64 protein-coding genes and 1 pseudogene (1 of these 65 only partly in view) are annotated in these 57,378 nt (G+C 43.0%); 4 read left to right on the plus strand and 61 right to left on the minus strand.

Annotation, left to right across the window (positions count from 1 at the left end; translation table 11 throughout):
- Positions 1–445: 445 nt before the first annotated feature.
- The 24 genes and pseudogenes from C3V36_00005 to C3V36_00120 all read right to left on the minus strand — a co-directional run bounded on the left by C3V36_00005 (position 446) and on the right by C3V36_00120 (position 17,610).
- Complete coding sequence (locus C3V36_00005) at positions 446–760, minus strand: hypothetical protein (GenBank protein AVM67785.1); 315 nt, start codon at positions 758–760, stop codon at positions 446–448.
- A 231-nt stretch (positions 761–991) separates the two neighbouring features.
- The gene (locus tag C3V36_00010; GenBank protein AVM67786.1) at positions 992–1,189 is read right to left on the minus strand and encodes a hypothetical protein; all 198 of its coding nucleotides are present in this window, start codon (positions 1,187–1,189) and stop codon (positions 992–994) included.
- 657 nt (positions 1,190–1,846) lie between these two features.
- Positions 1,847–2,893 (minus strand): annotated as a pseudogene (locus C3V36_00015) (capsid protein).
- 15 nt (positions 2,894–2,908) lie between these two features.
- Complete coding sequence (locus tag C3V36_00020; protein ID AVM67787.1) at positions 2,909–3,220, minus strand: hypothetical protein; 312 nt, start codon at positions 3,218–3,220, stop codon at positions 2,909–2,911.
- A 15-nt stretch (positions 3,221–3,235) separates the two neighbouring features.
- On the minus strand, positions 3,236–3,808 hold the full coding sequence (locus C3V36_00025) for a hypothetical protein (protein AVM67788.1): 573 nt from the start codon (positions 3,806–3,808) through the stop codon (positions 3,236–3,238).
- 45 nt (positions 3,809–3,853) lie between these two features.
- Positions 3,854–4,069 (minus strand): hypothetical protein, encoded by a 216-nt coding sequence (locus C3V36_00030; GenBank protein ID AVM67789.1) that lies wholly within the window; start codon positions 4,067–4,069, stop codon positions 3,854–3,856.
- Entirely contained in the window at positions 4,066–5,598 is a 1,533-nt protein-coding gene (locus tag C3V36_00035) for a hypothetical protein (protein ID AVM67790.1), read from the minus strand. The genes C3V36_00030 and C3V36_00035 overlap by 4 nt, the downstream gene beginning before the upstream one ends.
- Complete coding sequence (locus C3V36_00040; protein AVM67791.1) at positions 5,513–6,832, minus strand: phage portal protein; 1,320 nt, start codon at positions 6,830–6,832, stop codon at positions 5,513–5,515. Before C3V36_00040 ends, C3V36_00035 begins: the two co-directional genes overlap by 86 nt.
- Before the next feature lie 14 nt (positions 6,833–6,846).
- Positions 6,847–8,604, minus strand: coding sequence for a hypothetical protein (locus tag C3V36_00045; protein ID AVM67792.1), 1,758 nt, complete (start codon positions 8,602–8,604; stop codon positions 6,847–6,849).
- 256 nt (positions 8,605–8,860) lie between these two features.
- On the minus strand, positions 8,861–9,334 hold the full coding sequence (locus C3V36_00050) for a hypothetical protein (protein ID AVM67793.1): 474 nt from the start codon (positions 9,332–9,334) through the stop codon (positions 8,861–8,863).
- On the minus strand, positions 9,331–9,879 hold the full coding sequence (locus tag C3V36_00055; GenBank protein ID AVM67794.1) for a hypothetical protein: 549 nt from the start codon (positions 9,877–9,879) through the stop codon (positions 9,331–9,333). The genes C3V36_00050 and C3V36_00055 overlap by 4 nt, the downstream gene beginning before the upstream one ends.
- 2 nt (positions 9,880–9,881) lie before the next feature.
- Entirely contained in the window at positions 9,882–10,214 is a 333-nt protein-coding gene (locus C3V36_00060) for a hypothetical protein (protein ID AVM67795.1), read from the minus strand.
- On the minus strand, positions 10,214–10,546 hold the full coding sequence (locus C3V36_00065) for a hypothetical protein (GenBank protein ID AVM67796.1): 333 nt from the start codon (positions 10,544–10,546) through the stop codon (positions 10,214–10,216). Before C3V36_00065 ends, C3V36_00060 begins: the two co-directional genes overlap by 1 nt.
- 103 nt (positions 10,547–10,649) lie before the next feature.
- Positions 10,650–10,925, minus strand: a complete 276-nt coding sequence (locus C3V36_00070) for a DNA-binding protein (protein AVM70377.1) — start codon at positions 10,923–10,925, stop codon at positions 10,650–10,652.
- Between the two features lie 34 nt (positions 10,926–10,959).
- Complete coding sequence (locus C3V36_00075) at positions 10,960–11,418, minus strand: hypothetical protein (GenBank protein AVM67797.1); 459 nt, start codon at positions 11,416–11,418, stop codon at positions 10,960–10,962.
- Positions 11,419–11,427: 9 nt separating this feature from the next.
- Positions 11,428–12,051: a hypothetical protein gene (locus tag C3V36_00080; GenBank protein AVM67798.1), complete on the minus strand. Its 624-nt coding sequence runs from the start codon at positions 12,049–12,051 to the stop codon at positions 11,428–11,430.
- Entirely contained in the window at positions 12,052–12,399 is a 348-nt protein-coding gene (locus tag C3V36_00085) for a hypothetical protein (GenBank protein ID AVM67799.1), read from the minus strand.
- Positions 12,383–12,646 carry an AbrB family transcriptional regulator gene (locus C3V36_00090; GenBank protein AVM67800.1) on the minus strand — a complete coding sequence of 88 codons (264 nt, stop codon included), beginning with the start codon at positions 12,644–12,646 and terminating at the stop codon, positions 12,383–12,385. The genes C3V36_00085 and C3V36_00090 overlap by 17 nt, the downstream gene beginning before the upstream one ends.
- Positions 12,639–12,851 (minus strand): hypothetical protein, encoded by a 213-nt coding sequence (locus C3V36_00095; GenBank protein AVM67801.1) that lies wholly within the window; start codon positions 12,849–12,851, stop codon positions 12,639–12,641. The genes C3V36_00090 and C3V36_00095 overlap by 8 nt, the downstream gene beginning before the upstream one ends.
- Before the next feature lie 220 nt (positions 12,852–13,071).
- On the minus strand, positions 13,072–13,986 hold the full coding sequence (locus tag C3V36_00100; protein ID AVM67802.1) for an AAA family ATPase: 915 nt from the start codon (positions 13,984–13,986) through the stop codon (positions 13,072–13,074).
- A 14-nt stretch (positions 13,987–14,000) separates the two neighbouring features.
- On the minus strand, positions 14,001–14,933 hold the full coding sequence (locus tag C3V36_00105) for a hypothetical protein (GenBank protein ID AVM67803.1): 933 nt from the start codon (positions 14,931–14,933) through the stop codon (positions 14,001–14,003).
- On the minus strand, positions 14,930–16,879 hold the full coding sequence (locus C3V36_00110) for an integrase (GenBank protein AVM70378.1): 1,950 nt from the start codon (positions 16,877–16,879) through the stop codon (positions 14,930–14,932). Before C3V36_00110 ends, C3V36_00105 begins: the two co-directional genes overlap by 4 nt.
- Before the next feature lie 23 nt (positions 16,880–16,902).
- Positions 16,903–17,397 carry a hypothetical protein gene (locus C3V36_00115; GenBank protein ID AVM67804.1) on the minus strand — a complete coding sequence of 165 codons (495 nt, stop codon included), beginning with the start codon at positions 17,395–17,397 and terminating at the stop codon, positions 16,903–16,905.
- A gap of 9 nt (positions 17,398–17,406) precedes the next feature.
- A complete protein-coding gene (locus C3V36_00120) occupies positions 17,407–17,610 on the minus strand; it encodes a transcriptional regulator (protein ID AVM67805.1) in 204 nt (67 codons plus the stop codon).
- A gap of 144 nt (positions 17,611–17,754) precedes the next feature.
- Here C3V36_00120 and C3V36_00125 point away from each other — a divergent pair, with 144 nt between their 5' ends.
- Positions 17,755–18,126: an XRE family transcriptional regulator gene (locus C3V36_00125; protein AVM67806.1), complete on the plus strand. Its 372-nt coding sequence runs from the start codon at positions 17,755–17,757 to the stop codon at positions 18,124–18,126.
- A gap of 611 nt (positions 18,127–18,737) precedes the next feature.
- Here the strand turns inward: C3V36_00125 and C3V36_00130 are convergent.
- From C3V36_00130 to C3V36_00295, 34 genes are all read right to left on the minus strand, one after another.
- Positions 18,738–19,673: an acyl-CoA thioester hydrolase gene (locus C3V36_00130; protein ID AVM67807.1), complete on the minus strand. Its 936-nt coding sequence runs from the start codon at positions 19,671–19,673 to the stop codon at positions 18,738–18,740.
- Between the two features lie 103 nt (positions 19,674–19,776).
- The gene (locus C3V36_00135; protein ID AVM67808.1) at positions 19,777–19,968 is read right to left on the minus strand and encodes a hypothetical protein; all 192 of its coding nucleotides are present in this window, start codon (positions 19,966–19,968) and stop codon (positions 19,777–19,779) included.
- A gap of 80 nt (positions 19,969–20,048) precedes the next feature.
- Positions 20,049–21,890, minus strand: coding sequence for a recombinase (locus C3V36_00140; protein ID AVM67809.1), 1,842 nt, complete (start codon positions 21,888–21,890; stop codon positions 20,049–20,051).
- Positions 21,891–21,941: 51 nt separating this feature from the next.
- Complete coding sequence (locus C3V36_00145) at positions 21,942–22,280, minus strand: conjugal transfer protein (protein AVM67810.1); 339 nt, start codon at positions 22,278–22,280, stop codon at positions 21,942–21,944.
- Positions 22,270–23,001: a phage antirepressor Ant gene (locus C3V36_00150; GenBank protein AVM67811.1), complete on the minus strand. Its 732-nt coding sequence runs from the start codon at positions 22,999–23,001 to the stop codon at positions 22,270–22,272. Before C3V36_00150 ends, C3V36_00145 begins: the two co-directional genes overlap by 11 nt.
- The gene (locus C3V36_00155) at positions 22,998–23,483 is read right to left on the minus strand and encodes a PcfB family protein (GenBank protein ID AVM67812.1); all 486 of its coding nucleotides are present in this window, start codon (positions 23,481–23,483) and stop codon (positions 22,998–23,000) included. The genes C3V36_00150 and C3V36_00155 overlap by 4 nt, the downstream gene beginning before the upstream one ends.
- Positions 23,480–24,331: a nucleoside triphosphate hydrolase gene (locus C3V36_00160; protein AVM67813.1), complete on the minus strand. Its 852-nt coding sequence runs from the start codon at positions 24,329–24,331 to the stop codon at positions 23,480–23,482. Before C3V36_00160 ends, C3V36_00155 begins: the two co-directional genes overlap by 4 nt.
- Positions 24,328–25,092: a replication initiation protein gene (locus C3V36_00165; protein AVM67814.1), complete on the minus strand. Its 765-nt coding sequence runs from the start codon at positions 25,090–25,092 to the stop codon at positions 24,328–24,330. The genes C3V36_00160 and C3V36_00165 overlap by 4 nt, the downstream gene beginning before the upstream one ends.
- An 87-nt stretch (positions 25,093–25,179) precedes the next feature.
- Positions 25,180–25,464, minus strand: a complete 285-nt coding sequence (locus C3V36_00170; protein ID AVM67815.1) for a hypothetical protein — start codon at positions 25,462–25,464, stop codon at positions 25,180–25,182.
- A gap of 428 nt (positions 25,465–25,892) precedes the next feature.
- A complete protein-coding gene (locus C3V36_00175; protein AVM67816.1) occupies positions 25,893–26,495 on the minus strand; it encodes a hypothetical protein in 603 nt (200 codons plus the stop codon).
- Positions 26,496–26,642: 147 nt separating this feature from the next.
- Complete coding sequence (locus C3V36_00180) at positions 26,643–28,052, minus strand: ABC transporter ATP-binding protein (GenBank protein ID AVM67817.1); 1,410 nt, start codon at positions 28,050–28,052, stop codon at positions 26,643–26,645.
- On the minus strand, positions 28,040–28,735 hold the full coding sequence (locus C3V36_00185) for a hypothetical protein (protein ID AVM67818.1): 696 nt from the start codon (positions 28,733–28,735) through the stop codon (positions 28,040–28,042). The genes C3V36_00180 and C3V36_00185 overlap by 13 nt, the downstream gene beginning before the upstream one ends.
- Positions 28,736–28,931: 196 nt before the next feature.
- Positions 28,932–29,597 carry a hypothetical protein gene (locus C3V36_00190; protein ID AVM67819.1) on the minus strand — a complete coding sequence of 222 codons (666 nt, stop codon included), beginning with the start codon at positions 29,595–29,597 and terminating at the stop codon, positions 28,932–28,934.
- Between the two features lie 146 nt (positions 29,598–29,743).
- Positions 29,744–30,877 (minus strand): RNase III inhibitor, encoded by a 1,134-nt coding sequence (locus C3V36_00195; GenBank protein AVM67820.1) that lies wholly within the window; start codon positions 30,875–30,877, stop codon positions 29,744–29,746.
- 160 nt (positions 30,878–31,037) lie between these two features.
- Positions 31,038–32,219, minus strand: a complete 1,182-nt coding sequence (locus C3V36_00200; protein AVM67821.1) for a glycerate kinase — start codon at positions 32,217–32,219, stop codon at positions 31,038–31,040.
- 13 nt (positions 32,220–32,232) lie between these two features.
- Positions 32,233–32,571, minus strand: a complete 339-nt coding sequence (locus tag C3V36_00205; GenBank protein ID AVM70379.1) for a DNA methyltransferase — start codon at positions 32,569–32,571, stop codon at positions 32,233–32,235.
- On the minus strand, positions 32,558–33,742 hold the full coding sequence (locus C3V36_00210) for a hypothetical protein (protein AVM67822.1): 1,185 nt from the start codon (positions 33,740–33,742) through the stop codon (positions 32,558–32,560). Before C3V36_00210 ends, C3V36_00205 begins: the two co-directional genes overlap by 14 nt.
- Positions 33,739–34,989: a glycosyl hydrolase gene (locus C3V36_00215; protein ID AVM67823.1), complete on the minus strand. Its 1,251-nt coding sequence runs from the start codon at positions 34,987–34,989 to the stop codon at positions 33,739–33,741. Before C3V36_00215 ends, C3V36_00210 begins: the two co-directional genes overlap by 4 nt.
- Before the next feature lie 15 nt (positions 34,990–35,004).
- The gene (locus tag C3V36_00220) at positions 35,005–36,222 is read right to left on the minus strand and encodes a glycosyl hydrolase (protein ID AVM67824.1); all 1,218 of its coding nucleotides are present in this window, start codon (positions 36,220–36,222) and stop codon (positions 35,005–35,007) included.
- Entirely contained in the window at positions 36,219–37,982 is a 1,764-nt protein-coding gene (locus C3V36_00225) for a hypothetical protein (GenBank protein AVM67825.1), read from the minus strand. Before C3V36_00225 ends, C3V36_00220 begins: the two co-directional genes overlap by 4 nt.
- Positions 37,979–38,794, minus strand: a complete 816-nt coding sequence (locus tag C3V36_00230; GenBank protein AVM67826.1) for a DNA-binding response regulator — start codon at positions 38,792–38,794, stop codon at positions 37,979–37,981. The genes C3V36_00225 and C3V36_00230 overlap by 4 nt, the downstream gene beginning before the upstream one ends.
- A 67-nt stretch (positions 38,795–38,861) precedes the next feature.
- On the minus strand, positions 38,862–40,259 hold the full coding sequence (locus C3V36_00235; protein AVM67827.1) for a hypothetical protein: 1,398 nt from the start codon (positions 40,257–40,259) through the stop codon (positions 38,862–38,864).
- 160 nt (positions 40,260–40,419) lie between these two features.
- Positions 40,420–41,262 (minus strand): sugar ABC transporter permease, encoded by an 843-nt coding sequence (locus C3V36_00240; protein AVM67828.1) that lies wholly within the window; start codon positions 41,260–41,262, stop codon positions 40,420–40,422.
- Between the two features lie 12 nt (positions 41,263–41,274).
- Positions 41,275–42,120, minus strand: a complete 846-nt coding sequence (locus tag C3V36_00245) for an ABC transporter permease (protein ID AVM67829.1) — start codon at positions 42,118–42,120, stop codon at positions 41,275–41,277.
- A 337-nt stretch (positions 42,121–42,457) separates the two neighbouring features.
- Positions 42,458–43,807 carry an AAA family ATPase gene (locus C3V36_00250; GenBank protein AVM67830.1) on the minus strand — a complete coding sequence of 450 codons (1,350 nt, stop codon included), beginning with the start codon at positions 43,805–43,807 and terminating at the stop codon, positions 42,458–42,460.
- Positions 43,788–43,976: a hypothetical protein gene (locus C3V36_00255; protein AVM67831.1), complete on the minus strand. Its 189-nt coding sequence runs from the start codon at positions 43,974–43,976 to the stop codon at positions 43,788–43,790. Before C3V36_00255 ends, C3V36_00250 begins: the two co-directional genes overlap by 20 nt.
- Complete coding sequence (locus C3V36_00260) at positions 43,957–44,169, minus strand: hypothetical protein (GenBank protein ID AVM67832.1); 213 nt, start codon at positions 44,167–44,169, stop codon at positions 43,957–43,959. Before C3V36_00260 ends, C3V36_00255 begins: the two co-directional genes overlap by 20 nt.
- A gap of 9 nt (positions 44,170–44,178) precedes the next feature.
- Positions 44,179–45,210 (minus strand): hypothetical protein, encoded by a 1,032-nt coding sequence (locus tag C3V36_00265; GenBank protein ID AVM67833.1) that lies wholly within the window; start codon positions 45,208–45,210, stop codon positions 44,179–44,181.
- A 159-nt stretch (positions 45,211–45,369) separates the two neighbouring features.
- The gene (locus C3V36_00270) at positions 45,370–46,134 is read right to left on the minus strand and encodes a hypothetical protein (protein ID AVM67834.1); all 765 of its coding nucleotides are present in this window, start codon (positions 46,132–46,134) and stop codon (positions 45,370–45,372) included.
- A gap of 162 nt (positions 46,135–46,296) precedes the next feature.
- Positions 46,297–48,378, minus strand: coding sequence for a hypothetical protein (locus C3V36_00275; GenBank protein ID AVM67835.1), 2,082 nt, complete (start codon positions 48,376–48,378; stop codon positions 46,297–46,299).
- The gene (locus C3V36_00280) at positions 48,353–49,258 is read right to left on the minus strand and encodes an ABC transporter (protein ID AVM67836.1); all 906 of its coding nucleotides are present in this window, start codon (positions 49,256–49,258) and stop codon (positions 48,353–48,355) included. Before C3V36_00280 ends, C3V36_00275 begins: the two co-directional genes overlap by 26 nt.
- A complete protein-coding gene (locus C3V36_00285) occupies positions 49,251–49,628 on the minus strand; it encodes a GntR family transcriptional regulator (protein AVM67837.1) in 378 nt (125 codons plus the stop codon). Before C3V36_00285 ends, C3V36_00280 begins: the two co-directional genes overlap by 8 nt.
- A gap of 153 nt (positions 49,629–49,781) precedes the next feature.
- Entirely contained in the window at positions 49,782–51,242 is a 1,461-nt protein-coding gene (locus tag C3V36_00290) for a hypothetical protein (protein AVM67838.1), read from the minus strand.
- Positions 51,243–51,293: 51 nt separating this feature from the next.
- Positions 51,294–51,668, minus strand: coding sequence for a CopY/TcrY family copper transport repressor (locus C3V36_00295; protein AVM67839.1), 375 nt, complete (start codon positions 51,666–51,668; stop codon positions 51,294–51,296).
- 580 nt (positions 51,669–52,248) lie between these two features.
- Here C3V36_00295 and C3V36_00300 point away from each other — a divergent pair.
- The 3 genes from C3V36_00300 to C3V36_00310 all read left to right on the plus strand — a co-directional run bounded on the left by C3V36_00300 (position 52,249) and on the right by C3V36_00310 (position 55,494).
- Positions 52,249–53,778 (plus strand): ABC transporter ATP-binding protein, encoded by a 1,530-nt coding sequence (locus C3V36_00300; GenBank protein AVM67840.1) that lies wholly within the window; start codon positions 52,249–52,251, stop codon positions 53,776–53,778.
- Positions 53,779–53,898: 120 nt separating this feature from the next.
- Positions 53,899–55,029 (plus strand): N-acetyltransferase, encoded by a 1,131-nt coding sequence (locus tag C3V36_00305; protein ID AVM67841.1) that lies wholly within the window; start codon positions 53,899–53,901, stop codon positions 55,027–55,029.
- Between the two features lie 24 nt (positions 55,030–55,053).
- A complete protein-coding gene (locus tag C3V36_00310; GenBank protein ID AVM67842.1) occupies positions 55,054–55,494 on the plus strand; it encodes a hypothetical protein in 441 nt (146 codons plus the stop codon).
- A gap of 90 nt (positions 55,495–55,584) precedes the next feature.
- Here C3V36_00310 and C3V36_00315 read toward each other — a convergent pair whose 3' ends face one another.
- The 3 genes from C3V36_00315 to C3V36_00325 form a co-directional block, all read right to left on the minus strand.
- Positions 55,585–56,211, minus strand: a complete 627-nt coding sequence (locus tag C3V36_00315) for an orotate phosphoribosyltransferase (GenBank protein ID AVM67843.1) — start codon at positions 56,209–56,211, stop codon at positions 55,585–55,587.
- 1 nt (position 56,212) lies between these two features.
- A complete protein-coding gene (locus C3V36_00320; protein ID AVM67844.1) occupies positions 56,213–56,926 on the minus strand; it encodes an orotidine-5'-phosphate decarboxylase in 714 nt (237 codons plus the stop codon).
- Between the two features lie 83 nt (positions 56,927–57,009).
- Positions 57,010–57,378 carry the final stretch of a glucose-6-phosphate isomerase gene (locus tag C3V36_00325; protein AVM67845.1) on the minus strand. 972 nt of this gene lie beyond the right edge of the window, so 369 of the gene's 1,341 nt are visible here — the last part of the coding sequence; its start codon lies beyond the right edge, outside the window; its stop codon occupies positions 57,010–57,012.

Genomic DNA, 57,378 nt, shown 5'->3' on the forward strand with positions numbered 1-57,378 from the left:
CTGCCGCAAAAAACTTTCGCATTTTATCTGTTACGACTATCTCGCAGCCAAACTCATTGACATTGGCAATCATCAGCATTTTTTCGCCGCTTTCAGCTAAAATGCCAATCTCCAGCTTTCTGGCTTTTAAGGCTTTTAATTCTTTTAGCAGTTTCCGGTACTCTTGATTTGTCCGTTATCTTGATTTTCGTTTTCATCTTGGCACCCGAAGCCTGCGGACAGCATTAAGCAGTTCCCTTTCTTCGCCCGACAGTTCATTCTCCGCATAGGTCTTACTTAAATCCGCTAGGCTTTCCGCTTTGACATTCGGATTTTCCGATAGGATTTTACTTTCCTATCAAGGAAAAGCCGGATGACATAAGGCATGCTTTCTTCCGTAAATGCCCGATTGCAGTACCGGCTGGCAAAGTCTAACCAATACCTCTTCAGCTCATCCTCGGTTAGTTTACTCATGAGCAGCTGCCTCTTCTAATAAAGCAATCACTTCATCTCTTTTTGCTCCTGCCGAAACATTTAAGCCTTTTTCTTTGGCTAACTCAAGCAGTTCTTCTTTTTTCATTTCTTTATAATTTGTTACTTCCTCCAGGTTTGCTCCCTCTGTCGCAGGTTCTTTTTCCGTTCCTGATTCTGCTTCCCTTCTAAAGCCTCCACAACTTCTGCCAGTCCAGAAAAATCTTCCGGTCGAATCGTAAGTTCCATGCCTTTCGCTGTAGATCGTTCCATCATACTGTACGCTTCCTCTGATTACTTTTGCTTTCATTGCCGCTCCTTTCTTAAATCATTTTTTTCCCAATCAAAAAAGGGCTTACTGATTTTATTCAGTAAATCCCTTTTTTGATTAACTCGCTTTTTTTGTGATGATTTTGTCTTTTAGATGATTTTCATCTCCAAGGCTGTTTTTGCCAGATTAGCAGAGAAGAAAGCAGATTTGACAATTTCATTCCCTGCTGAAAACCTACTAAAAAGATTAGCTCAATGCTCCATAAATTTTTTATCCAATAGTTCCATCTTGAAATATTTTCCCAAGCAGACCATTTTCTTTCATTACCTCATAGTTCGGATCGCTTTTATCCACCTCTGACGCTTCTTCTGCTTTCAGCTCAATATCTCCAACATTATCTATCAAAAAGTAAAATCCTTTTAGCTCTGACCTTTTAAGTAAATAATGTTCTGATAGCTGAGAAATCATCGCTTTTGCCTTTTCTACCTTAATATCTCCGTCCGGCTCTGCAAGATTTACTTGGATTTTCCTGTTTTCTTTATCAACCGTTACTTCCTTAATTCTTTCATCTGAATAGGCTTTTTCCAGTTTTTTTGTAATCCTCCGCCTCTCTTACTTCAATCACAAAATTATTTTGACAAAGTCCTTATTTAGTTTTTTTCTATTCAGCGAAACGTTTCCTACGCCCTCCGAAAAAATAACTCGACTTTATCTAAATCTTCTCGCTTGGCTAAGAATTCATTTGCCAGCTTATTTGCGATTTCTTTGGCTCGCACTTCATCTGCAAGCTCTGCTTTTTCGTTCGGCTCATCACCTGTTGTCGCCAAATGCAGAGTAAGCGTTTTGTTATCTACATCCGTCTTGACATCTTTGATTTCATTTTTGGAAATAAAGTTTGCTGTCAGAATGGCTTCGTACTCTTGGCGGAGTTTTCATATCCAGTTTTCCTGTTAATTTCTGATATAATGTATTAATTACAATCACAGCAAAAATGCCCCCACACACAAATCGCAACCATTTTCTCTTTTCTTTTTTTCCTTTCCGTATTTACTTGCTTCATAAAAACCTCCCTGTAAAAAAACTATTATATATACTTTACTACTATAACAGTTTTTTTACAGAATTTTAAAGCCTTATTTCACCTTTGCCAATCAAGATGTTTTCCGCTTCCGGGAAACTCGGCAGCACCGTTGCCACTGCCTTTGTCCATCTCGCCACCGGGTCAGCCGTCCGATAGATCATTGCCAGCACATTTCCGACTTGCTCGGTATCAACGCCCCGTTTCCGGCAAGCTCAAATTTCTTCCGCCGTTAAGCCGTACACCGTTTCGCCAAGGAAGCCGTCCGGCATCAGCACTACTTTATTGGCGTTCAAAAAATCGTAATGTCTGATAAGTTCCATTCGCCTGCTCTTTGCGGTACTTTCGCATCATAGGAAGCAAACTTTGGAAGCCCTTGCTGCTCTAAAAATGCATTTAATTCTGCCTTGGTTACCAGCTTATTGGTATTCCCGAAAATATTCTTCCGCCACCTTATCATGCCGAAGCAGCAAGGAAAGTACCGAACTACTCGTTAAGGCACGGGTCGGAATCACACCGGTTCTGGCGATTACACTGTCTGTCCAGTCGTAAATATCTTTTAGCGGATCAGAGTCGGCATGTGTCCAGGCGGAGTTTCCGGCATTGGTTTTCAGCGCATCGCTTGGTACACCATAGTCAAGTGTTACATTCACGCCATTTTCATTCACTGCCAATTTTCCGGTAGTCAACACTTCCATCCGCATTGCTTCTGCTCTGGTTAAGACTGCCAGCACCATGGTATCGACATCATTAAAAACCTGTTCCTTGGCTTTTTCAAACTCCTTATTGGTTCGAGGCGTTTGCAGCTTAATTAAAAGCTCCTCATCCATTCGGATTTTTCTTTTGACCAGCGCAAGCCGTTCTTTGACCGCCTCGAGGGCATCTCTGGAAGCAATTTCACTTTCTGAATTAAAGGCATGCACCGAAGCTGAAACCGGCAAGTGGCTACCGCCTTTGATATATTCAAGGTCAATTTCTTCAATTTTTTTCTCCGGAAAGAGAGTTAATCCCAAAAACTCCGGGAACTTCCTTTCTTTTAAATAATCCAATAGTACTGCGGCTGAAAACACTTCTTCAAACTTAAATAATCCCATATTCTTCTCCTCTCCTTACATGAACTTAATTTCTTTTAATGCGGTTTTCGCAGTTTCTTGCGGCACTTCCGGCAAGCGGCCTGCTAAGACAATGCCGGAAATTAAAAATGCTCCAAATCCATCTCCAGCAGTTACATCTACATCTTCCAGTAAAATTCCCTTTGCCTGTGCATCATTGCTTGGCAAGATGGTACCTGCCTTAACAATCTTTCGCCCCTCAAAGGCTACTCCTTTGCTTTGCGGTACAGCCCCCGATGCGGAAATAAACTTTTCACTTTTTAAAAAATTAACAGTTTCCCGTAAAATTGTTGTTTGTTCTACTTTCATAATCATTCCCCTTTCTTATGCCCACGGATTGTTTGCGGGTCTAGCTACTTCATTTCTCTTTTCCGCATATCCCTTGCCGGCACTTGCTTTTTCAGAACCGGTATCCCCGGTTTTCATGGTTATGCCTTGAATTCTCTTATTGACTTCCTCTTGCACAGCTTCACGGAATGCTTTCCCAAACTCCTTAATATTAGCGGTCATTTCTTCTTTGGTTTCGGAAAGATTTGTAAAATATCCGGCAAAGGCCGATGGAATATGATTCTTAAGCAGCTCATCCTTAACATCTGCTGCTCTTTCTTTTTGCAGCAATACTTTTTCTCTTTCTTCCAGCTCAGCTGCTTTCTTCTTTTGCTCCTCGGCGGCTCTTTCTTCTTTGGAAAGTTTGGAAAGCCGCTCATTTTCTACCTTTTCATTTTCCCAAGCTGCTTTCATTTCCTCAACTTCTTTTTCCGTAAAAGTTTTGGCGGTGTTTTTTTCTTCCTGAGCCAGCTGCTTGTTTTCTGCACCGGTTGCTTTTGTTTCATTGGTGTCTTTGGTTTCCTTCGTTTCCTCGGTCGTTACCTCTGTGTTTTGATTTTCCTGATCCATTACTTTCTTCCTTTCCTGGTCATTTTTATGCAATATAAAAGAAGCCTACTCTTGTAAGCTCCTTATTGTTATTTTATTCGATTCCGTATTTTTCTGCAATTCCTTTAACTTCTTTAACCAAACCTGATGCAGTGCTTTAACCTCCACCTCAAGTGGATGATCTAAACCCGGTACAGGATGCTCTCTCATTTTTTCACTAATTTTCCTGTTTTCCTCCGCATACCATTTTATTAGCTCATCCGACTCTTCTTTATATGTCATTCCTTCACCTCCTCAAAAGTAATACCTATACTTTCCTTTAATTCGTTCATAATATGATATTGCCTATAATCGGATAATTTTTCTGGTATTTCTTTATTTCTCGCTTTATCTCCATAGGCAAACGTAGCTTCCTGATAAGCTTCAAGAACTTCTGAACCTGATAATTGATCTTTATAGCTCATTTTAAACCGTCCAAGGTCGCAAGTCAATTGCATTTCTTTTAATTGATACTGATATAGTCCTTGAATGTCCTGTTCACTAAAGCAATCTCCAACCCCACTCCCCGGTGGATGGTTGTGAATTACAATTGCATTTTTTAAGTTATCCACTCCGATTGTAGTGATATTGACATTTGCCGAAATACCGTCGATATAATAGGCTTTGTTATTCTCCGCTATAACAATAGCCTTTTCAATATCCCAGTCCTTACTTTCTTTGGCAAAATCCGAAAACAGCTTATCAATCTGCTCTCTATCGTTATAGTCAATATCCTCTATCTTGGTGATAATGCCGTCTTGACCGGAATTGTCGGCTTCGTACTTTCCCGAACTAAGTCCTTTTCTTTCCTCCTCCAAATCTATCGCCTGAAAGCACCGACAATTGATATCATGTTCGGCATATCCGGTCAGGTGCGGAGCTTTTGCTTTTCTCCCCTCCGGCAAAGTAAAGTCTTCTTTATACCCGACCGTCTGTCCTTCCATCTTGATATGGCTCACTTTGTCGATTGCTTTCATCCCTCGAACTCTCTCATCCTTGACTGTTCGCCAAGTCTTTACCATAGCAAGTCCCGCTTTATCAAACTTATCTAGGGTTTTTTGCTGTGTGTTTGCATATACCCTTGCTCCCTCGGTTCGGATAATTGTCATCGGCTTTCCCACATCAGTGCCCAGCTCATTTTTTAAGCTATCGCTTAATTCCTTATACGTCTTGCCTTTTGCCAGTCCATCCGACAAAGTCTTATTCACCGAGTGAATGATATCATTCCGATGCTTTCCCAACCTCTCTGCCCAGTGAAAGCCTTTCATTTTTTCGTTCACAATTTCATTAATATTTAATGGCTTTTGAATGGCATTTAAAGTCTTACCGTCATCGCCTAAAAGCTTAATCTGAAATGGAACGGCTTTTTTATTGCTGTTTGCCGCCTGAAAAACAATATGAAAGGTATTCTTCTCCGCTTTCATTCCCACTTGCATAAGAAAATCCTCGGTTTGCTGCTTATTATTCTCATACAGCTTAGAAAGCAGCTTATCCATAGCTGACAGCATTTTCCGCTTGGCACTGTGCGGAAAGGACTTGTCGCTTAGCTTTCCGTCCTTTTCGTAGCGGTCAAATTGTTTTCGCAACAGATTTCTTGCTTCTTCTAATGCTTTTCTATATCTGACAATCAGCTCCTTTTGCTGCCCTTGTACTGCTTTTTCAAACTCCATCGCTAAGCGTTTAAACTCATTCGGTAGATTCATAAGAAACTCCATCCAGATCAACATACGCTGCTTTTTCTTCTTCGATTTTTTCCAGCTCCGTCTGCACATTGTCAATGATTTTTAAGTGTGAAAGGGCTGTCTGCTTGGAAACAATGTTTTGTAGCATTGTAACAATTTCTACATTTTCTTTGTCATTGACCGGGAGATTTCGTTGAAACTTAATATCAATATCCCGCCAGTCATAGTTGTTTCCCAGAAAGTTTAGATACCGGCAAATGATTTCCAGCCGCCTTTGCAAGCTTTTTTTAAATTTTCTTTCTTTCTTAACCGCAAGCTGTTCCAGTCCTAAGAGTTTATACAGCATAGCAATTCCCGATGAATTCCCTGCAAAATTTTCATCGGATAAATTCGGAACCATGGAAAACTTATGAATATCATTGTCCAATCGCTCCGAAATATACTTCGTTTCCTCAAAATTACTTTGTTTTTGCAAAAATCCGGCTTCTCCTTTTTCTTTTAGAAGTAAAACCCTTAACTTTCGCATTTTCTCAATGTCTGATTCGTCGGTTTCGTCCATCCCGATGAGATACATATAACAATTGGCAAAGTACTCTAAATTATTCATACTATCTGATCCGGCTTTGTCATACGCATCAATCAAAGTGATGACTTTCTCAAAATCTCCTTGTTTTTCTTCGTTATTCCAAAATTCAATTACCGGAACCATTCCAAAGAAATGTTGTACGGTATCTTCCAGTAATAGAGAACTGCCATTTTTAGTATAATATCGTATTTCTGATGCTGTGTAGACTTCTATCTTTCGGATTTTCTTTTCGCCTGTTTCATAATCATACCAACGAATCGCAAAACGGATTTCCGGTGATAAGGCATAGTCATACACACATAGCATCTGTTCTGCTTGTACTTTTGCAACTCTAAGCCTTGGGCGCTTGTTTTTATCAAAGTCTTTGGCATCTAAATACACGATTTCAAAGCAGCGCCCTTTAATCGATGTCTGTTTGGCAACTTCCAGATTATGCTCTTGCTCATCCGTATAATCCAGCAAATCCTGTATTTCTTTCATAAAGTCATTGTTTGTTGCGGAATAAGTTACCGGCTTTCCAATAAAATAACCCGTTGCCATATCCGTAATATAGCCAGAATAGGCATTTGCCAATTTATTATTAATTTTTCCATCTGAGATGGAGGCTCTGCTTAAAATCGCAGTGTCATTTTCATAATACTGTTGCAGCTTTAAAAAGCGCTTGCCGTAGTCTCTTTCATAGCGGTTAATCATCTTTATAATCAATTTTTCACTGATTTCTTCTTCGGTGCGATACATATAGCCTCCTTTCTTTAAAATAAGCCAAATTTACGAATGTCAAGCAGTCGGTTCTTTCTTTTGCGTTTGGTTGCCAGTGTCCTTACGCCTTCTAATGCATCTGGCCCATCATCGTGTGCCGCCATCGGGAAATATTTTAACTGCTCCAGTAGTAGCTTTTGCTTTGCTTGGAACTTAATATATTTGTTTTTAATATCTGGCTGCAAAGTTTGCACACGCATGGTTTTATCCGATGATTGCTGCACCTCTGTAATTGGCAAATAGATTCCACATCTTGCGCTTTCCTTTGCCAGCGCTTCTTTTAAGAACCACTGGAATTGGTTGGTTTCTGCACCAAAATCTTTATACTTCTTGCCGAACTCTTTCCAAATCCAGACCGCTTTATTAAGCGTGTCCATAATAATTTTATCTGGATGTCTTCTTTCGATATCTGCATCTAAGACATACATATAGCCAGTTTCCGTGTCCAGCACCAAAGTAACAATTGCACTGTAGTCGCTTTTTTTTGTTTTCCCCAGTGACGGATCAACAAAAGCATAAAACCAATACTTTGCCTCTCGAAAGTCGAAATCAAGCGGATTAAAGTACTCAAACCATTCTTCATTGAATAAACAATCTTCTGGATTGATCGGTTCATTTTGCAGCTCTGAAAAAAATGCCGCCTCACCTTCGGAAACTTTGATTTTCATTAGTTCCACGTAGGGAAGCTTTTCTTCCCAAAGAACCTTTGTGCCTGCCAGCATTTCTGATTTATTCTTTTCAAAGAATTCGTTTGCTTTCCGTTCTCTGTCCTTATCCGACAGATTTGTGTATATCGTTTCCCATGTATCCCAAAGCGGAGAAGCCGAAAAACTTTCCACTGCTTGATATTTCATGCTCTGATAGGCTGCATTTTTTAGCACATCCGCCAGTAAGCTATCATAATGGAGCATCGTGCCAATGAAAATAAAGTCTGTATAACTATCTCCAGCTTTACTAACTGCCTTATAGTACCAGTCTTTCAGTTTCTTTCTTTGCTCTGCCGTTCTTACCAGTTCATCGTTTTCGGTATCATCTAATACAATCAAGTCCGGCCGCCACTGTTTATGCTTTAAACCACGCATTTTTTGTGCTGCGCCCTTGGCTTGCACCTTAATTTTTGATTTTGTTACAATCACATCTTCCCGCCAGATTTTTCCAGAAAGACTTCCAAAGTCCGTAAGAATCGCTTCATTTTCTTCGATTTCTTCCTTAATCGCTTCCAGAAAGCCTTTGCTTTGGTCGTAAGTATCTGAAATAATGACTATAAAATGCTTATAGGCATATAAAACCGCATGAAGCACATCTTTAAAGGTCAGATTGGTCGATTTGGCATGACCACGAGGTGCCGCCACCACTCTTTTAACGCCTTGCTTTTTATTAACTTCTTTTGCGTTTCTGATTGGATTTATATTTTTTAAAACTCCATTTTCCCAGATATCATCTAATTCCTCATGAAACTTCGGTGATTTTCTGCTGAAAAAGTGCGGAAAGTATGCTCTTCCAAAGTAAGAGAGATCAATAGCAGCTAACTTTTTTCGAATCCCGTCTGAGCCGAAAATAGGCTTTCCAGCAATGTACTCGGCATAAAGTTTTATTCTTTCTGGACTATTATCTTTTGCAAGATATTCTTCGAGTAGCTTTCTCTGAAGTATGTCATATTCTTTTTCATCTTGGCAGACTTCATCTACTTCATGCTCCAAAAAGTCTTTTAAAAGCCTTTTAACAGACTTTTCTCTTACTTTGTTTTTCATCTTTTCCTCCTTCCCAAAAATTCACCCCGCCTAATTTGCGTTTCTTTCAAAAAAATGCTCTATGCGGTCTGTTCTACCTGCAAGGCATTTGAAAAAAATTTGAACGCATTTTGAACGCTTTTGAACGCATTTTTTGATATCCTATCTTGAACCATTTTTTTGCATGGTTTTGACCGGAAAGGAGAGACCCATTTCCGGCTTTTCTTTTTTGATCCCTAAGGCATTTTCTTCGGAGCGAATCAACGAAGATGGTTTCTTAGATGCTTTTTATGATCTGGCAGGGCAGAAGGGCAGTAACCGTCTCCCCTTGAAACGGCAGCCTCAGCCGTACTGTCCCTGACCGGTGTAGCACCTTATCGACATAAGGCGCCAGTTCCTCAATATTTATCTGCCAAGTGCCGTCCGCCTCTTTCCTTGCCGTAACATCCTGCGGCCGACTAAGCAGCCGAATATAGGCAGCTTCTTCTTTCGATATCGGTTCTGGCTTTTCTCTCGGCAAAAAATGCAGCACATAGGGGACTTTTCGCATTGCGTAGTAGTCGGTATCCGTTAGTTCCTTTAAGGACAAGAACACATACCCCGGAAAATAAATGACTTTTTTAAAGGTAACCGCACCGCCCCGGCGCTGCGGGATTTCCTGCCTGGGCACATATCCTTTATAACTGCGCTTTTTTAGTTCCCGCCAAACCTCTTCTTCTTTTCCGGTTAAAACCTGAAGGACATAAATCATTTCTTCTCCTCCTGTTTTTTCTCATTTAAGAAGTCGCTGACCTGTGCGTATAAATCCGGTCGTTCTTTTGCAAGAGCATCAAAGAACGTTTTATTGACCTTTTCATACCCAGCTTCTAAAATGTCTTGATTCTTCAGGTCAAGATTTTTCTTATAGGCAGCCGTCCGAACAAGATTATTAATCTGAGTCAGCAGCTTATCCGGCGAAACAATCATCAGCTCCTCGGCGGTTAATGTCTGAACCCTTTCCATCATCAAATGAGAAAGCAGTCTCACCATTCCCTCGGTGGTATCAAGATCAGGGTATCTGTCCATTTCCTCTGCAATTGCCCGAAAGTTTTCTTGTGCCAAACGAAGGGATTGCAGGCTTGCCTTTAATCCTTTTGCATGCCGCCAGACGGAGGCGATTGAAATATCAAATCCACTTTGCCTTATGAAGTCAACGATTTCTTTATAGGTAAAATCATTGCGAATCATCATCTCCACCGCTTCTTTTAAGTCCACAGGAAGCCCATCTATAATGGAGTGCTTTCGATTTCCTGCCATAACTACACCTCTACGGCTTCATCGGTAATGCGATACGCCGCCAGCTTCATTCCCTGACCGCTAAGCGCAACTTCTAAGTCTTGTCTGCGCCGATCTTCCCAGCTCGCCTTTTCTCTGCTTCGCTTCTTTCTTAATTCTAAATATCCGCTTTTGATTAAAAAAATCATGCTTTTGTCAAAGTCATATCCTGCCATGTCATTCTCCAGTGCTGTCCGAACCACTTCCAGTTCCACCCATTCTCCCGCCAGGATATTGACTACTCGGATAATTCGGCCATTATTGCGGGCAAAGCTTTCCGCTTCCAGCTTACGCCTGATTTCCTGCTCAAAGTCCATCATCTTCTCCTTTCCATTTCCGTGATGATATCCAAGATTTTTTCTACTTTATTATCAATCTTAGCCATCTCCCGGATAAAATCTTGTTTATGAATATAGTTGACGCGCACCTCATTGAGTTCTTCCTGCAGTTTTTCAGTTTTTAAGAGAAGATTTTTAATATCTTCCTCATTGCAGTTCTTTTCCAGCTGGCTGACCCGTTTTTCCATTTCGTCAAAGCGGTTCATCGTCCGGTTAAAAACCCAGGAGACGACCGCGCCAACAATGGCGGCAACAGCCGGGATCATAACGGCAATTGCTTTAATGATCTGCATGGTGGCTTCGTCAAACATTTCTTTTTTCCTTTCTCCTAGAATTTTAAAAGCGTTATACTCATTGCAATCAGTATAACGCTTTCCTCTAAACTGCGCTAATAAAGCGCTTTAGAAATTGAGTTTAAAAATCAAAGGCAATCTGTCCTTGAAGGGGACTGTTCTTTTCATCTACGATTTTTCGGATTGCTACTTCCGTTAAATTGTATTTTTGCGCCAACACTTTATAATCGCCTCGAAATTCCTCTCTGATTTTTTTATCCCTTAACGTTCGTAAAAAACTATCTCGCTTGTAGACGTATATGCTGCTGCCGCCGTAGACTTCTACAAGCTTTTTGTAGTTTTCAATGCCAATCAGCTCTGCCAAGGCTTTTTGCTGCTCATCGGCAATATCTTCCATCTTCAGCTCATCCAGCACGCCAAGCTCCTCCCTCTTATTTTGTTTCCAGTATTTGTTTCTTCTTTGCCGCCTGCAAATATCGCTTTAACATTTCAATTAACTTGTTCCCTTGCTCTGCGGATACCCACGAAAACGGATTTTTTACATCAGCATCCATGCTTAAAATCTTTTTCATTGCCCCGCACATCCTCTCGCCAGCTGTTTTCCCTTCCTCGCTTGGGGAATGCTCCATAATCTGATACATCAAACTCCACGCCTTTTTTATCTGCCCGCTGCTCATCCGACCAGATGCATTCTTATTTTCCACCTCCTGCAAAAGCCGCCCCCGGACTTTTTTATATTCGGCCTCTGTCAGTTTTTTTACAGAATCTTTCCCGGTAAGCCCGGAAACGATTTGATGAAAATTATCTTCCTTATTTCCCGACTCAAGAAGCCCTGCTCTGGCTGCAAGGGCATAGAGCTTGCTGATTTGTTCTTTTGTGATTGCTCCCATGATTATTCCCTACTTTTCATAAGTCAGTCCCAGTGATAAGCTGTCCTCAACAAAAATACATTTCTTCAACGCTTCCATATCTACTGATTTCAAATCAAAAAATCTTGTGACTAATTCAAAATTTTTCTGCTCTCTAATTGCATCCAATTCTTCCTCTGCTACTTCAACCACTCCGCCACTCGCCAGCAGCTTTTTATCCGCTGCATATTCGCCTTTCAGCTTTTTTAGCAGTCTTTTTCTTTGCTTTTCCTCTGTGATGTCTAAATTGATAAGCAAGATTCGCTCCAGGTCGTGTTCCTTGTAATCGCCAAGATATAACAGCATAAGGGCCTCTTTAAACTTTTTGTCAAAGTCATATTTGATCTCTTCTTTTTTGCTTGCCTTCTCTTTTACGATGTCGCCAAGCACTTCAACAAGCCTGCCAAAGTTATCAACTTCCATCTTTTGTTTATATCCTACTTCACAAGTGCCAGAACTGCCAAAAAATTGCAGGAAGCGGATGTTTTTATTTTCCAGTTCCCGAAGGCCTTCCGCTTGAAGCGTTGCCTTGACCTCATTCAGTTCCGCTGTTTTCGCTTTAATTTGTGCATCTAATTTCACCGCTTGATCGACTAACTCTCTGATGTTTTCCATTTATTTTTTCTCCTCTTTTCCTTTCATTAACTCCATATAGAAATGTAAAACCAGCATTATCCTGATTATGCTTTTTTGTGAACTTTGTTTCGCCTCTTTACCTATTTCCCAAAGATTATATGCTACCCCAAGCTCTCTCATATTCTCTTCTTTAGAAAATATTTCTGCAATATCGGTGCATTCTTTTATAATTCCCTTTTCATTTCCGAAAATTTTCAGCAGTTCTGAAATGATTTTTTCAAACCTTTCCTTGTGTTCTTCTTTTAACTCTCCAGCCCTTGCAAAGTCAAGCACAAATTGCGATGCATCCGCCATCAAGCTGACACTAATATTAATTTTTAGCCCCATTTTCGTCCTCTTTTTTTGCCAAAACCGCCTCTATGCAGTCTTTGCAGATGAATTTACCTTTTACTTTTTTTAATTCTTCATTTGCCCCGCAAAAAATACAACTTCCTTCAATTCGCTGAATGAAAAAATTTCCTGCTTCGTCCTTCTCAATTTTTACCTTTTCGCCTGCGATAAGCCCCAACTCCCGCCGCAGGTGGCTGGGAATGGTGATGCTTCCGGTTTTACTGATTTTCTTTTCATTAATCATTTTCTTCTCCTTTTAAAATCTGCTCTGCTTTTTGAATGACTCCCTCACGCCGGGCTCTTCCGATTCCCGGTACACCCTCTAACGCTTCCTGATAAGCGGCTCTTGCCTTTCTTTCCCCCTCAGCCCGCACGCTCTCCCAATATCGATCCATCTGAGCATGATCCATTTTTTTGATTTCCTGATACTTCTTCCGGTTTAATTTCATCGCTTTCCTCCTTGATTTCCTGTAAAAGTTCTCCCATGCTCCGAGCAAACGCCGGGACGGCATAAACCGATAGGTACACAGCCGGCAGAAGAAATATCTCGCCGCCAAGAGCAAAGTAGCCTCGCCGGGAAAGCTCCGCCTGCATACAAACTACGGTCAATGCTATCCCAAGCGCTGTCGCAAGTAAAAATCGTTTCATTTTTTCTCCTTTCCGGTAAGTTTAAATCATCATATGCATGTGCTTTGCCATACTAACCAGCCCCTCATAAGTAATATTTTCATTATCATAGGCATTTGAAAACAGGTTATTCGCTCCCCGGATTGCTTCCCTTGACTGCGCAATTTTCAACATAAAATCAATTGATTTTTCATCCGTCAGCTCCGGGTAAAGCATTTGAATGTCTTTCTTGCGAATATCTGAAGTTTGGAAAACCGGCTTTTGAATGGTTCGGTTGGCAATTTGTTCAAACACCGCATCTTGCCTGCCGCCGAACCTTGTTATCGTTGTACTATTGCCCACGAACACGATTCCTAAGGTCATGTTTCTATCAAGGAAATAGTCCGAAAACCCTCGAAGCGTTTCAATCACCTTTAAAGACAAATGCTGTGCTTCGTCAAATACGAGTACCATGCCGTCCCGAAGCTTTTCCAAAATTGCCATGTACATATCGTCATTGGTTCGTACATTGGCAATGTTGAGCTCCTTACAAAGCTTTTTTAATATTGGTTTAACGGTATTTAAACAAGGATTAGCGGTAATCCAAAGGCAAGTGCCTTGGCTTTCCGCTGCATATTTACGGATAGCTCTGGTCTTTCCGATTCCGGCTGCCCCCGAAATAGCTAAGAGCCCGCCTTTAATCTGAGCATTCCGAATATAGGCATAAACGCTTTCGGAAATGGATGTCGGCACATAGGTTTCCACCTGCCGTCCGGCTTTGGCTTCTTCCTTGATTTGAAAGTAATTTTCCAGAATCTCATACTGCTTATCTTCCGCTCCGCTGTATTCTCCTTTCCTTAGTGGTGTCATAATGCTGGGCGAGATTCCGACCAGTTTACATGCTTTGGCTTGGCTTCCTACTTTTTGAACCAGATTATCAAACTTTTTTAATAGATGTTCTTTTTGTTCTTTTTCCATGATAGCTCCCTTCTTTAAACTGCATCAACATCAATTCCTGTAATTTGCTTAAAAATTCGGCGATCAAAGTTTGGCATTGACATAATCATTTCTTTGTTCTCTTCCTTTAATTTTTTCCACCACTCATTAACCGTTTCCGTATTATCCATTTCTCTTAAATATCCGCCCGTCGTTTCTGCTTCTGGGTGCTTCTTTCTTTCTTCGTCGGTCATATCGCTTAGTTGTACATACTCAAGAACTTTCGGCATATCGCTTAGAATCTTGCGTGCTTCGCTGCATACCCAGTCCCTATACGTCCAGTCCGACGGCTGATTAAAGAAATATATTTTCTGTTCCTCGGTATTAAAACAGCCGCTGGAGAAGTCACACTCATTCCAGTCACCGCTGTTGTAATCACCACTGTTAAAGTGCCCGCTGTTATAACTTCCGCTGTTAAAATCTCCACTGTTAAAATCTCCATCGTTAAAGTGTCCACTGTTACAGTAGCCACTGTTGTAGTCGCCGCTGTTACCACTTCTGCTGTTGTAGTTGCCAGCGTTTTCGTCTCCACTGTTGCAGTGGCCGCTATTATTATCTCCACTGTTATAGTCGCCGCTATTTCCCTTACCGGTATTTCCTTTTCCGGTATTTACGATTGCAAGAAGTTCCGCCCACGGAATCTCCCTAACGATTTCCAATTTATTCGTACAGCATTTATCACCAACTTCTATCACATCGCCATAGCTGATAACTTCCGCTACGTGATTAGCTGGGTCAAAATCATAATAGTTAAAGCAGTGCCCTGCTTTTTTGCAAAAATGCATGCCTGCCCCACACATCGAAAGGACTATGTTTTCTTCAAACTTGCCTGGACAAGTATACTGTTTTCCCATACAAGTCCAATCGGGATTAAAAACCTTATACCCCTTTATGGGTTCTGCTTGCTGCTTTCTTTCTAATTCGGTCATCCTCTTTTTCTCCTTTCTCCATTCCGGTTCATTCGGTCAATGTCAATGACAACCGCATTGTCGGTGCCGGTTGCTTGATGTAGCTTCTTTTCTTCGTATCTTCTGACTTCTACCAGACTGCTCTGCTCAATCAGCGTTCCTTCTGTGAGCCTATGCGCTTTTCGGATTTGCAGATCCAAAATATCAATCTTGGTATCCGGCCGCATATTCGCAAACATATCTTTGGCATACTGTTTCACTGATTTTCTAACACTTGCTAACTTTTCGTTTGCTTCGGCCAGTCTATCCGTGTCGCTTTCAAGGAAGTTTAAGAGCAACGTTCGTTCCACTTCCCATGTCGCCATATATCTGTCTTCCATGTCGTAAATGCGAACGCTGGATAAATCCGTCGGATCATACCGGACAAGAACTTCTCTGCCAAAGTGCAGCCATGTATCTGCTGCCATAAAATAGATTTTTTCTTTTGCAATTTCCAGATATACCCCTTTTCTTCCAACTTTCTGCTTTTTCCCGCGCAGCAGAAAAAGGTCAAGGTCATCCTCTGTCATTAAGACTTGTTTTATGTGTTTTAACCCCTCATTAAATACCTCTATTTTGGTCATGCCTTGATATTTCCGCTTTTCTGCGCCGCCATAAGGCTCGCAGTTTTCTTTTTCGATTAAAAGCGCCAAGTCGTCCCGAAGTTTGGAATCCGTTGGAATATTCCCCTTTTTGATTTGGCTTTTCAGGCTCTCCGATCGCTCGGTAATGTTGCCGCCGGTGTAAGTGCTAAACAGCTTACTGATATGTTCCTTAAAGCTTAAGAAAAAGCGCTCGACCGGCTTTGCTCTAGCATTTTTGACCTTTGCCGTCCGAATCTCTATCCCCATCCGGCCAAGAATGGTAAGAGCGTATTCGATTTCATTCTCCGGTTTTTGGCTTCGCTTTCCCCGACCGCCAAAGTCATAACTCATAAACTCGCTACCGTTGTCGGCGTAGATTACTTTCGGCACACCACAGCGCTTAATCCCATGCCGCAGGGCAAAAAGCGTGGAGTTAATGCTGGGATCATTGGTAATATTCCAACCGGTTAAAATCCCGGACTTCGCATCCCAAAAGGCCGTTAAATACATGCGATGCTTGTCTTTTTTTCCATTATCATAAGCACTGATAATATCCAGCGTGTGGTTATCGGTTACCCAGACATCATTGACCTGCAATTCGTCATAGGCTCTTTCAATATATGGCAGGCACTCGTCATCCAGCGCTTTCGCACCTTGGCGCAAATAAGTCTGGACTGCTAACGGCACTTCTTTTTCTAACTTCCGGCGAAAGGTACGCTCGCTGGGCATAACTTCCAAAAAATGCGGATAAAACTCTTTTGTCCATTGAAGTGTGTCCTTGTAGACCTTCGCCAGTGCCGGTTGTCTTTCATCGAGATAGTAAAACAAAAACGCATCCCAAACTTCAGCCGGCATCGAAGAATTTCCTTTGTTCCAACCGCCACGCTTATCCAGTAGCCCTTCATAATCACCGTTGCGGTAAAAGAAAAACTTCCGGTATAATACGCTGCTGCTGACCGTAAGGTTACTCCCTCTACGAAAGAGTTCCGCATTAATGGTCGCAATAATATTTTTATCTGCTTCGGTCTTGTTGTGATATAGTGCCCGTTCGGTCTGCCATTGCTTTAAGATTTCAATCCATTCCCGGATTTCTTCTCGCTCCCTTTCATTAAAATCCGAAAAACTCTTTTTTTCTTCCTTTAACCCCTTGCCGTAATGAGCAGAATCCTTTGCTTCCGGTAAAAATAATTCTTCTTGTTTTAAATATTTTCTTTGCACGCTCTCCGGCAGATCTTCCAGTCTTATGAGATATTCGGTTTGCCCATTTTTTTTATTTTTCTGCTCCAAGGCTATAAGACTATGTTCTGCAATTTTTCTTCTTACTGTCCTTACGGAGCAATCCATTAATTCTGCTACTTCCTTTACGGTCAGCACCTTTCTTCCTCCTTCCCCTCAACTCTTCTTTGCAAGGCTCTTCTTTCGATAGCATCGTAATCCTCTGTCCGCTGAGAATAGCTGTTAAAGCTGGTCTGCTTTATTCCTCCGGCTTTTCCCGGTGTTTTATCAGATAAAGGATACACACTTTTCCAGCCGTTCATAATACTTTGATTGATAATCCGTATCTTTTCTTCCTTACTCTTAGCCAGTTCTTCTAATCTTCCGAGAAAAAGCCGAGCCGCCCGAACGGTTAAGGCCGCTTTGATTTTCTTGCGAAACTCCATAAACTCCAGCAGGCACTTTTGCAGTGCGGCATCGTCCGTGTACCCACAAAAAACTTCGCTAACGGTTTCCGGCTTTTCCTGATTGGTTTGCTTAGCTCTAACCGTTTCTTTTGCTGGTGCTTCTTTGGCGGATAAGAGCAGCGCCTGAATACCGGCTAAAATCTCTTTGATTTCTTTCAATTCCTGAATGATTTCTTTCATATCGGCCTCTTAGATTACGGATTCCAGTTCTTTGGCTGGCCATAAAATTTCATTGATTCTTTGGCGGTATTTCCAACCGCCCCGCTCTCCCGTAATAATATAGGTTAAATATGCCGGAGCAATTCCTAACCGCCCCGAAAGCTCCACTTGTGTCATTCCTAATTCCGTTAATCGCTTTTTTATTTTGATACCGTATATAGTTTTTTTCTTCATTGTTCTTGCCCCTTTCCTACTGCTTGTGATATACTTTTTTTAAATCATTTGTTAGTTAAATCTTTAATCTGATATTATTATATATCTGTTTATGAATAATGTCAATACTATTTTATTTGTTTGTGAATATTTTGGGAGGTACTTATGCAACTACAAGAAAAAATCAAGTCTATTCGTTTAAATGCCAATCTGACACAATCGGAATTTGCCAAAGAATTAGGAATCTCTCAAGGTAGAATAAGTGAAATCGAGAAGGGAAACCATAAACCATCTTTTGAAACTTTACAAGCACTTAAGGATAAATTCAATGTTTCGTTAGATTGGTTATTTAGTTCTGATAATTCATCTTCAGATAATCTCATTGAATTGTCCGAGTTTGAAGCCAATATTTTAAAACTAATCTCTCAGTTGCCTGACAGGGAAAAATATAAATTAGAAGGAATGTTAGAGTATAAAGTTGCTGAAATGAATGAAGCGAAAACAGAAGAAAAAAAGTATTCCGCCTATACTTTTTAAAAGGCCATTTATGACTATTTTTTGTTAATTTTTTAATCGTTCATATACTGAACATAATACCGGAAAACCCGCTAAAATAACCTGACGGCCACGATGTCCGCAGTTACTTAAAAAATGTCCGCAGTGTCCGCAGTAAATTTTGGCTTTTAATAAACTTGTTAAAGTTGTAAAATCCTTATTTGAATGGGTTTTGAACAGTTTTTTATTTTCTTATCCTACTTTCGGGGAATTTCCGTGAGAATTCTTGGGAATTTGGATAGATTTAAACGGTTTTTTAAGATTTGAATGGTTTTATTTTTTCTTAAAAACGTTTATTTTAATGGTGTTTGAACGTTTTTAGGATGATTTTTGAATGAAATTTTAATGCTACGATTTTTTGAGAATTTTAAAAGGAGCTTGTCCGATTTTTTTCTGACAGCTCCTTTTGGGTTTTTCGGTTGTTTTTCGTTTTTTCACATTTGAATTTCGTTGATTTTTAGCCTTTTTTCGGGGTTTTTCTTTTTTTTACGGTTTTTTTCGGATGAAAGACTTTTTTTCTATTATGTGTGTCAGATTACATTTACTGTTCCTGTGGTAATTTTTATTAAGTTGTTAGTTCTACAAACTGGGATTTATCGAGCCGAATTTATCCACTGCTTTAGTTCCTCCGATAAGCGCTCATCAACTTCAATCCTCGTCTGCTTACACTCTTTAGGATACTGCTTTGCCTCCTTAAAAGCCATGCTGATAAACAGCCCGGAACCCACAGGAAGAATGCCTGTTAACATGGTCTGCGGAAAAATAAAATGCGTTCCATGTTCATAGGTCATGAGAACTACACTGTTATCCGCGTCCCTTTCTTTCAGCCTGTTTTCCATTCTACGAATGTATTTACAGGTATCCCAAAGTACATCATCCTCCGCACCAATCAGCAGAATGCGACCCTTTATATTCTCCACCTTTATTTTCTCGGCTTCCTGCACGGGATGCCTTTTCTCCGATTCATCGAACAAATCGCGACTGGCAACCATCGCGCCACGCCGTTTGGTTTCCTCAGATATTTTCTGCCAGTATTCCGGATGGCGATACGCATAGGGCAGATAAGGAAGCGGCTTACCGTGATATGAAACAGATGACTCTCCGTCTCCCGGACGTTCGTGAGCCCCGTCTTTCCCATCCTGATAAAAACCTTCCATCACAAAATCAGAAGGAGAAATGGCTATCGTAAGCGTTATTTCCGAAAAGTATGACGCTGCGACAAGCGCAAGCATACCAGTTGTCGAGGCACCCATAATACCGATTTCTTCATTGCCCATCGTCTTCAGAAATGCAAGTGCCTTCTCAAAACGTTCGAGTGGATAGTTATGGTGACCGTAATCTTTTGGGGCCGGTGACATTGTGAGGACGTTCAGACCTTTCTTTTGAAGCCATTTGACGCCACCCTTTGCCATCATGTCTTTTGTATCATCACCAAGCATGGCAATCATGCAATATTTACTGCCGTTCGGATTCGGCCAGTATACGCCGTTATATCCATCTTTCTCTATTGTTTTGATTTCTTTCTTCATGGGAAAGTTTCTCCTCTTCAACTTCAAATTTGTTTATCTATATTGACTAATATTATAGCATTTTTTTCGATATTTTTCTACTGTCATATTTCTCTACTCACTACTATTTACCCTTTGAATGTATAACTTTGAACATTTTATCTTGAAATGTTTCCTTACTCTTTTTGTCAAAATATATCTCTGTTACAAAGGTCTTTCCGTTTATCTTTTTTGTTAGAATACCGTCAGGCTTTGGGTGGAGTGCTTGTTGTTCTGCCTGTATTTCTTTAATATCTGTTTTCTCATTTTCTGCCATTTAGTTCTTCCTTTCGACTTGCACAAAAAAAGATTTCCTGTAATTAGGAAACCTCTTTTCATATTGATTGGTATTTAGTTTTAGGTTATTGCTTGTAGTAACTTCTTTTTTGCTCTGTATTCTCTTGCTTTTAATTTTTCATACTCTCGACACTTTTCAAGATTTTTGGCTCTGTATGCTTTTGAATATTCTCTATGATAGGCTCTTGATTTTTCTTTCTTTGCTTCTTCTATTTCTTCCCTCATTTGTAGCATTTCTTGTTCTGTCGGCTCTATCTGTTTTGTCAGTTCATTTTCAAATTTTCCGATATAGTTAAAATAAACCTCTATTCGTTGAACAACATATTTTGCTCTTTTTACATCTCTTTCGTGGACTACGATTTTACTGATAAACTCATTGATAATGTTAGGGGTAAGTTCTTCAAAGTTTGAGTAGCTTTCTGCAAGTCTGATAAAATTTTTTGTCCTTTGGCTTGCATTTTCACATTCGGATAAGCGTTCTTTGATTTCTTCTTTTTCTTCTTTTAAGGTGTAGTATTCTTCTGCATACTTTCTTGATAACTGTTCATAGCGTTCCGTATCCATATTTCCAAGTGCATTATCTTCATAGAGCTTATTCATCACTCTTTCTATCTGTTCCATTCGGTCTGTGATTTGTGGCATACGCTTTTGGTTCTTCTTGACTTCTTCGGTTTGCTCTTTATACAGACTATCTTTCACAATTTTTTCAAACTCTACTTTATTTTCTAAAGAATACTGTGCTATGTTTCGTAAAACTTCGGCAATATTTTCCATAACTTCATCTACATCAATGCGATGTGGGGAGTTGCATTTAGGGTGCTTTGCTTTTCCTTTGGCATATTCACTGCAATAGGTTACATGCTGTACTTTTCCGTTTTTGTGTATGGTGCGAATGTGCATTTTTGTTCCGCAATCTTTACAATACATCAGTCCTGAAAGTGCGTGAATTTCTCCATCTCCGTTTGGTCTTTTTACAGGTGCGTTTTTTAACATACGCTCTACATTTTCAAAGGTAATTCTATCTATAATCGGCTCATGCACATTTTCTGTTATTTGCCATTTGCTTTTATCTACATAATGGTTTCTCTTATCTCTGTAATGCTTTTCGGTCTTGAAGTTGACTACATCGCCACAATACTCTTGTCTTTTCAGTATGCGTGTTATGGTTGCTTTGTTCCAGTTGTATCTGTTTTCTTCATTGAGAGGTTTGCTTTTGGCTGTTCCTCTGTCTTGTCGTTTCATATAAAAGGTTGGGGTTAGTATTTCTTTTTCTTTCAGATAAACGGCTATCTGATTTCTGTTTTTCCCCTCCATAAATAGCCTGAAAATGAGTTTTACAACTTCGGCAGCTTCTTTATCAACGATCCAATAATCTTTGTTCTCAGGGTCTTTTATATAGCCGTATGGAGCTTCTGTTGCGACAGGCTTTCCGTTTGCTCCTTTGGTCTTAATTCCTGTCTTTACTTTCTTGCTGATGTCTCTTGCATACCACTCTGACATGATGTTGATAAAGGGAGCAAATTCCAATGTGTTTTGGTCAATGCTGTCTATTCCGTTATTGATAGCGATAAAGCGTACATTGTTTCTTCTAAATATCTCCATCGCATTTCCTACTTGGAGATAATCTCTTCCCCATCTTGTCATATCTTTCATGATGACAATTCCGATTTTGCCTTGCTCTACATCGCTTATCATCTGTGTATAAGCTGAACGGTCAAAGAACCTACCGCTTTCATCATCGTCGATATAATGGCGAATGTTTATCAGCTTTTTATCTCTTGCATACCTTTCTAAAAATGCTTTTTGATTGACAATACTATTACTCTCGCCACCATCTCTATCTTCATCACCAACTGAAAGGCGGGAGTATAGTGCTGTGATTTTGTTTGTGTATTCTATCATGGCATTATCCTCCTTTTCTCGTGTCTATATATCACTCCTGTTCAGTTAATATTATGCAACCCATCTTGCTGAACCATACTCTTTTCCTTGCCTGAACTTCTTGGCATTTTTACCTTTGGTATAGATAATGAATTTAATTATAGCAGCAACAACGATTCCTGTCAGTATATCCATAAGGTGTACGCTTGGAATAAAGCTCATGGTATTAAGTTCTAATATTCCTTGAAAGATTTTGTCTATCACATCACCACCGGTATAGCTTCTTACATGATGAGAGAAGATGTTGCCTAAATAGAAAAATGCAAGATAGGGAATGTTTTGTTTTACAAACCTTGCCTTATCCTGCACTTTGAATAAGCCTTTCATGTCTTTTAATATCTTATCTATCACGAGTCTTTTCACCTCCAATCAAAAGTAATAGGTAGTGCCTGCCTTTCGGTGTTACAAAGGTCTGTATCCCGACCGCTTCGCTCCCTTCTTTGCACCATTCCTTTACCTCAAAATATCCTTTGTTGTTCTTGGCATAGGGTAGAAGTCTATTTTTCTTATCCCGATAAATAAGTTCCTTGTCTATGAGGAATTGAATGAATACTTTTTGCGGGATATGAAGCTCTTTTGCTGTATTTCTGAAATTGGTAAGCAGATGGTTATTCACCAATTCATCAAAATACTTAGCTTTCGGCTCTAAATCTTCAATCACTTTTTCTTTTTCAGTAATGAGATTATTGGCAAGAAGCACCGCATTGGCGAGTATCTCTTCTTTCGATAAATTCTCTTGATTTCTTATATATCCGCCATTTTTGCGAATGCTCGGAAGCACATCTTTTGTAACCCAACGCTTAAACTCTTTTGCCTGTAGCAGCTTGGAAGATAGGATAAGAGAGTAAAGACCGGACTCGTTGATTAAGGTTACTTCCCTCATTTGACCTGCGTACCCAATTTGGGAACGCAGCTTATCTTCTTCATCTACATGAACCATAACTGCTTTTCTATAATTGCTGTACCCAAGCAATTCTGCGATTTCATTTCCGATAAAGAAAAACTCACCGTCTTTTTCAATTACAGTGAGTTTCCCGAATTTCATATTTTCAAATGTTATCAAGCTGCTCATAGGCTCTGCTCCTTTTGTTTATTCTTAACTTTATCCTTAGAAACAGTATTTTTTGCCATCTCTTTAAACTTCTCGATATTTTTACGAATGGATTCTTTCCGTTCCGTTTTTCTTTCTGATCTTGCAAGAGCATTTTTAAAGGCTTTCTCCATCATTTTCATATCTTTGGCTTGGAAAAATACGGCGTATTTTCCTGTTTCTTTATCTTTCATGACGGAAAACTTAACCCCGTATTTATTCAGCTCTTTTTTCAGTTCTTTCAGTTCCGCTTCTTCTACCGGTATTTCTTCCAGTTGCCCTTTTTTAGCCATATCTTTGAGCTTGACTTCATTTCCGTTTACTTTAACGAGTTTTTCAAGTCCTCCCAGTTTTTTTGCTTCTTTCATCAGTTTTTTCAATAGGGCTAAAAGAAGTTTTCCGGTTACTTTGGCAGCTTTAATCTCAAGGTTTAGTGTCTTTCTTGCAATTTCTTCGTTAATCAACTTCTATCACCTCCGTTTAGTAATCGTTCTTTATTTCGGTTTAACTTCTCTTTTTGAATCATCTTCCTGTAATCTTCTCCGACAACCATCACCGGAATACACATCTCAATAATCCTTGAGTAAATACGCTGATATTCCACACTTTCTGTGCAGTTTGAAATGGTGTCGTAGGAAAGATTGGTTGTAAATATGGTCGGTTTTTGTTTCAGGTATCTGTTATTGACAATGTTATAGACCTGTTCTTTGGCATAGCTGGTATCTCTTTCTATTCCCAAATCATCTAAGATGAGAACGGAAGTATTTACAAGCGATTCGATATACTCATTTTTATCAAAATCAAATCCGCTTTTTTGAAGATTGTTGATTATCTGAGCAAAGTTTCTTATCTTTACACTTATCTGATACTGCTCTATGAGTGCATTGGCAATGGAGCAGGCAAGATATGTTTTTCCGCTTCCGACTGAACCATAGAATAACAGTCCGATATTTTCCTTTTTCATCTCCTCATACTCTTTTACAAAGTTTTTTGCAATGGTAAGACTCTGATTTTCCTCTCCTTGATAATTATCAAAGGTATATGACCACTGAATAAGGGAGGCAAAACAACTTCTTTTTAATCGCTCAATCTCCATCTGCTTTTCTCTTGCCTTTTGTTTGGCTTCTCTGTCTCTGTCGCACTTGCAGGAAACTTTGTAGATTCTCTTTTTACCAAGCATCTCTAAGGCTTTTCCATCTTTTCTTTCATGACAGTTCTTGCAATAGGCGTGTCCGTCTTTGATATATTCTCTTTCCGGATCGTAGGAATACTCGGTATCCTCAATCATTATTCTTTTCATCTCACTCATCATAAATGCTCTCCTTTGTCATATTCTGCCCATGTCGGGATATTGGATGGCTTATCCGCTTTCTTAGTTCCCTGATCCTTATAAAACCATGAAAGGATTGTTGCCTTATGGTCTTTATATGTCTTTCCGGTACTTTTGATATACGCTGACAACCGTTGAATGTAGTTGTCAAATTGATAGCCTAATATCTCCTTTAGTTCTTTTGTTTCTTTTTCTGTGAGAAATACATTTTGAAATGTGCCAAGTCCGGTTTGCCCCTTACTAAAATCAGTATTACTATAATCAGGTTTATTTATATTAGTATTACTACTGTGTAGATTCTTCACTTCTTGAAGTGTAATTTCTACATTTCTGGAGTGTAAATTCTTCACTTCTGAAGTGTAATTTTTACACTCGAAACGAAACACACTCATAAAGTCTTTCACATAAATGATGTTCGGCTTTCCAAGTCCCTGTCTTTTTCTCTCAATCAGTCCGATTCCCTTTGTGTTGGCATCAAGCTCATTTAGAATCTTTACCGCTGTTTTATTCGACTTGTTTAGCATCTTCATGATTTCTTCGACGGTAAACACGATGTAAACTCTACCTTGCTCGTCAATCCAATCATTTTTGAATGACAGACTTGAACGCTCTAATAAACAGGCATAGAGTATTTTGGCATCGGAAGATAAATTTTTATATAAATCTTCGGTTACCAAAACCTTGGGTAACATATAAAAGCTAAATCTCTCCGTATCCCGATTATAGAAATAATCAAAGTCCATCTTTCACCCCCTCCCTTCTTTAAAATTTCCACTAAAAAAGACGATAGTTTTATCTATCGCCTTTGGTAACCATTTTTATGAAATTTTTTAGATTGATTTTATCGCTTCATTGATTCCTTGTATAAAAGCTATGATTGCTGCTCCAATCATCGGTATTCCGTAAGGACTTAGCAGAAATCCAAGGATAAGTGCTTCTATTGCTGCTTTTGTATCGTGTAGCATAAAGAACGAGCCTATGGCAACAAATACACACATCAGCATAAGCAAATATAGGATTGCAGTTCCTACGCTAAGCAAGAATGTCAGAAAGGCAGTCAAAATGCTTAACAGCAAACTGATTGGGAACAAGATTATTTTTATTATCCATCTCATAAAACTCTCACCTTCCTTGTATCAGAAAGGCTGATGTAATGGCTTGAAATATTTTTACATACCATAAATGCCTCCTTTTAGACCTGATTGTTTGATTTTTACAATTTTAAAAATAAGGATACAGTGCTGAAAGCCCCGAATTATCAAGCTTTTTTCTCTGTATCCCTATTATATCTCAAGCCCACCTCGTATGTGTTAAACTATTTTGTCCATTGGACACCTCCTTTTGATATTCTTATGCGGTTTGCAGACCTGCATTCATTATATCATTGGAGGTTTTTTGCTTGAAGCTAAAGCTTCCTTCTCCCCCAGCACAGCTGGGGGGGTTTTTGTTGCTAAAGCATACCAAAAATGCGCCCGCCCGAAAAAACGGACAAGCGCATAAACAATTTATTTTTCTGTTATACTCCGCCGGGAAAGTTGCGTGATTAGTTCTCCTCTCCCTCTTTCAAATGCTTTTTCAATATAATATACCCCAGATAAATCCCTGCTAACGCCAGCACAAAAGTAATAAATGTCGCCAGCACACCCATAATTCCTTGCGTGAATTTAATCTGAGCGTCCATCATTTCCGCCGTCATTCCGGCTCGGCCAACCCAGTGCGCCTTGTACTGCTCCAGGAAAAACCAAGATGGAACAATCGCGCCCCAAGCCTGTCCTACATGCATCAAACCGGATGCCAGCGCCAGTTTCCATACCTTGACAGTTTTGCCATCCCTGGAAGCAATAAAATCAGCCACTGCCGCCATAACCAGCGAACTGATTACCCATGGGAGATATCCGCCGCCCAGCAGCCAAAATATTACCATCAAAATACCTGTCATCAGCGTAAACTGCCACATCTTGCCTACTTTTCTGGAAAGAAAAACAATCACCGCACCGGCAAGCAGTCCGCAGGCTCCCGGACTGATGGCATGGCCGAACGGGCCAAGCGGTGTAATTACAGCCATTGCTATCATATAAAACACCATATACAATGCCGTCAGCAATGCAACAGTTACCACATCTTTCATTTTAAAATTATTTTTCATCTTGTCCTCCAAAATTAGTTTAAGTTTTATATTGCAGCATAAATGCCTTGCAGTTTTTGCCATACCTGCCTGCATTCCTATTGGGCGCCGCTTCAGCGCCGATAAATTATAAAGTCTTGCCTTATAGGCGTGATATGCGTTCCTGCTTTATAATGCTGCCGCCATATTTTCAAATATCCCGTTCAGTTCCGGCAAAGTATCGTCTTTCAGCGCAAAGTCTTTCTCAATTTTTCCGGCCTTAAGGTAAATAATCCGATTGGCCACATTTCTGATAAATTCATAGTCATGGGATATCACCAAAATCGCAGCGCTTTCTTTTAATCTTATGATTTCCGCCGCTACCTTTTTCATCGAAGCAATATCCAATCCGCTGGTCGGCTCGTCAAAAAGAATCACCGGCTTTTGACAAAGCACAGCCATACCAATCTGGAGCCGCTGTTTCTGTCCGCCGCTTAAATCAAAAGGATGTTTATGCCGGTAATCATACAGCCCCAAGTACTTAAGAGTATCTTCAATCGCGGTTTTATCATTGGTGACCAACGCCAGCTCATTAAAAACCGAAGTGCCGAACAGCTGAAAATCCGGATCCTGCATGATATAAAACGGCAGTTCATCTGCTTTAATCTCGCCCTTATCCGGTTTTAGACTCCGGCATAAGAGTTTGGCTATCGTCGTTTTCCCGGCTCCGTTATTCCCGACCAGGACGCTGACTTCCCCTTTTTGAAGTTCTATATTGATATCTTTTAAAACATTCTTATAGCTGACATTCTCAAGGCAGGCCACCTTCTCACCAGCCGGGCCGCTCTCCGGCGCAGGTACATCCAGTTCAAACAGTGCAAAGCTTCTGGTGTCATATTCACTTTGTTTAAATTCCATTTCGCTTGGAAAGCATCTTAATTTGCCGTTTTCCATTAGAAAAACCCGATCAATCAGCCCTTTCAAATAATAAAACCGATGATCGGCCACTATCACAGTAAAGCCGGCCTCCCTCATTTCCGCAATAATCTTTCCCAATTTGATCGCATTTCCATAGTCCAGATTGGCTGACGGCTCATCAAAAATGACCACCTTTTGGTTGAGTGCCATGGCGGAAGCCAGCGCTAAGAGTTGTCTTTCCCCGCTGGATATTTCAAAAATATTTCGATCCAAAAGCGAATGAAGCCCGAACTTTTCCGTCAAAGCGGTCAGTCTTTCGTCCATAAGCTCTTTTTTCAATCCATAATTTTCCATCGGAAAAACCAATTCCGCCGTGGAATTGGTCGTAAAGAACTGGCTTCTCGGGTTCTGAAAAACCGATCCTATCTTTTGGTTCAGTTCAAACATTTTAAGCTCACTATATTTTTTATCTTCAAAATACAGCGCTCCGTTTAACCTGCCCTCTATCGTTTCCGGAATCAGACCGTTAAGGCATTTGAGCAAAGTAGATTTGCCGCTGCCGCTGTCCCCGGCCAGCAAAATAACCTCGCTGCCTTTAATGGAAAAATCAACATCCTTTATGCCGTCTTTTGACTGTTCATACCAAAAATCCAGCTTTTCAGCCCTTATCATCTCGTCCATAATCCTGCCCACACAATCCCAATTATTAGTATCATCAGCAGCAAAGCATCACTTGTTCTAAACTTCTGTTCATAATAAGAAGTTCTTTTAATATCGGCGTCGATTCCTTTGACCAGTCCGGCCGAGGTTACTTCCTCCGCCAAGGCGGCACACCGGAAAAGCTGCGGCACCACAAAGTATTGAAAACTCTCTACCGGCCGTCTCCAAGTAAATGCAATCCCTCTTAGCCGCATCGACTCCTTTATATAGCCAAACTCCCGCTTAAAAGTCGGTATATAGCGCAGCGTGATAATCACTGCTACCACTAAGCTTCTTGGCAGCGGCAGCTTTTCCAGCGTTGACAGCAGCTCGGCCGTGGTATAATCCTTAAACAGAATAGTCGCCATCATCAAACATGGCAAGAACTGCATCAATATACTTAAAAACACAAGCGCATAGCCTGCCGGAATAATATCCATGAAAACAATACAGCCTGCCGCCTCTGCCGCGTATATCGCCATAAATATCAGCGCCCTTTTAACCTTGCCTGCCAGCAGCAGCACCAGCGAGGCAAACGCCATCAGAATGTAATTAAGCGGAAAAGCCGCCATAAATATAAACAGTGTCGGTATCAGGATATTAAAAAATAAAACCAGTGACGGATTTATTTTTATTGCTTTCACTTTCATAAAGTTCCTCGACATACTTTGTTGACAGCACAAGTTTCAAATTACTCTCTTCCCCTTCCCTGATTGGACAGAACCATCTTTTTAGGCTGGTTAGCCGTTCGTGCAGAAACACACCGTTTCAGCATGAAAAAGGAAGGTTAGTTAATACTAACTTAAAACAGTCTACTCTTTTTTAGGCATTTCGTCAAGGAAAATATTTTAGTTTGGCAGCTTATCCTCTGGCCTTAAAATCCTGGTCAATTTCCTCTTTCCACACCCCTTCGGCAAAAACAGAGCCGATTTGAGCGGAAGGGCAGCGTCTGGCACAGGATACCGCTTTTTCCAATACTCGATAATTAAGTGCCGTCCCCTTGGCATCGCTGTAGAAATTAGCCGCCCGATCCCGGTCAATGCCCATACCCTCGGCTGCTTTGATCGCGTCAATATTCGCTCCCAGAAAAAGGAATTCCCAGTTATGTTTCTTTTTCTGACGCTCAATCATTTTCTTAACCTTGTCAACACTGTATTTGGTACTGGCATTTTCCAGCCCGTCGGTCGTAATGACAAACAGTGTCTTGGCCGGCCGGTCTTCTTTTCTGGCATGTTTATGAATATTGCCGATATGATGAATCGCTCCGCCAACCGCATCCAGCAGCGCCGTACATCCTCTGACATAGTACTCTTTTTCGGTTAACTTCGGCACATCGCCAATCTTTATCCGGTCATGAATGACATCACAGGCATCATCAAATAAAACCGTTGAAACAATCGCTTCTCCCGCTTCCTTTTGCTGTTTCCCGATCAGCGAATTAAAACCGCCAATCGTATCCGACTCCAGGCCGCTCATCGATCCGCTTCTGTCCAGAATAAACACAAGTTCCGTTAAATTTTCTCTCATAATAAATCCCTCCGTAAACTGGCTGCAGCGTAAGCTGCGGTTTTGTTAGCTTCTGAGATTATTATAAACTTATGAGCAAATATTCGGTCACTTGTCAGGCGACATATTGCCCCCAGTTCAGGCAAGCGAATAATTCTATTAGCGCTTTAAGAGGCCTGCGTCCCCAAGAGCGGCTCGCCATGCTCAAACAGCGCCACATTGATTTCATAAATATCGTATGCCTCTCTTTCAATAAAATACTGCACGATGACATCCTGCTTGCTGCATGGCGATAACGCCAGTCCCGCCCTTGACAGCAAATCTCTGGTATCGTCCAAATTAAGCCGCAGCGCAATCGCCAGCGCTAAGGCCGTGGCTTTGCTTGGATTTTTGGTAGTGCCGCACTTTAACTTAGAAAAAGCTTTTCGGTCCAAATTGGCTTTTTTCTGGACTTCCACATCGCTCATGCCTTTGGCATCGGCAAAGGAAAATACCAGTTCCATAAAGGTTTTATCCAGATTATTAACCACATCGTCAAGGCTTCTTGCCGCCGAAGCCTTACAGGCCGGCTCCGCTGCGACTAACTCAGCCATGACCTCATTACTCACTTTACCCAGTTTGGGGCTTTCCCGTCTGGCTTTCCTGTCTCTGACCGCTTCCGCCATGCCGCCGGTAAGCTCCCGAAAAATCCTGCTCGCCGCCGGCAGCGGCGGAGTCAGCCACCGCTGCTGACTTGAAACATGCCTGCCATACTCCTCTGCTTCCTGTTCGGCCGCGTAATTATCATTAATATAAGCGTCAATATCGCCATATAATTCCGCAGACAGGGAAAAAGCCTTACGGTCAAAGACGACCAGAAAAATTCCCATATCATGCTCCGCCAGACAGCGTTCAATCTCTGACAGCGCGATTCTTAAAGCAATCCCCTTGGGAAACCCATAGTGGCCGGATGCTAATAAAGGAATGGCCAGGCTCTCTATTTCATGTTCAGCCGCCAGTTGAAACGCGCTTTTATAGCAACTGCGGATAATTTCTTCCTCACCCGCATTTCCCCCTTGCCAAGCTGTCCCGGCGGTATGAATAATATATTTAGCCGGCAGTCCATATCCGGGAGTAATGACGGATGTGCCCGGCTTAATAGTGCCAATCTCCTGTCTTTTGGCCAGCAGTTCTTTTTCGCCGGCGGCCTGATAAACCGCCGTATCAACTCCGGCACCGTACCCGGGCATGGGATTGGCGGTATTAACAATCGCGTCAACCTGCATTTTCGTAATATCATTGCGGACGATTTGAAACGGCATGATACACTCCTTTCCGTAAAACGATACCCTAATCTATCTTGCTAAGAGGATGCTAGTTTTATCATACCGTAAAATTCAAAAATTGAAAAGAGCCAACCCAATTTTGACCTAAGCGCTTAGGCAATACAGCGGCATATCATAATTTTATCATCAAAAGGCTTCACTCCCTATTGACGCAAATCAATAGCCGGATAATGTTTTGAACGGCCTGATACAAAAAGTCATTTCCCTTGCGCATGGCTTCCTCCAACGTTACCGGCCGGTTGATAATGCTAAACGCCGCGCTTAACCCGCGGTTATAAAGTTCCTCATAATCTTCTCCGAGCGAACCCACGACGGCAATAACGGGAATACTATATTTTTTTCCCAAAAGGGCAATGCCGTTCGGCAGCTTGCCAAATAAGGTTTGCCGGTTCATTTGCCCTTCGCCGGTAATAATCAAATCATAGTTTTCTGTTGCGATTTTGCGCTCCACTTCAATTACCTGACTGATTAACTGAAAGCCCGGCTCTAACCGGCAGTTTAAAAAACTCAAAAAAGCAAAACCCAGACCACCGGCCGCTCCGGCTCCGGCGGCAGCCGCTTCTTTTTTACCGGTAAAGCTTTCCACCTGACGGGCATAATTTTTCATGCCGCTTTCCAGCCGGTCAAGCGCTTCTGAATCCGCTCCTTTTTGCGGCCCGTAAATATAAGTCGCTCCGTCTTTGCCCACTAACGGGTTTTCAACATCACAGGCAATTCGGAACAAAACCGAGCCCAGCCCGGCCGGCACCTTTTGACCGGCAATGCGACAGACCGAGCCTAATTCCTGACCGTGTCCGCTTAACTCATTTCCATTTTCATCAAAAAATTGATAACCTAAGGCCGAAAGCATTCCCATGCCACCGTCATTGGTCGCGCTGCCGCCGATACCCATAATGATTTCCCGGCAGCCATGCTCAATCGCATCCAAAATCATCTCCCCAACACCATAAGATGTGGTCTGTTCGGGGTTTCTTCGCTCCGGCGGAACCAGATCCAGTCCGGCCGCTTCAGCCATCTCCATAATCGCCGTTTTCCCGTCCGGCAAAACCCCATATCGGGCAACATGCGCCTCCCCCAGCGGATTGCGAACCTGACATTCGCGTATTTTGCCGCCTACATTATAAATAACGGCTGCTACCGTGCCCTCGCCTCCGTCTGCAAGCGGCAGAGTATCGATCCTGCACTCCGGAGCAATCTCGGCAATGGCGGCTTTCGCCGTCTCACAAAATTCCCTGGCACTGATGCTCCCCTTAAAAGAATCCGGCGCAATCAGAACTTTTTTCCGAAATTCACTTTTACTCATGCTGCTCATCTCCATATCTTATTTATGACTAACATTCCCACTGATATCTTTTCATATCAACCCATCCATTCGCTTTGAACCGGACACCCTCATCCAGCAGCCGCTCCCTTTGCCCGTAAAAATGCGGTGCCAGGCGACCGGCGTGATTGACCACCCGATGGCAGGGATAATCGCCATAAAACTCGGCCCTACTCAATACCTTACCAACCAGACGGGAGTTTTTGCCTTTGCCGATTAACCTCGCAATCTGACCGTAAGAAGCGACCTTGCCCTCGGGAATTTCCGCCACAACAGACAGAATCTCATAAATCAAAAGTTCATCCACTGTTTTTCGCCCTTTCCTGCCCTTCCGGTTACCCGGCCATATTGAGTCTGCCCGGGAGTAATAAAAGTAAAACTGCCGCCCCGGCAATTACCGCGCTGACGATATAGCGCAAAGAAACTTCCTGACTGCCGGCGGCCGATAATAAAAAGGTAAACAGCGGTGGCAGAACAGCCCCTAAATTACTGACAATCATCACCGCTCCGGCATTGCTGCGGCCTTCCGTCTTTCCGCAATCGGCCGCTGCCAGGAACAGATAGGGAATCACCGTTCCCAGCGCTCCGCCGGCCAGCAAACTACCCATATAAATCGCCGGCAAAGAGCTTCCCCAGCCGCATAACAATTGTCCGGCTGCCAACAGCCCAAAGCCGGCCGGCAAAAGATAATTTTTCAAAACAAGGCACAGCTTAGCAAAAAACGCCGCCGCTACCGCCGCGCCTGCCAAAACACAGAACCCGGCCGCACTCGCCTGCGCAAATCCTCCTAATCCGGCCGCAGTAATCAGCATACTCAAATTAGAAGAGGTAATACCCGATAACCCCGAAATCAAAAAAACAATTCCCAACACGCCCGCCAGGCTTTTCCGGCTGTTTTCTCTAAATGCCGTTTGGGGCACCGGTGAATCTGCCTTCGCCTTATCGCCCTCGCTCCCGACCTCCGCCGGCAGCGTCAGCCCGGCCAGCAACAACCCGGGGATAATCAGTAAACTGGCTAAAAAGGCAAACCGCCAATGAAAATGATCCGCCAGATAACCGCCGAGAACAATCAAAAGCATCGCTCCCAGATAAGCCGCCATGCTTTGCAGGCCGATTGCCCGCTGTTTTTCCTCTCCCTGAAAAAAGCCGGTAATCAGCCCCACCGCCGCCGGACAAACCAGGCCCACTCCTATGCCTGATAAGACTGCTCCCGCCAAAAGCCAACCGAATGAGAAAAAATATTTCCATGACAGCAGCCCGCCGGCGGCAAATAATGCACCACCGGACAAAATAGCCGGCCGGTAAAGACCTTTTTGACATAACCGCTCTGCTGCCCCGCCGGCGCAAATCACGCCCAGACTGACCGCCGCCGGCAATGTCTGCGCCAGAAAGCTCCCGTTTTCCTGAAATCCGAGCGCGATCGGGGCCAATACCGGCGTATACAGGACTGCCCCCATCTGCACCAGCGATACCGCCATTACGGTCAGCATCAGCCATCTTTGCTTCCGCTCAGCCTTCATTCTCGCTCAAAAGCCTCCGCCCGCACTTCCGACAGCATATATTTGCCAATCCGTTCGGGCCTGCGCTCAATCCATTCACCGCGGGTAAAATCCGGCACCGGCACCGCCTGTCCGCCCATTGCCACCGATTGCTCCGATAAATAAGTCACCGCCATCCAAACCGCCGCATCATAAACATCAATCGGCGGCTCGCCGTGCTGAATACTGTCGATAAAGGCGCACAGCACCAAATAATCAATATCATTATGCCCTTCTTCATGGGAAATACCATGCTTCTCCACATGTTCTTTCCACAGAGGATGCCGGTACCTCTCCCTATATTCCTCCAGCGCTACCCATTCATGCATTTCGTCCTGGCCGGTGACTCGCACTGCTTCCGGTTCGATGTAGATGCCGCCGGTATCTTCTACCCACGCGCCCCGGGTTCCCTGAATTTTGCCGTTGCGGGAATAGGGTCTGGGCAAACTACAGCCATGCGTCAGCGTAATCGTTTCCCCATTGGCACATTTTAAAATGGTGGTGACAATATCGCCCTGATTCCAAGATAAATCCTGTACGTCCTGAGACTGATTGCTGCGTCTGGCCCAATCCCGCAAACCTCTGGCCTTGGAGGCAACGGACACCAATGACAGCAGCCGGTTGCCCCGGTTAATCCCCAGCAGCTTACAAATCGGCCCTAATTGATGCGTCGGATAAAGCTCTCCGTTCCGGCATAAAAAATTACGCATCCGGCCATGCTTTCTCTCCCGCCCGGTTACAATCTGCTCCCGCAGATCATGCTCATAGCCGCCCGCCGTATGCACGATTTCACCGAACAAGCCCTGTTTGGCCATATGAAAAAGCATCAGCTCATTGTCGGCATAGCAGCAGTTTTCCAAAAGCATACAAAACTTTCCGGTTTCCTCACTGACCCGCACCAGTTCCCAGCATTCCTGTTCACAGGTGGCTCCTCCCACTTCCAGACCGACATGCTTGCCGACCCGCATCGCATCTACCGCAATCCTGGTATGAGTCGTCCATGTGGTAGTAATAATAACCGCATCCAAATCCTGCTTCAGCAGCTCCCGATAATCCCGGCCGGTCCAGGGGCGCCAGCCATATTTGGCGCAAAGAGCTGTTCCTTCCTCCACCCGGAAATCATAAGTATCACAAATCGCAGCAACCTCAATCCCGGCTATTTGTCCCAGACTGGCAAACAGCACTTTCCCCCGTTCGCCCAGCCCAATCATACCGATCTTTATCGTCATCAGGCTCGCCTCCTTTTACGCTTCGGCATCCCAGGGCTTTCTTTCCAGCCACTTGCCGTTGGTAAAATCCGGAATCGAAACCGGCGCTCCGCCCCTGGCAATACTGTCCTCGCTCAGACAGGTTATGCTCATCCAGGCAGCCGCGTCATAAACGTCAATCGGCACAGGGGTTCCGGCCTTAGCCGCTTCAAAGAAAGCAGAAAGCACCAGCCAGTCCATCCCGTCATGACCGCCGCGGACACCTTCGCCCATATATTTCCGCCACAGCGGATGCTCATATTTATCAAAATATTCTTCCACATTATTCCATTTTTTATGCCATTCAAAATCAAACTCATTATCCTTTTCATCCAGGAAAATGCTCTTGTTTTCTTCCATATACAGCCCCCTGGTGCCATGCACCTGAAGACCGCGCGAATAATGGCGGGGCAGGGTCGTATCCAGTGTCAGGCTGATGGTTTCTCCCCGTGCACATTTAATGATGGTATTGACAATATCGCCTTGCGCAAAAGGATAGTCGCTTTCTCTATAATCCGCCCCCTTTTCCCGGCGCAGATATTCTTTCAGACCGGCGGCCTTAGACGCAACCGACACCAGCGACAGCATCCGGTTTCCCCGGTTAATATCCAATATATTGGCAATCGGCCCCAGCTCATGCGTCGGATAATTTTCACAGTTGCGGCCCATATAATTACGGAACCGGTAATGGCGGTCCTCCACGCCGTGGGCAACCTGCTTTCTCAGATCATGCAGATAGCCGCCCTGGCAATGCACCAGTTCGCCGAAAACCTGCTGCCGAACCATATTTAAAAGCAGCAGCTCCTCCCGTCCATAGCAGCAGTTTTCCAAAAACATACATTCCGTCTTGGTTTCTTCATAAGTATGAACCAACTGCCAGCACTGATCCAGCGAATATGCGCCGCCCACCTCAATGGCCGCGTATTTTCCGGCCCGCATCGCTGCGCAGGCGATTTCAATATGCGACTCCCAGGAGGACATAATAACAACAGCCTGCACTTCCGGCATCGCCAAAATTTCCCGATAATCTCCGACCGCCTTCGGCTCAGGCTGCCCGGCATCCCGAACCAGCTTGGCCGCCTGCTCGCGCCTGTCCTCATAGACATCACAAACGACCGCTACCCGCACATCTTTTCGCGGCAGAATACAGCCTTCCAATAGACCAACACTTCTTCTGCCCAGACCAATAACACCAATACACAACTCTTTGCTCATATTGTTTCCCTCTCTTTATCTAATAAAATTTCAATTTTCAGCAAAGTCCCCTTGCCTTTTTTGCTGTAAATTTTCATACTCCAACTATCGCCGTATAAAAGCGCGATCCGTTTACTGACATTAAGCAAACCCACGCTGTCGCTGGGAAAGCTTTCCGGTGTTTGCAGCTGCTGCCTGAGCTGTTTCAAAGCCTCCGCCTCTATTCCTACGCCATTATCCATGATGTTGATTAAAAGCTTTCCGCCATGCCGGTGAATTCGGATGCGGATAACCGAAAAGTCTTTTTTCTCCTTAACTCCGTGATAAACCGCATTTTCAATCAACGGCTGCAAAATCAGCTTCGGCACTTTATATTGCTCCAATCCGCTCCCCAGTTTCCATTCTACATTAAACTTGCCTTCATAGCGAAACATCAGGATATCCACATAAATTTGCGCCAGCTCCACTTCTTTTTGCAGGGAAACGGTTTCCCTCGGATTTGACAGCGAATACTGAATGATCGCTGCCAGATTCTCCAGCATTTGGGAAACAGAATTGATCCCTTTCGTCAAAGAAATGCTTTCCCATTTAATAACCTCCAGGGTATTAAACAAAAAATGCGGATTAATCTGAGCCTGTAGTGCCACCAGCTCCATCGTCCGCAGCTGATACGCCTGCTCCCATATCCGGCGCTCCAGTTCTTGCGATAAAGCATAGTCTGTCAGCGTTTTCTGCATGAAATAATCATAAATATCATCCCGCTGGCGCAAAGGCAAAAGCCCTTCCCCCGCACTGTCCCTCATATTTACAAATGCAATCGCCGACCGTGCTCTTTTATAGCGCTGCCGCGCCACCAAAATACTGGCTGCCGTTGAAAATAAAACTCCAGCCAGCAGTACAATTGTTAAGCTGCCGATCACGTTTCGGATCGAATGAAAAAGAACTTTTTTCGGTATGACCAACGTATAGGTCCAGCCAAAACGCCTGGAGCGGAGGGAGTCAACAATATATTCCCGCTCGTACGTATCTGCCGGCAGCCATGCTTCTTCCATTTCGGGATAAGCCAGCAAAATGTTGCCGGCTTCATCCTGGACAATAAACTGCTGGCCTTCCATAAACTGCAAAGGCTCTAAAAGCGAAAGAATTTGCCTTTCCTCGACATTGCCGACCACCATCCCGGTATTACGGAAGGAAAATGGGTCAATCGCCCGATAAATACTAATCACCGCTAATTCCTTTTCAAAATCATAGCGCCGGAGACAGCGCCGCTGTGCCCAGATTTTCTTACCGTTTTGATACGGCTTTGTTTCATACCAATCGGTATCATAATAACTGTCCAGACTGCAAACCTGTTCATCGGTTGAGCTGATAAAGCGCCCATACGGATTTTCTACATAAACATAGGTTGAAAACAAATAGGAGTTAGAATGAGAAATACTGGAAATATATTGATAAAACCGCTGCAATTCCTGTCTTTCCTGCCAGCCCAGCTCACCCTCTAAAATATCCTGCATCGTATTTAACATATAGGTATGCCGAGTCAGCGCCAAGGCCACGGCATCGACATTGCTCATGGTGATATCAATCGCCGCCTGCGCCTGCCACAGCATATTCCGGTTATTTTTCACCATCCGGTCAGCCGAATCTTTCCAAAACAGCAAACCGGCTATGACAGCCATTAAAATACTAACAAATAAAATCGGCAGAAACATTCTTCGAAACTGCTGCCAAAAAAGCTGGTGCACCGTCGGCGGCGCAAGAGATTCCCGGTTTTTCATCATAGCTTTTTCCTATATTCGCTTGGGTTATTGGCATAAAAGCGCTTGAAAATTTTAGTGAAGCTTTTCTGGTTGCGGTAGCCTACTCGCTCGGCAATTTCATAAACCTTTAAATCCGTTGTTTTCAGCATTTCCATAGCCGCTTCCATCCGTACCATCAATACATAATCATAAAAGTTTTTGCCGGTTTTGGCTTTAAACATTCTGGAAATATAATACGGGCTTAAATATACCAGCTTGGCGATTCCCTGCAGGCTGATATCCCTGTACTGGCTGCGGACAATATCACACAGCCGCTCCACGATTGACCCCTCAAAGCTGCTGCTTTCCGGCTCCAAAGTATCTTGCTGCCTGCTGCGGGCCGCATCCAACTCTACTTTAATTTCGCCGAATACCCGCGCCAGCTCCTGATAACGGGTCGGCTTCAGCAGATAATCCTTGACCCCGTATTTCATTGCCCGCTGCGCGTATTCAAACTCCGCATAACCACTAAGAAGAACGACACGCAGCTCCTGCATGCCGTTCTCCCGCAACATCTCCAGCAAATCCAGTCCCGATACCCTGGGCATCATAATGTCACACAAAATGATATCGACAACCGACTCTCCGCTGAGAATATAATCAAATGCTTCCTGTCCGTCCTCTGCCAGATATACCACTTCAAACCCCAATTCATTCCAGGGGAAATAATTGGCTATCCCGTTTCGGATTTTGTCTTCATCGTCCACAATCATCAAGTGATACATTTTTCCGCCCTCCTGCCGCTGTCTCATTTTTGCATTTTTCCGCCGCTCCCGCCGAAAGTTCAAAAACATTTTTTCCGGCGGAAGCCGCTTGCTTATATGATAGCACAATTCAGCAGATTAAGGAAGACGGTTCTTATCATTTAAATTTAGAGATTGTATCATTGGCAAAGCTTTCCAAACTATCCAGCATTTCCTGAGTGGAGATTTTTCCATATGCATATGCTTCCTCCAGCCGGACATATTCTGTTAATATTTCCAAAAAGCCCATCGGATATCCCATCGGCGTTCCATCGCCCGTATATTTTCCGGCTTCGTTGACCAAGTCTAACTGCCGTTTTTCCCAATCGGCCTTATTCTCCTGTGCCATTTTCCGGATCTGAGAATTGGCCGGAATACCACGCTCAAAGCCCAAAATACCGGCGGCTTCTTCATCATTGATCAAGTAATTAAGCACAGCGGCTGCAGCTTGCGGATTGGCACTTTGGCTGGTAATACAAAATACCTGCGACGGCTGATACCATGTTACTTTGTGATGATTGCCGAAAGGCGCTAACACTGTTCCCCATTCAAATTCCTTCTGTGCAGCATAGCTTGCCGCCGCTGTTGAGTTGGTAATCTCCATTGCCGAATAGCCCATGCCAAAACTGGAAACACCGGCCGGATTTCCGGCGGCAACTTCCGGCGGAACGCAGTATCCCTCATCAAGCGGCTTTTTAATGTATTCCAGTGCCGCTTTTCCGGCTTCGTTATTAAAGGCTGCCGCCGAAAGATCATCATTCCACAGCTGTCCGCCAAAATCAATGACATTGCGTTGAAAAATAGTCTCAAAGCCACCTGTGGCTACTGATATTCCCCAAACATTTTGATCTCCTGCCGCCCGGGCCGCATCGGTAAACTCCTTGGCTCTGACATAAACTTCATCAATCGTCATGCCGGTAACCGGATATTCGATTCCATACTTGTCAAATAAAGTTTTATTGTAATACAGAAATAAGGTATTGACACCGGTCGGAATCGCATAATATTTGCCATCCACCTTATAGGTATCCAACAGCGTTTGATCCAGCTGAGAAATATCCAAAGTGCCGTTATCGATAAACTCATTTAAAGGCTGAAGCTGACCGCGAACAATATATTCATTTACTGCTGCAAAAGAAAGCTGAACCAGATCCGGCGCATTATTTCCTGCCATTTGGGTCAACAGCTTATCAAAATAACCTCCAAAACCGCTGTACTCATACGTTACATTTAGACCCGGATTTTTTTTGATAAAAGCATCCACCGCTTCCACTGTGGCCTTATGCCGGCTTTCGCCGCCCCACCACATAAATCTCAAATTGCCTTCCACCGCTGCTTTCTCCGACACCTTTGCTTCCGGCTCCGTTTTTTGAGTTTGCTTCTGTTCAGCTGCCGGTTTCTCTTCCGTTGCAGGCGGGGTTGTTTCTTTGGGCGTTGTTTCTTTTGCCGTTTGGCATGCCGCCAAGCTCATAAGCACTAAAACGATGCTTAAAAAAAGACTGATTTGCTTTTTCATAAATGATTCCTCCCCAATTTAGTCAAATATTTTTTAGCTTACTTTTCCCGGTGACAGCATTCGCGCTTTCCGATGATCTCGCTTTTATCCCTCCTTCCTGATATTCTCCTTCTTCCGGTAAAAAGGCTTTTAACCGCCCGGCCGTACATGCCGGTGAATCTTATCCTTTCAAACCGGAAGTGGCAATTCCTTCCACAAAATACCGCTGCGCCGAAAAGTAAATGATGATGCAGGGCAGCACGCTAATCAATGTCAGTGCCATCAGCGCTCCCCAGTTAGTCAGCGAGGTTCCGTCAACAACGCTATTTAAAATTAAAGAAACCGTATAATTTCGAACAGAACTTAAATAAATCAGCTGCGTTAAAAAATCATTCCAGGTCCAAATAAAGGAAAAAATCGCCACCGAGCAAAGCGCCGGTTTGACCAGCGGCATCATAATGTTTACATAAATGCGAAAATACGAACAGCCGTCTATCTTGGCGGATTCATCAAGCTCTTTGGGAATCCCGCGCATATACTGAATCAGCTGATACACAAAGAAAGACTGGGTTGACAAAAAGGCCGGGATGATAAAGGGTAAAAAAGTATCCAACCAGTGCAGCCTGGAAAAAATCAGATAGGTCGGAATCAGCAGCACCTGCGACGGCACCATCAGTGTCAGCAGCACCAGCCGAAAGACCAGCCGTTTAAACGGAAACCGCATTCTGGTAATGGCAAATGCCGTCAGCGAGCAGGACAAGATATTGCCCAGCGCCAGACTACCCACCAGAAAAAATGTATTTGCCAAAAAATGGCCAAAGGTATATTGCGGATTAATGTTCCAGCCGTTTTTAAAGTTTTCCACCGTCACCTGTCTGGGAATAAAAGAAAAATTAGCCGAAAAGATTTCGCCGTTGTTTTTAAAAGCACTGCTTAGCAGCCAAAGCAGCGGAAATATCATCACAAAAGCCCCGGCTGTCAAAAACAAATGGGAAAAAAGGTTATTTCTTCGTCTTTTGCGCATCTTTCATCCCCCCTAATTTTCATAATAAACATATTTTTCGGAAAACTTAAAGGTAAGGGCCGTGGCAATCACAATAATGCCGGTCAGCACCCAGGCCAAAGCTGAAGAATAGCCCATGCGGAACTGCTCAAATGCACTCCGGTACAAATGCAGCACATAAAAATAAGTGGAGTCAACCGGCCCGCCGCTGGTCATGACATAGGCTTGGGTAAATACCTGAAAAGAGCCGATCATATTCATAATCACGTTAAAAAGAATAATCGGACTGAGCATCGGCAGGGTAATGTGCAGAAACAGATGCCGGCTCCTTGCCCCGTCTGCTGCCGCCGCCTCGTATAACTCGGTCGGGATATTTTTCAGCGCCGATAAAAAAATAACCATGGCGGAACCGAACTGCCAGGCAGAAATAAAAGATAGGGTACCTAACGCCAAATCCGGATCAGATAAAAATCCAACCGGCGCCAGCCCCAGATGCCCCAGCAACTGATTGATAATGCCAAAATGGCTGAACACCATTTTCCAGGTAATTGACATCGCCACGCTGGAGCCCAATATGGAAGGAAGATAATAAATCGTCCGGTAAATTCCCATACCGGCCAGCCTTTTGTTTAAAATCATGGCAATAAACAGCGCAAAAGCAACTTTAGCAGGTACCGATAAAAGCACATAGCGAAACGTTACCCATAAAGAATGAGCAAACAGCCGATCTTTGGTAAACATTTCCCGGTAATTGGACAGCCCCACAAACTGCGCCCTGGTAAATATATCGTAGTTGGTAAAGGAAAGCCCGAAAGATTGAATAATCGGCCAAATCACAAAAATCAAAAAGCCCAAAAGCCAGGGCAGCAAAAAGAAAATGGCTTCTTTGTCATATTTGGATCTGCCTCGCTTTTTTTTTCATATCATCCCCTCCTTAACAAATATTATAATTCCGCCGGCGGATTGCCGCAATTGATATAAATTGTCCTTCTGGGGGAGAAATCTTGCCTCATATATAGCGAAGGGTATTATATTTGCTGTTTTATGGCGGCATTTTTGCTGCATTTATTGTTATAATTATATTTAAAATACAAAAATAATCTTCAAAAAAATAATATTTACCAATTCGTTTGCTTTTCAGATACAATTAATTAGTAAATATTACCATTTATTAAGAATAAAAACCAGTATCCAGTATTTATCCATTCCCTGCGGATTATATCTTAAACCGCTCCGCCGAAATATCCATAAACTCAATTAAATCCTCTTTGAGAAACATAACCATATAAATCGGCAAATACGTCAGCTTTCCTTTTACTTTCACATTGTCATTGGTGAAAACATAGGCTTCTTCGATGGCGTACTCTTTAACACTCATCACATTATCCAATGCCGAATGCTTTTCATAATCCTTGCCGCTTTTTACTTCAATCGGCAGCACTCGGCCGGCGTGCTCCACCACAAAATCCAACTCGCCTTTTTTCTTACTATTATAATAATACAGCGGGTAGCCATGGGCATACAACTCTTGGGCTATCCCATTTTCATAAACCGCGCCTTTGTTAATATCCTTTTCCTGACTGACAATTTTTAATTTACATGCCTTGCCGTATATTGTAGTCAGCAGTCCCACATCGGAGAGAAACAGTTTAAATAAGCTGCTCTTTTTATTCAATAAAAGCGGAATAGTCGGCTCTGTAGCATTAAATACAGCCAAAGCAACACCCGCTTTCCAAAGCCAAGTAAAGCTGTCCGCAATCCGGTCGTAGCGCAAATTCTTTTTTATATCCGCAATCATAAACCGTTTATTTTTTTCATTTATCTCCGCCGGAATCAGCTCATAAATATGGGTAATCATCAGCTTGCGGTTTTCTTCCTCATACTGTGTAAAATCCAGTTTATACTGCTCGATAATGGCTCTGTGTTCATCTATGACATCATCAATATTGCCGGTAGTTCGATACTTTTCAACCGCTGCCGGCATACCGCCGATAATCAGGTAAAGCTGAAACATATCCATGATTTTACTATGGATCACTTCATCAACCGGCTGCCTCGCCATAAAAGCACTGCGCAGTTTCTCTATGACTGCTTCGTCTACATTAAATATTTGCAGAAACTCTTCAAAGTCCAGCGGATACATCTGAAGCGTCTGCAAATAGCCAACCGGTGCTGACTTTAAATTCACGATTTCCACGCCAAGAAGCGAGCCGGAGAGAATATAACGAAAGCGCTTATCCTCTACCAGAAATTTGATTCTGGTAACGATTTCTTTGTACCTTTGGATTTCATCAAAGAAAAAAATGGTCTTTTCGGGAATGATTTTCTGATTGCTGTATAATGACAGCTTTAAAATCAGGTCATCGATTCCGGCTGCTTTGTCTAAAATGTCAACAATCTCCGGCTGCCGGATAAGATTAAATTCAATATAATCGCAGTTAGCCAGCTTTAAACATTCCCGAATAATAAATGTTTTGCCGGCTTGGCGAACTCCATAAATCAGCAGCGCTTTTTCACTGTCTTCCAGCCATCGCAGAATGTCCTTTTCAATTTTTCTTTTCAGCATGGTTCAAACCCCCACTCCTGTTTTGTGCGTTTTCCATGGTCATTATACCTCTTTTTCGACACTTTTGCAAGGCTTTTAGAACCTTACTTCGACACTTTTCCAAGACTTTAGAAGACAAATTTTGACACTTTTCCAAGGTTTTATACCGTTCATTTTGACATTTTTCCATAAATTGCTGGTTTCCTTCCCAGACCGGCAGAAAGCGTTTTGTCAAATACTTTTTTTGATTTATTGACGATTTTTTCTTGAAATTTGAGCAGCAAAAAACAGTAAACTTTTTTTAATTTACTGTTTCTTAAATTACTATACTTAATTAGATAAATTATAATTTTTAGATTTAAACATAATTCTATCCATCCCATCTCATTATATTATTCCCAAAGTGTATGCCGTGCATATACTTCAAATTGATTCGGCCTATCATCACTGAAAAAAATAACTTCTATATCATAGCTTTTCCAAAGTATGTAGGGATAGGTCTGCATTTTGATAGAATAATGTCCTTTTACTTTCCGTTCTTGATAACTACTCGGAGAAAGTGAAAATGCATCTCTCACATTTTCTTTTTCAAAATAGTCCAAGGATAATTCGGAAATATTTTGATTGCATATTTTGACATGATTCATCATATCGGTCTTTGAGGTTGTGCCGAAGTATGTAATAATACAATCTTCAAGCTTTGCTTTGTCTTGATATTTTGGTGTCAAATTCACATATCCGTATCCTTTTCCGTCTTTGACAAGCTCTGCCGCTTCGCCAAAGACATAATGGCTCTCTCTTTTATTTTCAACGGTGTCATTTGAACTTCTTCCGGAAAAACGAAAGCCGTTTGAAAGCAGATCTTTTGCTGTTGTATGTCCGATAACAATCTCATATCCGTCCACTTGCACCGTAGGTGCTTTTACGGGCAAACCTGTAAGCATAAATGTTAATGTACAGGCGAATATTGACATTAGAAGCATGCCAATGACCGCATTTGCAGCAGCTGAAGATTTACAGATATAATTTGATTTTTTTATAGCGGAGAGTATATGACTTAAGAGCAGTTTCCCCAAAGATAAAATCGCTCTCATGGCAACAATAATCAATAATTCTGCATATGTCCAAAACCTCACTTTATTATTGGGAAAGTATTTACCGTAGAAAATAAAATAAGTTGCTATACTGGCTATTACTACTCCCAAAATATAGAAATTAACTTCATTTAATGCATATTTATCTGTGAAATCCTCATATATGTCCGCACCTCTTCTTTTTAGAGCATGTCCTATCGAATACATCCACTTAGGTACTTCTCTGTTGTTTTTTACTGCAATTACAAGACGAATATATAAAAATATTGTAAAAGCTAAGGTAAGGCTCATTGCAATAAAAGCAATCAGACCGCATATAAAAAATCCTATTTCAATCCTCTCCTAACTTCTAATTTGAAGCGCGCAAGCATAAATGAATGCGACCGCAAAGCGGGCATATTCATTTTGCGGCGCTTCACCGCCAGAAGAAAAGCACGAAGTGCGGCAAATGCGCAGCATTTGATCTGGCGGTGAAAACTGAAATTCGTGTTACTGCAGCCCCATCAGGAAAAATGCCAAAGCCATAATCGGCAAAACAGTCCAGCCGATATATCTTCCTGCAATTTCCCAATCGGACGGCTCCGCATGGTCTGCATTGCGAATCCGAAATGCCAGACACCAACGGAATAACTCATCTGCGAACAAAATGGAAAACGCATTGAGAATGCAAATGAACACGGCTCCAAACCATGCAAATCCTTCGCCCTTATGGGTCAGTTCGGGATCACCCATCAGTTCCAGTATGGTAGACGCCGATGGCTCCATGGGGTCGATTACATTCCCGTTTTCATCTCTCCTGACTCCATCACCGGCTACATAGGAAAAACCAAGGTTATCTGATGTCCCGTCTTCATTGTACAACCAATAGAAATCCTCTGTTTTCAAAACGCCTCCGCGAAACAGAATCTCTTCTCCTTGGCGGAGCTCCACGCCGGTCATATATTCCGCCATCTCCTTATTTTCCGGAATTGCCGTCGGATCTTCTTTTGCGGTATAAGGACCGTAGGTTTTATCGCCGTACCGGAAAACAACGGTCTTATCCTCAGACACCGTAAAATATGCCTGTTGACCGTGAATCTGACCGGAATAAACAGTGCTGCCGTTTTCTTGGCTTGGGACAAGAATTGTATCTTTGTATGCAAATCCGACCCGCTGAATCGTCACAGGATAAATCACTGCAAAAACCAAAACCATAGCCATCATAAGTATTAGGACACACTTTTGATAACGATTCAAGTTTTTAATCTTTTTCATCGTTCATCTCCTGTTCCATGCTGATTTATTTCCTTCACCCCTTACGACATTATAGCACATTTCAGTCCGGTTTTATAGGTCTGATCCTTGTTTTTTACCTGTGCTGGTTCTTTCAGATATTTCTTGGCACTCTCAAACGAAATAATCTCGGCGGTATGCTCATTATAGAAAGTCTCTTGCCGCCGCGTAGTCCGCTTCGGTCATGGCCCGCAGGTAAGAAACGCCGTCCTTTAAGTTAACCCGCAGCAAAATCATTGTTTTTTCTTCCGACGGATAATCCAAACAAATTCCGGCCGATTTTAAATATATCATGATTTCGGCCGGATCAGTCAGTATCGCTATTTTTTCCTGCCGGTACTTCTCCCAATCCCCTCCCCAATAGCATTGATCCCGGACTTCCGTACCCGGCAGTCTGTAAATTTCAACTGATTCAACTAAACTTTGGATATCAGTCATTTCCCGGTATTTCGGGCTGTTGTCTGCCAGCCAGCGGCGCAGCCGCGGCACGCTGCCGTAAAAAACAAGGTCTTCTTCCGGGCTTGTTTCGGCCGTGGACTCCGGCTCAGCGGCCGGAAACTTTTTATAATCCAACTTCGGCTTATACTCTCGAACAAAAACAAACCGGATTGGGATTTGCTCCAAGACCTGCACCTGCTCAGCCCTTTGGCCGTGAATATTGACTTTTTCCGGCGACTTAGCCGCCGCCATAATCTCCTGCCGGATAACCGCTAACAGCTCCTGCATCTTGGCGCCGCTAAAACTGTCCTCAGCTCGGGAAGCTTCGGTACTAACTCGAATCCCGACCAAATCGGTCAGCGTCTTTTCCTTCAGCACTGGATAAGCCTGCTTCAGCGCTTCCTCACTCTTGCTTAGTTCCTGCCAGTCCTTTTTCACGGCGCTGCCAGCGATACTATACTCCCGGCGAACAATCTCGCCATTTTTCAAGAAATAACTGAACCGAAAATACAGCGGGTTGGTATCCTTGCTTCCGCTCCCCCGGTTTTCGAGCACATAATGATGAATTTTTTCCACTACAGCAATATTAGCGCTTTCTGTAAATTTATAAGTATTGCGATATTTCCGGTCATAGCTTTGCGAACCGATCAAGCGGTCAATGGCCGCTTCCGTGTCCGCCCAGGACGAATGAACGGTGATACTTACGCTCTCGACTTCCTCCGGCGCCGGAATTCTCCGCTCATAGCCGAATAAGTCGGCGTCAATCAGTCCAATCACCGCCAGCGTAAGCGCTAAGGCAAGGAAAGTTCCCCACCATGCTTTTTTCAGATAAATGGTTTTCCAGGCAATCATCGCCGCCACGATATAGCCCAGCACCGCCCCCAGCGCCGCTCCGATGTAAAAAGTGAATACATCGTCGTGCAGGCGAACGCCTACGATCCCGGTCAGCACCACCGTCATCAAAATGACCGCGCATAAGGTAAAGCCAAAAATAAAGATGATTTTTAAAAAGCCAAAGCCAATCCAGTCCCGATTATTTTCCATTTTTTTATAACGGTACAGCAAAAAGGCCAGAATAAAAGCCACAGCCGCATAAATACCGATAAAAAGCAAAAAGTCCACGGCAATGATCTCATCCCGATTTAGGGAAAATATCTTGTCGATTAAGTTCAGTTTCCGGAAAAACCGGGCAAGGGAACTGTTTCCGGCAAAACCATACAACAGATGTTCCCCGAAGTAATCCACTGCTCCGGCAAAATACACCGGCAGGACATAAAAAATGATCACAAATAAAATATGCCAAATCACCGAGCCGGTAATCATCCCCATAGCAATACTAATGCTGTAGTTCGCCAGCGCCAGCAAAATCATCGCTATCCCCCAGCTCAGAATCACGGTAAAAAGTTGCTTTTCCTCCCGGAAGCGAAGCACGCCAATCACCAGCGACAGCAGGATATTAAACACCAGCGGAACTAAATATAAAATCAAACCGGAAACAAACTGACTGAAATAAATTTGCGTCTTAGTCATCGGCAAGCTCAAATAAAAGGCTATGCCGTTGTCCGTTTTTAAAAAGTGATAAAAAACCACCCCCAGTGCCGCCGGCACCAGAAAGATAAAAATTTCATCATTCAGCGTGAAAACTGCGCTTATCCACTCCTTAACCTGCAAAAACAGCAGCGGATATCGCAAAAACAGATAAATTCCCCACAGTAAGGAGATCACGCCATACATCTTGATATTATTTTGGATCAATGCTTTTTTACAAAAGGATATTTTGGATTTCATAGCCCTCTCCTCCGATCTCATAAATAAATATTTCTTCCAGACTAAGCGGAATAAAGTCAATAAACATCGGTTGATAGGCGGCAAAGGCTTTTTCGATTTCTTCCTCTCTGCCGCGCACCACAAAGGAATAGACCCGGCCGGTATGACTGCTTTTCATCACCTTAAAAGGCAGCGCCGCCGGATCAATCTCGGTTTGTTCGGAGGCAAAAGCCATCTGGACCTTATGGATATCGCCTTTTAAATCGTCCAATTCCCGCTCCAGCAAAACCTTTCCATTATGCAGAATACCAACGGTATCACAAATATCCTCAAGTTCCCGTAAATTATGCGAGGACACCAGTACCGTCATCTCCCGACTGCTGACGTCCTGCATCAGCAGTGACCAGATTTGGCGGCGCATCACCGGATCCAGCCCGTCGACCGGTTCGTCTAAAATCATCACTTCCGGCCGGGCACAAATCCCGAGCCACAGCGCCGTTTGTTTTTTCATGCCCTTGGAAAACTGATTGATTCGTTTATTTTCATCCAGCTTTAGTACCTGCCGGACTTTATGATATCTTTCCCAGTCAAAATCCGGATAAATACCGGCGTAAAACTTAGCCATCCGTTTCGACGAATACATGGAAAAGAAAAACAAATCATCCGGCACATAAAAGATTTTTCTTTTCATCTCCGGATTGTCATAAATATCCTGTTCCTGCATTTTAATCGCACCCTGTTCCTGCCGGAAAACGCCCATAATCGTCTTTATCAAAGTGGTTTTGCCCGAACCGTTCGCGCCGACCAGACCATAGACCGAACCTTTTTTGATTGACAGGTTTACTCCCGACAGCGCAGTAAAATCTCCGTATTTTTTGGTTACGTCCATTACTTCAATCATTGTTTTCCTCCTTCTCCGCCCAATCCAGGTAGCTGCAAATCTCCTCCCGACGCAGCCCCAGCCGATAGGCTTTTTCCACTGCGGCGGCAATCTCTTTCAGCACCCTCTCCTGCTGCTCCTTCACTTTAGCGGTCTTCAGTTCCATGACATAATTGCCCTTGCCCGGCAGACTGTATAAAAATCCTTCCTGCTCCAGCATCCGAAACGCCTTTTGAATCGTATTGGGATTGATCACCAGTTCCGCCGACAACTCGCGAACCGACGGCAATTTTTCATCCGCCTGCAAATCACCGCTGATGATATTGGTTTTAATATTTTGCACGATCTGCAAATACAGCGGCGTCCGGCTTCGTAAATCAACCTGAATCATCTTCGCTCACTCCTTTTTCCTGACTCGGCATTATCTTTATTGTATTATCTGAGCTATCCGTTATATCTGTTCTATATCATATAGTACAGTTATTATAATAAAAAGGAAAACGCTTGTCAAGGTTTTTTCTGAAAGTTTAAAAATATTACATCCTTATTTTTCTTTTCTTTGATGTGATACAATCAAATAGCGATCCGCCGCTCTTTTTAATGTCAAAACGGCTTTGTCACTGTAAAGCTTTAATTCATCCCCATTGATTTCTCCGCCGCTGCATTCAAAGAATCCAACTCCAAAATCACTGGAATAAACATAAAAGCTGTCATACGGCTTTCCCAGATAAAGCGTTTCGCCGCGCTTAGTAATATCTTCACTGACAATTCCCATATAGCGTGTCAGCATATTATCTACAAAGGATTTGGGCAATCTCCGCACCGGCGAAATCGTATCTTTTAATTCTCGATTATTAAAAATACCGCCTGCTGCCTCTTTCAATTCAGCAAACTCTTTTTCATCCGCCTCATTGCCGGACAAAAGCTCCTCTCCCGGCAAATACCAAGTAAATTCCCATAAACCCATTTCCTCCGGAGTATCATAGTAACTATTAAAGAAATGGCAAATCGGATTGACAAACATTTCTCCTTCCTTGGTCGGATGCTGCAATAACTGTTCAAAGGCTGTCTTTACTTCCTCTACTTCCTCTGTGGTCAATTTTCTTTTGCCTGTTTCCTTGAAAAAAGGGAACACAATTCTATCCAAAGGATATTCTGCTGCTTTTTCTACTTCTGCCGGAACATCCAGCATTATCTTTTCTCCTGTTTTTTCCGGCATCACCACTTCTAAAGTCGAATGTTTTGGCAATGACTCTCTTAGGTGCATGGCTATGTTTTCCATTTCAAACTCACTAAATCCCTTTTCTGTCAAGTTAAGAGCTTCTTTACGACTGTCAGGACAGAGCCAAATATGCAAGCCGTCTTCCTGCCGGCTGATAATCTTTGCTATTTCTCCCAAATTGGTTTCAGCAGTTTCCGGATTATACATTTCTTGCTCCGTTTTCTTTCGATTCGTACCGGATAAAAGATTATAGTAGGTTTTGCCATCTTCTTTCCACAGATAAAGTTCCAGTCCTTTAAAGGCGGAAATTGCCTTACCATAGTGAAAATGTTTTGGCAGCGGCGCATTGCCTTCTTTGTATTTCCATTTTTTAAGCCAATTTGGGTTTCCGGAATAGTGGTCACCATCAATTACCCATTCCGTTCCTAAATTGCTGACATGGTGGATTTTCCCGTCTTTGGCAGTTATAAATAAGATAATTGTCTGTCCGGCAAGCGGTTCCGGATTTTCCAGATATTTCCCCCGGCTTTGACGGATGAAATCTATGATTTCTTGCCATTCCTCTTGTGCAAACAGTCGATATCGCTCTTTTTCAGAGCTTGGCTCTACCAATAATTCAATCTTTTCAATTTCTTCCTTTTTTAAACTTTTGGCCCATTTCATACTCTCTCTATCTGCCGGTATTTGCGTCAGGAAAAGAATTGCCAAAACCAGTATGATAATCCCCCCCCCCATAATAGTAATGGATTTCTTATTTTTTTGAAAATATCCTTCTTGTTTCATTATCTGTATTCTCCTTTCCACATTCTTCTTGCCATCGACCATGCAAAGAAGTTATCCCTCCTTCTCTATCAAATCCAGTAAATCCTTGATGTCCTTACGAGTAAGTTTTTCCTCTTTGACAAAATTCAGAAGCATATTTCGAGCCGAGCCGTCAAACACTCTATCCAAAAAGCCTTTCCGTTCCTGATTGATATATTCTTCCTGTGTTACCGCCGCCCGATAGCGAAACGTTCTGGTCTTAATTTCCTCCGTTTCCACAGCGCCTTTTTCAACCAGCCTTTTTAAAAAAGTCTTTAAGGTGCTATTATTTCCGGATAAACCCGATAAAATCTCGGTCGAAGTAAGCTCTCCCTGCTCCCATAAAAGCTTCATAATCGGCAACTCCGCCTCCGCAATGCGTATATTCTTCATGCAAACCACCTCCATTGATTACATTTGTAATCTCGTTTTTAGTTTACACTTGTAATCTCGTTTTGTCAAGATTAATTTCAGCAATACCGTAAATCTTTTAAAAATAAACTTCTTTTTATAAGGAAGTGCCTCGCAAGTGATATCATATATCCAATTTTACATGGAAACTCAAAACCATCCCCTGTTGACAACCCTGGCCAAATATGATATTTTAAAGAAAAGGAACTATTCACGCACAGAAAGGAGCGAAATGTACAATTAACAATATGGACAAAAAAACAACAGTCACGCCCATTTATTTGGGTTGTTTTCATTGCCATATTGTGTAGATTTCGCATTTTTTCCGGCGGCTTGGTTTCCCAAAAAATTCCACCAATTTGAGAAAGTCATTCCTTGCCGGTTATAACTTTTTCAGAATATCCCTGATATCCGACCGGTTATATCGGGATACTATGGATTATGGATTGTCGAAGTCTGCTTTTGCCAAGCAGACTTTTTTATTTGGCCGACAGGGGCTGCAAATGACCGATTCCTGTCATGGCTATCCTAACCAATGATCCCCTGATGCGAATCTCCTGTGGCAGAAAGGAGTCGTATGCTGATTATCAAAGACCTATCCCTGTATTTAAAGCAAGATCTGCGGTTAATTATAAAAGATTTCAATTTTACGTTAAAACCGGGAGATAAAGTCGCCCTGATCGGTGAAGAAGGAAACGGCAAATCCAGTCTGTTAAAGGCAATTTATCAGCCGGATTTGCTGACGTCCTATATAAAAATAAGCGGACAAATTTCGACAGTCGGCGAAATCATCGGCTATTTGCCCCAGGAATTACCGGCCGCCTGCCGAGATCTGCCGGTCTGCAACTACTTCCGTCAATCCTGCTCCGTCGATGAACTCGACTACACCCATTATTATCATTTGCTGGATATGCTTGACTTGAAGATTGACGCTCTGACCTCGCTTGCCATCGTTCGCATGCTTTCCGGCGGCGAAAAAATCAAGCTTCAGCTGCTGTGTCAGCTCCTGAAAAAGCCAACTCTCCTGCTGCTGGATGAACCAAGCAATGATCTGGATCTGTCATCGGTTCGCTGGTTGGAAAACTTTTTAACAGCACTCTCCATCCCTGTGATTTTTGTTTCGCATGATGAAACCTTGATTACCGCTTGTGCCAATACCATCATCCATTTTGAGCAGCATATGCGCAAAAAGGAGTTTCACTACTCCGTTTCCCGATTGGAATACAGCGAATATAAGGACACTCGTACCGAGCAGCTGCAGCGCCAAACCCAGCAGGCCAAAAAAGACAAAGATGTCTTTGACAAAAAGCGGGAACGCTTTCAGCAGATATTCCAAAGGGTCGAACACGAACAAAATGTGATTTCCCGCGCTGCTCCTTCGGCTGCCGCCAATCTTAAGAAAAAGATGCATTCCCTGAAATCAATGGAACGAAGGCTGGAAAAAGAACAGCAGAACCTCAGCAAACGCCCGGATTTTGAAACTGCGATTCTGCTTCACTTTAACCCCAACATCAACTTGCCTGCCGGAAAGCCGGTTTTAAACTTAGAGATTCCGGAATTAAGGATAGGCGACCGGGTCTTAAGCCAAAATATCCGGTTGAATATTACCGGACCGGCTAAAATAGGTATCATCGGACAAAACGGCTGCGGCAAAACCACTTTACTGCGCCGGATTGTGCAAGAGCTTTCCGCTGCCAAGATTCCGCTCGGCTACATGCCTCAGGATTATTCCGAAACCATGCCCCCGGAAAAAACAGCGCTTGATTTCCTGATTTCTAGCGGCAGCAAGGAAGAATACAGCAAAAATGCCACCTATTTGGGAAGCCTTAATTTTACCTATGAAGAAATGAATCACCCCATTCGACAACTATCCGGCGGACAAAAAGCTAAGCTGTTCTTTGCCAAGATGATTTTGGCCGAAGCCGTTGTCTTGATATTGGATGAACCGACACGCAATTTATCCCCTTTATCCATGCCGAAAGTGCGCAATGCCTTGAAGGATTTTGGCGGGGCGATTATTTCCGTTTCGCATGACCGCAGCTATCTGGCAGAGGTTTGCCAGCAAATCTATCGCCTGGATGAAAAGGGACTGCATCTTGTCACATAAATACAAAAAACTTTTCGCAATTTTTTAAAAAACTCTCAAAAATTTACTATTTGCTTTTTTGCCCAAAAGCGTTATAATAGGAATGGTTATGTTTGTCAGCGGAAACGATTGGAGGAATGAATGATTACGATTCAAGAAGTTGTGACCAAAGCGCAATGGCGAATCTTTGCGAACTTTGCCAATCAACTTTATAAAGAAAATCCCTATTATGTACCGGAACTGCCGGGCGACGTGCTGGAAGCCTATTCTCCCGACAAAAATCCGGCTTATGATTTTTGCGAAAGCATTTGCTTCTTAGCTTATGAAGGCTCTTACCCGGTCGGGCGGATTGCCGGCATTATCAACCATAAAAGCAATGAAAAGTGGAAGCAGCAGCATTGCCGCTTTGCCCACTTTGATTTTTTAGATAATCCCGATATTTCAGCCGCTCTGATTCAAGCCGTCAAGCAATGGGCAGCCGGCAAAGGCATGACCCACTTAAAGGGACCTTTAGGCATGACGGATCTCGATCACCAGGGGATGCTGATTGAAGGCTTTGATGAATTGGATATGTTCATTACCATCTATAATGCGCCCTATTATATCACCCATATGCAGCACCTCGGCTTTGTCAAAGATGCCGACTGGATTGAGCATCAGATTATGCTGCCGGAAGCAGACGACCCCAGAATTGAGTTTATTCATAAGCTGGCTGCTAAAGTAGCAAAACGCCACGGTTTTAAACTGCTGCATTTCCGCCGCAAAAGAAAGCTGGTCAAGGAATGGGGCAAAAAAATTTTTGAGCTTTATAATTCCTCTTATGCTCCGCTTTACGGCGTAAGCAGCCTGACTGACCGGCAGGCGGATTACTATATCAAAACTTTTCTTAGTTTTGTTAATCCCAATTTTATCAAACTGGTCGTCAATGCTGATATGGAACTGATTGCACTTGGGGTTGCCCTGCCGTCTTTATCAAAGGCTCTGCAAAAATGCGACGGCAAATTGTTTCCCTTCGGCGTTTTTTATCTGCTGGATGCAATTCGGCATAATGACATTTTAGACCTTTATTTGATTGGTGTCCGACCGGAATATCAAAATACCGGTGTCAATTCGCTGCTGATGGACGCGATCTTAAAGGAATGTGAAAAGCACCAGATCAAGATTGCCGAAACCGGGCCGACTCTGGAAAATAACCTAAAAATTCAGGCGATGTGGAAGCATTTCGACAAGCGCCAGCATCGGCGGCGGCGAGCCTGGATCAGTGAAATATAAATCAAAATCAGAAAAGGAGTTTTCATGTTAAAATTATTTTGTTTTTACGGTTGCTGTGAAAATAACGGACATCACGGACATCATCATGCGGCAGACGAAGACTGTGGCTGCGGCTGCGGCCATTCTCACGGCGCAGGGGAATACGAAGAAGAAATGGCTTGTGACTGCGGCGGCTGCGGCTGCGAGGACGACTCTCACGGCTGCGGCGATGGATGCGGCTGCGGGTGCGGCGGGCATCAGCAGGCAGTTTTAATCAGCTTTGACGATGGCACGGAATACGAGTGCCCGGTTTTATCCATCTTTGATGTCAACGAGCAGGAATACATTGCCCTGTATCATCCGGAACGGCAAAAAGCCTTGCTGTATCGCTTCAAGGAAGATTCGGACGGCATTTTCTTAGAAAACATTGATGATGAAGAAGAGTTCCAATTTGTAGCCAAGGCTTTTCAAGGTTTACAGGAATAACACAAGTAAAAAGGGGCTGCTGCAAAATCTATATTTTGCAGCAGCCTCTTTCTTTATTTAACGCGCTGTCGACGCATATTTTTATTTTTCTCAGTCCATCCACGACATATCGCTCGGATTTTTTTGAAACTTTTGCAGCTTACGCAGCGAACTTTCTTCAATATAATTTTCCTCAATCGCCGCTTCTACCAGCTCCTCATAATTACTGAGCGTATAATACGTCACTCCGGCCTCGGCAAACGCCTGTTTCGCCTTCTCCAGACTGTAGGTAAAAATAGCCACCAGCCCCAGCACCTCGCAGCCCGCTTCTCTGGCTGCTTCCACTGCTTGCAAGGACGAGCCGCCGGTTGAGATCAAGTCCTCAACTACAACCACCTTCATGCCCGGATAATAATAGCCTTCAATCTGTTTGCCCTTGCCATGCTCCTTGGCCTTGGAGCGGATATAGCCGGTCGGCAGTCCCATTTCCCAAGCGCAAATCGAAGCGTGCGGAATACCGGCCGTGGCCGTTCCCATCAGCGATTCGCACTCCGGAAACTTTTCTTTAATGATCCGAATCATTTCCCGGATAACAGCTGCTCTTTCCTCAATATAGGAAAGCACCAGCCGATTGTCGCAGTAAATCGGTGACTTGATTCCGGATGCCCAGGTAAAGGGCTGCTCCGGTGACAAACTGACCGCTTTAATCTTTAACAGGTTTTTAGCAATTTCTTTCATCTTATTCTCCTAAAAAGTCCTTTTTAATTTGCCGGTACGCCGCGACCGGATCGGCTGCCTTTGTAATCGGCCGTCCAACCACGATATAATCTGAACCAAGTTCTCTGGCCATTTGCGGTGTCACCACCCGGGCCTGATCACCGACTTCGGCATCTGCTGGCCGGATACCCGGTGTAACCGTGATAAAATCTTCCCCTAAACTGTCCTTAATTCGCCGTACTTCCAGTGCCGAACAAACTACTCCGTCTAAGCCGCTATTTTTTGCATTTTGGGCATAGGCCAAAACCGTGTCCTCCATTTTGGCTGTAATCAGCAGTTCCTCCCGCAGCATATCGGCGCTGGTCGAGGTCAACTGAGTAACCGCAATCAAAAGCGGTTTATTTGCCGCCGGATACTCCTTTACTGCCTCGGCCGCTGCCTGCATCATCTTACTGCCGCCGCCGGCATGCAGATTCATAATATCCGCTCCCAAGTTTAAGCAGGACTTCGTTGCTCCGGCCACTGTATTGGGAATATCATGAAACTTCAAATCCAAAAATACTTTATGCCCCTGCTGTTTAATTGTTTCCACAATCGACGGCCCGGCTGCGTAAAAAAGCTCCATGCCTATCTTTACAAAAATCGGCTGGTCAAACTTCTCAGTAAAGGCAAGTGCCTGCTGAGCACTAGGAAAATCCAGTGCCACGATTACATCTTTTGCATTGATTTGATTCATTGCAGTTCCCTCCTAATTATAATACGGATATCTGATAAATCCTTGCCCAGAATGCCGGCATTGGATTTCCATGCTTTTGGCCCTTATATCCTTTTTTCCAGTTCAGCCTTTAAATCCTCATAGCCTTTTTTGCCCAAGAGTGCAAACATATTTTTCTTATAAGCCTCTACACCCGGCTGGTCAAACGGATTGACTCCCAGCAAATAGCCGCTGACGGCGCAGGCTTTTTCAAAGAAATAAATCAACTGGCCCAAATGAAAAGCATCCAGTTTTTCAACATGAATCAGCAGATTTGGCGTACCGCCGTCCAAATGCGCCAATAACGTTCCCTCAAAAGCCTTTTCATTGACAAAGTGGAAACCCTGACCGCTCAAATAATTGAGGCCGTCCAAATCCTCCGCTTCCCGGCCGATCGTCATATCGGCTGCACTGTTTTCAATATGAATGACGGT

The organism is Lachnospiraceae bacterium oral taxon 500, assembly GCA_002999035.1.
GTDB lineage: Bacteria > Bacillota > Clostridia > Lachnospirales > Vallitaleaceae > W11650.

Bases quoted from the DNA above. Each gene is read 5' to 3' on its own strand.
- C3V36_00005 (AVM67785.1), bottom strand. From the start codon at position 760: ATGAAAGCAAAAGTAATCAGAGGAAGCGTACAGTATGATGGAACGATC.
- C3V36_00010 (AVM67786.1), bottom strand. From the start codon at position 1,189: ATGATTTCTCAGCTATCAGAACATTATTTACTTAAAAGGTCAGAGCTA.
- C3V36_00020 (AVM67787.1), bottom strand. From the start codon at position 3,220: ATGAAAGTAGAACAAACAACAATTTTACGGGAAACTGTTAATTTTTTA.
- C3V36_00025 (AVM67788.1), bottom strand. From the start codon at position 3,808: ATGGATCAGGAAAATCAAAACACAGAGGTAACGACCGAGGAAACGAAG.
- C3V36_00030 (AVM67789.1), bottom strand. From the start codon at position 4,069: ATGACATATAAAGAAGAGTCGGATGAGCTAATAAAATGGTATGCGGAG.
- C3V36_00035 (AVM67790.1), bottom strand. From the start codon at position 5,598: ATGTGCAGACGGAGCTGGAAAAAATCGAAGAAGAAAAAGCAGCGTATG.
- C3V36_00040 (AVM67791.1), bottom strand. From the start codon at position 6,832: ATGTATCGCACCGAAGAAGAAATCAGTGAAAAATTGATTATAAAGATG.
- C3V36_00045 (AVM67792.1), bottom strand. From the start codon at position 8,604: ATGAAAAACAAAGTAAGAGAAAAGTCTGTTAAAAGGCTTTTAAAAGAC.
- C3V36_00050 (AVM67793.1), bottom strand. From the start codon at position 9,334: ATGATTTATGTCCTTCAGGTTTTAACCGGAAAAGAAGAAGAGGTTTGG.
- C3V36_00055 (AVM67794.1), bottom strand. From the start codon at position 9,879: ATGGCAGGAAATCGAAAGCACTCCATTATAGATGGGCTTCCTGTGGAC.
- C3V36_00060 (AVM67795.1), bottom strand. From the start codon at position 10,214: ATGGACTTTGAGCAGGAAATCAGGCGTAAGCTGGAAGCGGAAAGCTTT.
- C3V36_00065 (AVM67796.1), bottom strand. From the start codon at position 10,546: ATGTTTGACGAAGCCACCATGCAGATCATTAAAGCAATTGCCGTTATG.
- C3V36_00070 (AVM70377.1), bottom strand. From the start codon at position 10,925: ATGGAAGATATTGCCGATGAGCAGCAAAAAGCCTTGGCAGAGCTGATT.
- C3V36_00075 (AVM67797.1), bottom strand. From the start codon at position 11,418: ATGGGAGCAATCACAAAAGAACAAATCAGCAAGCTCTATGCCCTTGCA.
- C3V36_00080 (AVM67798.1), bottom strand. From the start codon at position 12,051: ATGGAAAACATCAGAGAGTTAGTCGATCAAGCGGTGAAATTAGATGCA.
- C3V36_00085 (AVM67799.1), bottom strand. From the start codon at position 12,399: ATGGGGCTAAAAATTAATATTAGTGTCAGCTTGATGGCGGATGCATCG.
- C3V36_00090 (AVM67800.1), bottom strand. From the start codon at position 12,646: ATGATTAATGAAAAGAAAATCAGTAAAACCGGAAGCATCACCATTCCC.
- C3V36_00095 (AVM67801.1), bottom strand. From the start codon at position 12,851: ATGAAATTAAACCGGAAGAAGTATCAGGAAATCAAAAAAATGGATCAT.
- C3V36_00100 (AVM67802.1), bottom strand. From the start codon at position 13,986: ATGGAAAAAGAACAAAAAGAACATCTATTAAAAAAGTTTGATAATCTG.
- C3V36_00105 (AVM67803.1), bottom strand. From the start codon at position 14,933: ATGACCGAATTAGAAAGAAAGCAGCAAGCAGAACCCATAAAGGGGTAT.
- C3V36_00110 (AVM70378.1), bottom strand. From the start codon at position 16,879: ATGGATTGCTCCGTAAGGACAGTAAGAAGAAAAATTGCAGAACATAGT.
- C3V36_00115 (AVM67804.1), bottom strand. From the start codon at position 17,397: ATGAAAGAAATCATTCAGGAATTGAAAGAAATCAAAGAGATTTTAGCC.
- C3V36_00120 (AVM67805.1), bottom strand. From the start codon at position 17,610: ATGAAGAAAAAAACTATATACGGTATCAAAATAAAAAAGCGATTAACG.
- C3V36_00125 (AVM67806.1), top strand. From the start codon at position 17,755: ATGCAACTACAAGAAAAAATCAAGTCTATTCGTTTAAATGCCAATCTG.
- C3V36_00130 (AVM67807.1), bottom strand. From the start codon at position 19,673: ATGAAGAAAGAAATCAAAACAATAGAGAAAGATGGATATAACGGCGTA.
- C3V36_00135 (AVM67808.1), bottom strand. From the start codon at position 19,968: ATGGCAGAAAATGAGAAAACAGATATTAAAGAAATACAGGCAGAACAA.
- C3V36_00140 (AVM67809.1), bottom strand. From the start codon at position 21,890: ATGATAGAATACACAAACAAAATCACAGCACTATACTCCCGCCTTTCA.
- C3V36_00150 (AVM67811.1), bottom strand. From the start codon at position 23,001: ATGAGCAGCTTGATAACATTTGAAAATATGAAATTCGGGAAACTCACT.
- C3V36_00160 (AVM67813.1), bottom strand. From the start codon at position 24,331: ATGATGAGTGAGATGAAAAGAATAATGATTGAGGATACCGAGTATTCC.
- C3V36_00165 (AVM67814.1), bottom strand. From the start codon at position 25,092: ATGGACTTTGATTATTTCTATAATCGGGATACGGAGAGATTTAGCTTT.
- C3V36_00170 (AVM67815.1), bottom strand. From the start codon at position 25,464: ATGAGATGGATAATAAAAATAATCTTGTTCCCAATCAGTTTGCTGTTA.
- C3V36_00175 (AVM67816.1), bottom strand. From the start codon at position 26,495: ATGAAAAATAATTTTAAAATGAAAGATGTGGTAACTGTTGCATTGCTG.
- C3V36_00180 (AVM67817.1), bottom strand. From the start codon at position 28,052: ATGGACGAGATGATAAGGGCTGAAAAGCTGGATTTTTGGTATGAACAG.
- C3V36_00185 (AVM67818.1), bottom strand. From the start codon at position 28,735: ATGTCGAGGAACTTTATGAAAGTGAAAGCAATAAAAATAAATCCGTCA.
- C3V36_00190 (AVM67819.1), bottom strand. From the start codon at position 29,597: ATGAGAGAAAATTTAACGGAACTTGTGTTTATTCTGGACAGAAGCGGA.
- C3V36_00195 (AVM67820.1), bottom strand. From the start codon at position 30,877: ATGCCGTTTCAAATCGTCCGCAATGATATTACGAAAATGCAGGTTGAC.
- C3V36_00200 (AVM67821.1), bottom strand. From the start codon at position 32,219: ATGGAGATGAGCAGCATGAGTAAAAGTGAATTTCGGAAAAAAGTTCTG.
- C3V36_00210 (AVM67822.1), bottom strand. From the start codon at position 33,742: ATGAAGGCTGAGCGGAAGCAAAGATGGCTGATGCTGACCGTAATGGCG.
- C3V36_00215 (AVM67823.1), bottom strand. From the start codon at position 34,989: ATGACGATAAAGATCGGTATGATTGGGCTGGGCGAACGGGGGAAAGTG.
- C3V36_00220 (AVM67824.1), bottom strand. From the start codon at position 36,222: ATGAGCAAAGAGTTGTGTATTGGTGTTATTGGTCTGGGCAGAAGAAGT.
- C3V36_00225 (AVM67825.1), bottom strand. From the start codon at position 37,982: ATGATGAAAAACCGGGAATCTCTTGCGCCGCCGACGGTGCACCAGCTT.
- C3V36_00230 (AVM67826.1), bottom strand. From the start codon at position 38,794: ATGTTTTTGAACTTTCGGCGGGAGCGGCGGAAAAATGCAAAAATGAGA.
- C3V36_00235 (AVM67827.1), bottom strand. From the start codon at position 40,259: ATGAAAAAGCAAATCAGTCTTTTTTTAAGCATCGTTTTAGTGCTTATG.
- C3V36_00240 (AVM67828.1), bottom strand. From the start codon at position 41,262: ATGCGCAAAAGACGAAGAAATAACCTTTTTTCCCATTTGTTTTTGACA.
- C3V36_00250 (AVM67830.1), bottom strand. From the start codon at position 43,807: ATGCTGAAAAGAAAAATTGAAAAGGACATTCTGCGATGGCTGGAAGAC.
- C3V36_00255 (AVM67831.1), bottom strand. From the start codon at position 43,976: ATGGAAAAATGTCAAAATGAACGGTATAAAACCTTGGAAAAGTGTCAA.
- C3V36_00260 (AVM67832.1), bottom strand. From the start codon at position 44,169: ATGGGATGGATAGAATTATGTTTAAATCTAAAAATTATAATTTATCTA.
- C3V36_00270 (AVM67834.1), bottom strand. From the start codon at position 46,134: ATGAAAAAGATTAAAAACTTGAATCGTTATCAAAAGTGTGTCCTAATA.
- C3V36_00275 (AVM67835.1), bottom strand. From the start codon at position 48,378: ATGAAATCCAAAATATCCTTTTGTAAAAAAGCATTGATCCAAAATAAT.
- C3V36_00280 (AVM67836.1), bottom strand. From the start codon at position 49,258: ATGATTGAAGTAATGGACGTAACCAAAAAATACGGAGATTTTACTGCG.
- C3V36_00285 (AVM67837.1), bottom strand. From the start codon at position 49,628: ATGATTCAGGTTGATTTACGAAGCCGGACGCCGCTGTATTTGCAGATC.
- C3V36_00290 (AVM67838.1), bottom strand. From the start codon at position 51,242: ATGAAACAAGAAGGATATTTTCAAAAAAATAAGAAATCCATTACTATT.
- C3V36_00295 (AVM67839.1), bottom strand. From the start codon at position 51,668: ATGGAGGTGGTTTGCATGAAGAATATACGCATTGCGGAGGCGGAGTTG.
- C3V36_00300 (AVM67840.1), top strand. From the start codon at position 52,249: ATGCTGATTATCAAAGACCTATCCCTGTATTTAAAGCAAGATCTGCGG.
- C3V36_00305 (AVM67841.1), top strand. From the start codon at position 53,899: ATGATTACGATTCAAGAAGTTGTGACCAAAGCGCAATGGCGAATCTTT.
- C3V36_00310 (AVM67842.1), top strand. From the start codon at position 55,054: ATGTTAAAATTATTTTGTTTTTACGGTTGCTGTGAAAATAACGGACAT.
- C3V36_00315 (AVM67843.1), bottom strand. From the start codon at position 56,211: ATGAAAGAAATTGCTAAAAACCTGTTAAAGATTAAAGCGGTCAGTTTG.
- C3V36_00320 (AVM67844.1), bottom strand. From the start codon at position 56,926: ATGAATCAAATCAATGCAAAAGATGTAATCGTGGCACTGGATTTTCCT.